The organism is Deefgea rivuli DSM 18356 (genome assembly GCF_000620145.1).
Classification (GTDB): Bacteria; Pseudomonadota; Gammaproteobacteria; order Burkholderiales; family Chitinibacteraceae; genus Deefgea; species Deefgea rivuli.
On record NZ_KK211082.1, the window covers coordinates 228,127 to 285,797 of the forward strand.

At 49.1% G+C, this 57,671-nt stretch carries 43 protein-coding genes, 1 tRNA gene and 2 pseudogenes; 13 read left to right on the plus strand and 33 right to left on the minus strand.

Annotated features, from left to right (window positions below):
• Positions 1-566 precede the first annotated feature (566 nt).
• The 8 genes from Q320_RS0113930 to Q320_RS0113965 form a co-directional block, all read right to left on the minus strand.
• Positions 567-1,712, minus strand: a complete 1,146-nt coding sequence (locus Q320_RS0113930) for a glycerate kinase (protein ID WP_027469510.1) — start codon at positions 1,710-1,712, stop codon at positions 567-569.
• 10 nt (positions 1,713-1,722) lie between these two features.
• Entirely contained in the window at positions 1,723-2,985 is a 1,263-nt protein-coding gene (locus Q320_RS0113935) for a GntP family permease (RefSeq protein ID WP_027469511.1), read from the minus strand.
• Between the two features lie 125 nt (positions 2,986-3,110).
• The gene (locus tag Q320_RS0113940; RefSeq protein ID WP_027469512.1) at positions 3,111-4,262 is read right to left on the minus strand and encodes a sugar diacid recognition domain-containing protein; all 1,152 of its coding nucleotides are present in this window, start codon (positions 4,260-4,262) and stop codon (positions 3,111-3,113) included.
• 115 nt (positions 4,263-4,377) lie between these two features.
• Positions 4,378-5,610: a zinc metallochaperone GTPase ZigA gene (zigA, locus tag Q320_RS0113945; protein ID WP_027469513.1), complete on the minus strand. Its 1,233-nt coding sequence runs from the start codon at positions 5,608-5,610 to the stop codon at positions 4,378-4,380.
• 150 nt (positions 5,611-5,760) lie between these two features.
• Positions 5,761-6,447: a DUF502 domain-containing protein gene (locus tag Q320_RS0113950; RefSeq protein WP_027469514.1), complete on the minus strand. Its 687-nt coding sequence runs from the start codon at positions 6,445-6,447 to the stop codon at positions 5,761-5,763.
• 201 nt (positions 6,448-6,648) lie between these two features.
• A complete protein-coding gene (locus Q320_RS0113955) occupies positions 6,649-7,437 on the minus strand; it encodes a hypothetical protein (protein ID WP_027469515.1) in 789 nt (262 codons plus the stop codon).
• A gap of 963 nt (positions 7,438-8,400) precedes the next feature.
• Positions 8,401-9,168: a polymorphic toxin-type HINT domain-containing protein gene (locus Q320_RS0113960; protein WP_027469516.1), complete on the minus strand. Its 768-nt coding sequence runs from the start codon at positions 9,166-9,168 to the stop codon at positions 8,401-8,403.
• Positions 9,169-9,299: 131 nt separating this feature from the next.
• A complete protein-coding gene (locus tag Q320_RS0113965) occupies positions 9,300-9,827 on the minus strand; it encodes a gamma carbonic anhydrase family protein (protein WP_027469517.1) in 528 nt (175 codons plus the stop codon).
• Positions 9,828-9,901: 74 nt separating this feature from the next.
• On the opposite strand from Q320_RS0113965, the gene Q320_RS0113970 reads away from it, so the two are divergent.
• A complete protein-coding gene (locus Q320_RS0113970) occupies positions 9,902-11,947 on the plus strand; it encodes a M3 family metallopeptidase (protein ID WP_027469518.1) in 2,046 nt (681 codons plus the stop codon).
• A 103-nt stretch (positions 11,948-12,050) separates the two neighbouring features.
• On the opposite strand, the gene Q320_RS0113975 is transcribed toward Q320_RS0113970, so the two are convergent.
• The 11 genes and pseudogenes from Q320_RS0113975 to Q320_RS0114025 all read right to left on the minus strand — a co-directional run bounded on the left by Q320_RS0113975 (position 12,051) and on the right by Q320_RS0114025 (position 23,764).
• Positions 12,051-12,785: a substrate-binding periplasmic protein gene (locus Q320_RS0113975; RefSeq protein ID WP_027469519.1), complete on the minus strand. Its 735-nt coding sequence runs from the start codon at positions 12,783-12,785 to the stop codon at positions 12,051-12,053.
• A 201-nt stretch (positions 12,786-12,986) separates the two neighbouring features.
• Positions 12,987-13,721 (minus strand): hypothetical protein, encoded by a 735-nt coding sequence (locus Q320_RS0113980; protein ID WP_051534759.1) that lies wholly within the window; start codon positions 13,719-13,721, stop codon positions 12,987-12,989.
• 116 nt (positions 13,722-13,837) lie between these two features.
• A complete protein-coding gene (locus tag Q320_RS0113985; RefSeq protein WP_027469521.1) occupies positions 13,838-15,109 on the minus strand; it encodes an O-acetylhomoserine aminocarboxypropyltransferase/cysteine synthase family protein in 1,272 nt (423 codons plus the stop codon).
• 95 nt (positions 15,110-15,204) lie between these two features.
• Positions 15,205-16,017, minus strand: coding sequence for an ABC transporter ATP-binding protein (locus Q320_RS0113990; RefSeq protein WP_027469522.1), 813 nt, complete (start codon positions 16,015-16,017; stop codon positions 15,205-15,207).
• Between the two features lie 762 nt (positions 16,018-16,779).
• Positions 16,780-17,772, minus strand: coding sequence for a FecCD family ABC transporter permease (locus tag Q320_RS0114000; protein ID WP_169734462.1), 993 nt, complete (start codon positions 17,770-17,772; stop codon positions 16,780-16,782).
• Positions 17,773-17,813: 41 nt separating this feature from the next.
• A complete protein-coding gene (locus Q320_RS0114005) occupies positions 17,814-18,836 on the minus strand; it encodes a FecCD family ABC transporter permease (protein ID WP_245591025.1) in 1,023 nt (340 codons plus the stop codon).
• A 6-nt stretch (positions 18,837-18,842) separates the two neighbouring features.
• Positions 18,843-19,799: an ABC transporter substrate-binding protein gene (locus Q320_RS0114010; RefSeq protein ID WP_084282660.1), complete on the minus strand. Its 957-nt coding sequence runs from the start codon at positions 19,797-19,799 to the stop codon at positions 18,843-18,845.
• Positions 19,800-19,941: 142 nt separating this feature from the next.
• Positions 19,942-20,058: pseudogene (locus Q320_RS22315) on the minus strand (hypothetical protein); the annotation flags it as partial.
• Between the two features lie 62 nt (positions 20,059-20,120).
• A pseudogene (locus Q320_RS19945) lies at positions 20,121-20,879 on the minus strand (alpha/beta hydrolase); the annotation flags it as partial.
• 428 nt (positions 20,880-21,307) lie between these two features.
• Entirely contained in the window at positions 21,308-21,625 is a 318-nt protein-coding gene (locus Q320_RS19950; RefSeq protein WP_051534763.1) for a DUF2218 domain-containing protein, read from the minus strand.
• 63 nt (positions 21,626-21,688) lie between these two features.
• On the minus strand, positions 21,689-23,764 hold the full coding sequence (locus Q320_RS0114025) for a TonB-dependent receptor domain-containing protein (RefSeq protein WP_051534764.1): 2,076 nt from the start codon (positions 23,762-23,764) through the stop codon (positions 21,689-21,691).
• A 181-nt stretch (positions 23,765-23,945) separates the two neighbouring features.
• Here Q320_RS0114025 and Q320_RS19955 point away from each other — a divergent pair, with 181 nt between their 5' ends.
• Positions 23,946-24,899, plus strand: a complete 954-nt coding sequence (locus Q320_RS19955) for a helix-turn-helix domain-containing protein (protein ID WP_051534765.1) — start codon at positions 23,946-23,948, stop codon at positions 24,897-24,899.
• Positions 24,900-24,955: 56 nt separating this feature from the next.
• On the opposite strand, the gene Q320_RS20990 is transcribed toward Q320_RS19955, so the two are convergent.
• The gene (locus tag Q320_RS20990; protein ID WP_051534766.1) at positions 24,956-26,569 is read right to left on the minus strand and encodes a methyl-accepting chemotaxis protein; all 1,614 of its coding nucleotides are present in this window, start codon (positions 26,567-26,569) and stop codon (positions 24,956-24,958) included.
• Positions 26,570-26,782: 213 nt separating this feature from the next.
• Here Q320_RS20990 and Q320_RS0114040 point away from each other — a divergent pair, with 213 nt between their 5' ends.
• From Q320_RS0114040 to Q320_RS0114050, 3 genes are all read left to right on the plus strand, one after another.
• Positions 26,783-27,652 carry a pirin family protein gene (locus Q320_RS0114040; protein WP_027469527.1) on the plus strand — a complete coding sequence of 290 codons (870 nt, stop codon included), beginning with the start codon at positions 26,783-26,785 and terminating at the stop codon, positions 27,650-27,652.
• A gap of 511 nt (positions 27,653-28,163) precedes the next feature.
• On the plus strand, positions 28,164-29,345 hold the full coding sequence (locus tag Q320_RS19965; RefSeq protein ID WP_051534767.1) for a winged helix-turn-helix domain-containing protein: 1,182 nt from the start codon (positions 28,164-28,166) through the stop codon (positions 29,343-29,345).
• A gap of 221 nt (positions 29,346-29,566) precedes the next feature.
• Positions 29,567-30,274 carry a hypothetical protein gene (locus Q320_RS0114050; protein WP_027469528.1) on the plus strand — a complete coding sequence of 236 codons (708 nt, stop codon included), beginning with the start codon at positions 29,567-29,569 and terminating at the stop codon, positions 30,272-30,274.
• 138 nt (positions 30,275-30,412) lie between these two features.
• On the opposite strand, the gene Q320_RS0114055 is transcribed toward Q320_RS0114050, so the two are convergent.
• On the minus strand, positions 30,413-30,961 hold the full coding sequence (locus Q320_RS0114055; RefSeq protein ID WP_027469529.1) for a hypothetical protein: 549 nt from the start codon (positions 30,959-30,961) through the stop codon (positions 30,413-30,415).
• A gap of 811 nt (positions 30,962-31,772) precedes the next feature.
• Between Q320_RS0114055 and Q320_RS19970 the strand changes: the two genes are divergently transcribed.
• Entirely contained in the window at positions 31,773-32,075 is a 303-nt protein-coding gene (locus Q320_RS19970) for a helix-turn-helix transcriptional regulator (RefSeq protein ID WP_035853782.1), read from the plus strand.
• A 253-nt stretch (positions 32,076-32,328) separates the two neighbouring features.
• A complete protein-coding gene (locus Q320_RS0114070) occupies positions 32,329-32,757 on the plus strand; it encodes a hypothetical protein (protein ID WP_156939075.1) in 429 nt (142 codons plus the stop codon).
• A 107-nt stretch (positions 32,758-32,864) separates the two neighbouring features.
• On the opposite strand, the gene Q320_RS0114075 is transcribed toward Q320_RS0114070, so the two are convergent.
• Complete coding sequence (locus Q320_RS0114075; protein ID WP_156939076.1) at positions 32,865-33,614, minus strand: hypothetical protein; 750 nt, start codon at positions 33,612-33,614, stop codon at positions 32,865-32,867.
• A 376-nt stretch (positions 33,615-33,990) separates the two neighbouring features.
• Between Q320_RS0114075 and Q320_RS0114080 the strand changes: the two genes are divergently transcribed.
• From Q320_RS0114080 to Q320_RS0114095, 4 genes are all read left to right on the plus strand, one after another.
• Positions 33,991-34,299: a helix-turn-helix domain-containing protein gene (locus tag Q320_RS0114080; protein WP_027469532.1), complete on the plus strand. Its 309-nt coding sequence runs from the start codon at positions 33,991-33,993 to the stop codon at positions 34,297-34,299.
• A gap of 306 nt (positions 34,300-34,605) precedes the next feature.
• Positions 34,606-35,436 carry a hypothetical protein gene (locus Q320_RS0114085; protein WP_027469533.1) on the plus strand — a complete coding sequence of 277 codons (831 nt, stop codon included), beginning with the start codon at positions 34,606-34,608 and terminating at the stop codon, positions 35,434-35,436.
• 160 nt (positions 35,437-35,596) lie between these two features.
• Positions 35,597-36,616, plus strand: coding sequence for a hypothetical protein (locus Q320_RS20995; protein WP_027469534.1), 1,020 nt, complete (start codon positions 35,597-35,599; stop codon positions 36,614-36,616).
• A 303-nt stretch (positions 36,617-36,919) separates the two neighbouring features.
• Positions 36,920-37,561 carry a hypothetical protein gene (locus Q320_RS0114095; protein ID WP_027469535.1) on the plus strand — a complete coding sequence of 214 codons (642 nt, stop codon included), beginning with the start codon at positions 36,920-36,922 and terminating at the stop codon, positions 37,559-37,561.
• A gap of 203 nt (positions 37,562-37,764) precedes the next feature.
• On the opposite strand, the gene Q320_RS0114100 is transcribed toward Q320_RS0114095, so the two are convergent.
• The 6 genes from Q320_RS0114100 to Q320_RS0114125 all read right to left on the minus strand — a co-directional run bounded on the left by Q320_RS0114100 (position 37,765) and on the right by Q320_RS0114125 (position 47,735).
• Positions 37,765-39,354, minus strand: a complete 1,590-nt coding sequence (locus Q320_RS0114100) for a hypothetical protein (protein WP_027469536.1) — start codon at positions 39,352-39,354, stop codon at positions 37,765-37,767.
• Positions 39,351-44,231: a P-loop NTPase family protein gene (locus Q320_RS0114105; RefSeq protein ID WP_027469537.1), complete on the minus strand. Its 4,881-nt coding sequence runs from the start codon at positions 44,229-44,231 to the stop codon at positions 39,351-39,353. The genes Q320_RS0114100 and Q320_RS0114105 overlap by 4 nt, the downstream gene beginning before the upstream one ends.
• Before the next feature lie 531 nt (positions 44,232-44,762).
• Positions 44,763-45,125, minus strand: coding sequence for a DDE-type integrase/transposase/recombinase (locus Q320_RS21750; RefSeq protein WP_169734463.1), 363 nt, complete (start codon positions 45,123-45,125; stop codon positions 44,763-44,765).
• 264 nt (positions 45,126-45,389) lie between these two features.
• A complete protein-coding gene (locus Q320_RS0114115) occupies positions 45,390-46,391 on the minus strand; it encodes a tyrosine-type recombinase/integrase (protein ID WP_027469538.1) in 1,002 nt (333 codons plus the stop codon).
• A gap of 158 nt (positions 46,392-46,549) precedes the next feature.
• Positions 46,550-46,625 (minus strand) — tRNA-Thr (locus Q320_RS0114120).
• Between the two features lie 84 nt (positions 46,626-46,709).
• Positions 46,710-47,735, minus strand: a complete 1,026-nt coding sequence (locus tag Q320_RS0114125; protein WP_027469539.1) for a CDP-6-deoxy-delta-3,4-glucoseen reductase — start codon at positions 47,733-47,735, stop codon at positions 46,710-46,712.
• Between the two features lie 187 nt (positions 47,736-47,922).
• Between Q320_RS0114125 and Q320_RS0114135 the strand changes: the two genes are divergently transcribed.
• Both Q320_RS0114135 and Q320_RS0114140 read left to right on the plus strand, forming a co-directional pair.
• The gene (locus Q320_RS0114135; protein ID WP_027469540.1) at positions 47,923-48,819 is read left to right on the plus strand and encodes an SDR family oxidoreductase; all 897 of its coding nucleotides are present in this window, start codon (positions 47,923-47,925) and stop codon (positions 48,817-48,819) included.
• Positions 48,820-49,008: 189 nt separating this feature from the next.
• Positions 49,009-49,194 (plus strand): hypothetical protein, encoded by a 186-nt coding sequence (locus Q320_RS0114140; RefSeq protein ID WP_156939078.1) that lies wholly within the window; start codon positions 49,009-49,011, stop codon positions 49,192-49,194.
• A 76-nt stretch (positions 49,195-49,270) separates the two neighbouring features.
• On the opposite strand, the gene Q320_RS0114145 is transcribed toward Q320_RS0114140, so the two are convergent.
• The 5 genes from Q320_RS0114145 to tgt form a co-directional block, all read right to left on the minus strand.
• Positions 49,271-49,720, minus strand: a complete 450-nt coding sequence (locus Q320_RS0114145; RefSeq protein WP_027469542.1) for a bacteriohemerythrin — start codon at positions 49,718-49,720, stop codon at positions 49,271-49,273.
• A gap of 110 nt (positions 49,721-49,830) precedes the next feature.
• A complete protein-coding gene (locus Q320_RS0114150) occupies positions 49,831-51,198 on the minus strand; it encodes an HD-GYP domain-containing protein (protein ID WP_027469543.1) in 1,368 nt (455 codons plus the stop codon).
• Positions 51,199-52,062: 864 nt separating this feature from the next.
• Positions 52,063-52,782, minus strand: a complete 720-nt coding sequence (locus tag Q320_RS0114155; protein ID WP_027469544.1) for an MgtC/SapB family protein — start codon at positions 52,780-52,782, stop codon at positions 52,063-52,065.
• A gap of 332 nt (positions 52,783-53,114) precedes the next feature.
• The gene (gene mgtA / locus Q320_RS0114165) at positions 53,115-55,880 is read right to left on the minus strand and encodes a magnesium-translocating P-type ATPase (protein ID WP_027469546.1); all 2,766 of its coding nucleotides are present in this window, start codon (positions 55,878-55,880) and stop codon (positions 53,115-53,117) included.
• A 640-nt stretch (positions 55,881-56,520) separates the two neighbouring features.
• Positions 56,521-57,633: a tRNA guanosine(34) transglycosylase Tgt gene (gene tgt / locus Q320_RS0114170; RefSeq protein ID WP_027469547.1), complete on the minus strand. Its 1,113-nt coding sequence runs from the start codon at positions 57,631-57,633 to the stop codon at positions 56,521-56,523.
• Positions 57,634-57,671 lie beyond the last annotated feature (38 nt).

Here is a 57,671-nt window from a genome sequence, read left to right on the forward strand (position 1 = left end):
GCGCGGCATGAGCGCGACCATGGTGAGTAGAAAATTGAAGCCTTCGTTTAAAGTGAAGTAATTTTTTATCAACACCAAATCCGAACATCGAAAAAAGCAAGGTATTACCATCTAGCCATTACTCATAAAGGCCTAGATGGTAATACCCATAATAAAATGGCTATGTTCGGATTTGGTGTTGATGCTGTGCCGCGATGGTTGGACTGCGCGAGATCCCTTGTATCAAGCCGAGCGAGGAACAAGCGGCAAGGGGCTTTCGGCGGGCTCTGTTTTGTTAAAGCCCGCCGCCTTGCCGATTGTCCGCAGCGAGGGAATCCGACGAAGTCGGACGCAGATACTAGGGCGGCCTTCTTTTGCTTACTTTTCTTGGCCGTTCAAGAAAAGTAAGTGCCGCGCGGCATGAGCGCGACCATGGTGAGTAGAAAATTGAAGCCTTCGTTTAAAGTGAAGTAATTTTTTATCAACACCAAATCCGAACATCGAAAAAAGCAAGGTATTGCCATCTAGCCATTATTCATAATGACCTAGATGGTAATACCAACCATAAAACATTCGTTCACATTAACTTATTTCAAACGCATCAAATGAATCACGCTCGCTACATTGCGTGCAGTGCGTTGTAAATTTTCGCGTGCGTCGCCCAATGCTTCTTGCAGCGACATCGCTTTGTGCACGCAAGAAAACACTGCGTCGATGCCATGCGCATACACCTCGTCCACATCTTCGCGCAAGCAGCCGCCGATGCCGATCACTGGCAGGCCAAATTGCTTGGCCAGTTGCGCTACGCCTATCGGCGTTTTGCCAAAAATCGTTTGACCATCCAAACGACCTTCGCCAGTAATTACCAAATCAGCATCGCTTAAATGCTGCGCCAATCCGGTCGCGTCGAGCACGATATCAACGCCTCGGCGCAAGCGGCAGCGGAAGAAAAACGCCAACGCCGCTGCGCCCATGCCGCCCGCCGCGCCAGCACCGGCGATGTGTTCAACGTCTTTGCCCAGTTGCTGCCGGATGATGCGCGCGTAATTGCTTAATGCCGCATCCAACTGCTTCACCATCTCCGGTGTTGCGCCTTTTTGTGGGCCAAAAATCGCCGAAGCGCCTTTCGCACCGGTCAATGGATTATCCACATCACAAGCCACTTCAAATTCGCATTCCAGCAAGCGCGAATCAAAGCCGCTCAAATCAATCTTCGCCAAATCAGCCAGCGCTGCGCCACCCGCCGCCAGCGGCGCACTTGCAGTATCCAAAAACTGCACGCCCAGCGCGCGCAGCATGCCGCTGCCGCCGTCATTGGTCGCCGAGCCGCCAATCGCCAGAATGAATTTTCTCGCGCCGGCATCGAGCGCAGCGCGGATTAATTCACCCGTGCCCTCGGTGCTGGTTAGCAAGGGATTGCGCGCATCGGCCGCGATCAAGGCGAGGCCACTGGCGGACGCCATTTCGATCACCGCCGTGCGGCCGTCGCCTAGCATTCCCCATTGCGCCGTCACTGGCGCGCCCAATGGGCCACGCACGGTGGCGGTGTGAAATTGGCCATTGGTCGCGTCGATCAAGGCTTCCAGCGTGCCTTCGCCGCCATCGGCCATCGGCACTTGTACTAGCTCGACGTGCGGCAAGATATTTTCAAATGCGCTGGCGATAATGCTGGCGACTTCTTTGGCACTTAAAGATTCTTTAAACGAATCGGGTGCAATTACGATTTTTTTCATCTTGCGCTCCTTAAGCCAAACCAATCACGCCGTACAAAACTGTCGCGGTAATCGTAATACCGAGGCCAACTGCGGTTTCGTAGGGAATCATTTTTAGGCGTTCATTCATATTCATGCCGACAGCACCCGCAGTGGCGTGGAAGAAACTACCGTGTGGCAAGTGATCGAGCACCGTGGCACCCGAATGGATCATCGCTGCCGAGCCCAGCGCCGGAACGCCCAAGGTCATCAACGTTGCGCCAAACACTTGCGAAGCGACTGCGGTACCTGCCGTCGTTGACGCGGTGGCCATCGACATCAAAATACCAGCGACGGGTGCCAATACATACGCTGGCAAACCCATGCCGCCGATGGCGTGAATCAGTAGATTTTTCAATTCAGAATTAGCGATAATCCCGGCCAGCGTACCGGTGCCGAGCAGCATAATCGCGACTGGCATCATGCGTTGCAGGCCAGCGATGCTGTATTCATTGATATTGGCAATCTTGCCCATCGCCAAACAGCCTAGTATACCGCCCAAAGGCAATGCAATTAAGGGGTCAATGGCAATACCCGCGATAGGACGCAGTGACAATAAACCAATTGCCACTAGCGGTGCGACCATTGCCGCGCCAAAGCTGGGCAGATTGTCATTACCATGATCGTGGACTTCTTCGGCCGAAATCATGCTGCCTTTGCTTGTTAGGCGGCGCGCCAGCAAGTAGGCAATGGCGAGGCCAACCAGACCGGGAACAATCCCCGCCATCATGACGGACGTTAGTGGCTGCTGAAATGCATCCGCAGCGGCAATCGCGTTGGGATTGGGCGACATCACATTACCGGCTTTACCACCGCCGATCATCGCCAATAGCACCGCAAAGCGCGAAATTCCGGCGCGTTCGGCGATCATCAATGCAATCGGTGCCACGGTAATCACGGCCACGTCGATGAAAACGCCAACGCTAGTCAAAATCAGCGTTGCTAAAGCCAAGGCCAGCAGCGCGCGAACTTCACCCATTTTCTTGACGATGGTATCGGCAATGCGCGCCGCGCCGCCCGATTCGATCAACACCCCAGCCAACACACCAGCGGCGATAATCCGCAGCACGGCCGGAATAATATTGCGCGCGCCGTCCATCATAATCGTCACGGTTTCGCTCAGGCTTGCGCCGCCGACCAAGCCGCCAATCAAAGCGCCCGCGACCATGCCGTAGGTCGGTGATACTTTTTTCAAAATCAGGCCGATGGCAACGGCCAAAGCCGCCATCGCACCGAATGTGCTAATTGGATCCATCTTGCTCTCCAGAATGTAGTCGTAAAACAGTGACTACATTCTAGGCGTGCAAGTCGCTGCAAGTCCTCGGCATAAATCCAGAATAAACCACATAATTTGCATCTATTTTTGTGCAAATGCCCAAATTAGTGCGGTAATAAAGCCGGAAGTTGTAGTGCGATATAAATTTGCACCCGATCTTCCAAGCGGCTCAGATCCATTTTGCTCAGCTCAGCAATGCGACCAAGCCGGTAATCCAGCGTATTACGATGAATATTGAGCGCTTGTGCGGTGGCTTGTAGATTCAAATCGTGCGCAAACCAACACGCTAATGTGGGCAAAAAAACGCCTTTTTTATCTTGGGCACGGATCCGCTCGACGGGTGCGCACAGCAATTGCGCTTGCCAGCCTTGCGCCAGTGGTGCGAGCAGCACGGGTAAACGCTCATCATCAAAAAGCTGCAAAATATCGTCGCCCACCGCTTGCTGCAAAGTGGCGCTCGCCGTTTGATACGACAGCGCCAGCCCGCCTTCTTGCACAAAATAATGCCCCAAAGCCGCTTGCAAACGCAGCGGCGTTTTAGTTTGTAAGACTTGCAATGCGGGCAATAACTGGCGGCGCTGCGCCGCAGGACTCCAACGGTTGAGGTCGTCCAGCGCGGGTAAGAGCAAAACGAACTCATCAAACGTCGGCCTAGCCAGCAAAGGCGCGTAGCCAAAATCGGCGAGCAAATATTGCAATTGCTGCAAAGCGCTCAATCCAGTTTCTTGGTCGAGCAAGCTACCGCTGGCGCGAATCACCAGCGCCACGCGCGGCAACGTGAGATCAACGCCCAGCCGCTCGGCCCAGCGCGCCAGCGATAAATCCGAAATACTCTGCCGCTGAATCAGCTGCTGCACCAGGTCTTCGTACAAACGTGCATCGCGCTCGATGCTGCGCAGCATGGCTTTTTGTTCCAGCATCATTTCGGCGCTCATCCGCACCAATTCGCCCATCGGTCGCACAATATCCGGCGCGCCAGTAATACCAATCACGCCAACAATTTCACCTTGGCTATACAGCGGCAAATTCACACCGGGCTGTACACCTTGCAGGTTCGCCGCCGTCGCCGCGTCGATTTCCAGTACGCGGCCTTGCTGAATCGCCAGCATTGCGCCTTCATGCCGCAGCCCTATCCGCTCGGTAATCCCACTGGCTAAAATCACACCATGCTCATCCATCACATTAATGTTGTACGGCAGCAGCGCCATAGTACGGCGGGCAATTTCCTGCGCCAGCTTGATGGATAAACGCGACATGAGTTTCTCTTTGGGGCGATGTGATACGTATGAATATACCGCAGAGCCCAAGGCCTGAAATGACAAAGCGCAGCAGATACCGCGCTTTTGCTTTTTTAAACCGCCATCGCGCCGATTAAGCTGGCATAGCACACGCGCTGATGTCGGCTTCTTCATCAGCTGCGCTTCCCCAATGTGGGAATGGATCATTCAAAGCCGACCAGTTTTGCATTCCCAACGCCAATTCGGCGTCGCTCAGCAGGCATTGATTTAGCCGCTCGCGCAGCAGCGCTTCGTCCATATCAATACCGATGAACACCAATTCTTGCTTGCGATCGCCAAAATCGTCGTCCCAACGATCCATGATGCTGTCGATTTGCTCGTCTTCCGTTGGCCAATGCGCTTTGGGTACGCTCGCCCACCAATAACCGCCTGCGCCATGCCGACAAGCACCGCCCGCTTGCGACCAACTACCGGCAAAGCTCGGGCGGCTCGCCAGCCAGAAAAAGCCTTTGGAGCGCAATACGCCCTGCCATTCGCTATGAATCAAGTTCCAAAACCGCTCTGGGTGCAGCGGCGCGCGTGCTTGCCAAACGAAGCTGCTGATACCGTATTCTTCAGTTTCAGGGAGATGCTCACCGCGTAATTCAGCCAACCAGCCCGGTGCATTGGCGGCTTCGTCAAAATCAAAACGCCCCGTGCCTAAAATGGCATCCAGCGGCACTGCGCCGTTTTCAGCAACGATTTGCAGCGCGCGCGGATTGAGCGCGGCGAGGATGCCTTGCAACTCAGCCAGCTGCGTTGGCGTCACTAAATCGGGCTTGCTAATCACCAGCACATCACAAAATTCAACTTGCTCGGTGAGCAGATCGACCACGCTGCGGTCATCATCTTCCCCTGCCGTTTCGCCGCGCTCGACCAGCAAATCGCTGCCCGCATAATCACGCAAAAAGTTAAATGCATCGACCAGCGTCACCATCGTATCGAGCTGGGCGATGTCCGCGAGCGACTGCCCTGCTTCATCACGGAAAGTAAATGTTTCGGCCACTGGCAAAGGCTCGGCGATGCCGGTGGATTCGATCAGCAGGTAATCAAAGCGATCTTCCTTAGCGAGGCGCGCCACTTCGAGCAATAAATCTTCGCGCAAAGTGCAGCAAATACAGCCATTGCTCATTTCAATGAGCTTTTCTTCGCCGCGCGCAAAACCGCCTTGATGAATCAATTCGCCATCGATATTCACATCCGACAAATCATTCACAATCACCGCAACACGCAAACCGGCGCGATTTTTCAATACGTGATTGAGCAAAGTGGTTTTACCTGCGCCCAAAAAGCCAGATAAAACGGTAACCGGTAAACGCTTTGCCATTTTGGCCGCTCCTTAAATAAAGCGCATAGCATATCCTTATGCAACACAGTTGCGCAACTGTGTTGCATATAAAGCGAATATAGCACCCTCCTCCAAGCATAAAAAAAGCCACCCTGATTGGGTGGCTGATAATAAAAACAATGCTGCGCTTTAAGGCTGCTTTGGATCGGGATAAATCACAGGCGCAGTTTGCAGCGCTTTTTTCAGCGGTGGTGGCGGCGTAATGCCCATCGACATATAAATACTGGTCAGTTTATCCACGCCAATATTAGCCGGACGTATCCATTCCTTTGGAATATACAGCAAGCCGCCGCCAATTGGCACGGGCGCAGTGGGCACCAGCACCGCCTGATATTCGCGGCCTTCGATGTCCATGATTTCAGGATTGGGCATCAGCGCCAATACCGCCACGCCATCGCCGCCAAACAAGCACCATACCGGGCTCATCGCGCCGATATCGGCGTCTTGTTTTTGATCAAGCAAGCCGACAAACCGATCGGCTACATTATACAAACTGCCAATAATCGGAATCCGGCGCACGGTTTTATCCAGCAACGCTGCCAGCGGTTTTTTCAAGCGCGATTGCACAACAATCCCCAACGGATAAATCGCGCCTATCAAAATTACCCAGCCGAGTAAATAACCCAAAATCGGATTACTCACAATCGGCTGACCAATCATCGCAAACAATTGCCCAGCGAGGCTACGTGGCCCTAAGAAGCCATCCAAAATATTCACCACCCAACCGAGCAGTGACAGTGTGAGCAGTAAAGGCAAAAGCGCCAATAAACCCGCCAACCATGTTGTCATTACACCTTTTACACTACGCTTAATCATGCAAACTCCATTCGATACTCAGCATGGGTATATCTCTATAAAATATGAAAATAAATTACTACAGAGATATACCCATTAATTTTTGTTCTAATTCAAACCCAGTCCAATCAGCACGCTCTACGCGATCTATGACTAATTATTTTCGTGCTAACACCGCGATTTTCAATGAGCTAGCCGACAATGATGCATTGCAAGTTTACGCTATACCTCGCGGTACAACTTTTTATCGGCCGATTTCATTTTTTCATACTCATTACGCAAAATACACACCAGCTCGGCCTCGCCAATACCCCGCACCGCCACCGCGCGCGTGATGATGTGATCGGTAAAAAACGACGTCGTTCGATTATCTTCCAAATCAAAGCCACGCCGATTAAACGCAAAGCCAATCCCCGGCAATTTTTGCATCCGCGACGCCATATTGATGCACGAACCCACGTAATCATTACCCTCGCCCACCGAATAAACGGTGCCACGCGCCAGCCCCACGCGCAAACGCACTGGCGGATCAGCAACCCGAGATTTGAGCGTTGGCAAAAAATCCTGCTGATATTTTTTGCAAATACTCCACGCGCTGGCAATCACATTACGCATCGCCGCCTGCGACAAACCCCTGCTCGACCAAATCACCAGCAAGCCATCGCCCATGAATTTGGTAAAAAACGGCAAAGGGCACCACAAAGCCACGCCTTTTTCCTCGTCCTTTTGCTTCATTTCATTGCGCAATTCATCCATCAGCCAGCTTAAAAACGGATGCAGAAAACTCGGCACTGACAAATGCGGATCAATTTGATTACAAAACTGACTAAACCCCTCCAAATCAAACACCGCCGCAATCGCATCAGTCGCTTTGGATTCCCGCGTCAAATTCCCCAGCCCCAGCATCGACGCATTAAAGCGATCAAACGCTGGATAACTCAATAATTTGCGGCGATGGCCGTCAATTTCGGTACGCACATAATCAGAACTGCGGGGCTTATACGTCGGCATGGTTGGGCTAAGTTGATTTGCGGTTGAGGTCGGGATTAAACAGAGCGTGCCAGCAAAATTACCGCTGCTAGCGCGAAAAAAATCAATCTTGGCATCTTACAGCATCAGCGAGTGCAAGGCTTGATGCGACGCAGAGTAAACAAGATGAAATTATTGATTTGGCATTTTTTGACTGCTAATCGGGCGCGAAGTTCTAATAGGCTGAGAGTTTGGTGTTGATGAAAAATCGCTTCACTTAAACTAAACGTGTCAATTTTCTTCTCACCATGGTCGCGCTCATGCCGCGCGGCACTAACTTTTCTTGAACGGCCAAGAAAAGTAAGCAAAAGAAGGCCGCCCTAGTATCTGCGTCCGACTTCGTCGGATCCCCTCGCTGCGGACAATCGGCAAGGCGGCGGGCTTTAACAAAACAGAGCCCGCCGAAAGCCCCTTGCCGCTTGTTCCTCGCTCGGCTTGACACAAGGGATCTGGCGCAGCTCAACGATATTTTAAATAAAGTAGATGTATTGCCTTCTAAGCTTTTAAAATAAAAGGCTACGGTTGAATACATCAACACCCTGTTCAACTCGTCATTCCGGCGAAGGCCGGAATCCAGCAACTCTATTTGCCCAGCACCAGCACGAAACCAAGCACGCAAATGATGGATTCATGGTTTTTAAATCCCGTCCAAGCGCACCGAGTGAGGAGAGAGACAAACCGCTTTATCGTTTGGCTCACGATCGATCGAGGGCATCGGGGACCGATGCGCGCCCGGGGCTCGTTTTCTTTGGTTCGTTTCTTTTGGAGAAGCAAAAGAAATGAACCTGCAGCGGGCAGCTCCCGCCCCAAAACCTACGCGGCGTAGCCGCATAAACAACAAAACCGCCAGAATAATCCAGCGGTTATGTTTGAATCATACTCGCGGTAAACGTTGGGCTGCGCAAGCTTAGCCCAACCTACAGCGCTTATTGTCGCCCTACGAAATCATTCCGTGGAATGAAGTTCACAATTTCGACAATGAACCCAGACCCCTTCTTCGCCGACATAATAGGTGTGGCAATCTTCTACTTCCAGATTGTAAACGCGAGATTTAAACGCACGATCCCCTTCATCATAAATAATGGACAGCATTGCTTTATGGTCAAAAACCGTGCAATCAAAATCTCCTGGGTAAGAATAAGGAACAGTAGCGTCATTCCTACGGCGTAACGGATACGCCCAGAGGTCGCAGCCTGCGCGGAAATCTGCAATATGAGCTTCGGTTGCATCTGGCATACCCAAGATATCCGTCCGCACCCAGCCCATGCCTGCCGCTGGCGTACGCCAGACTTGCCATACTTGCTGCACGGTGGCGATGCCCCCATCGGCCAACTGCAATTGCTGATCTGCGCTCAAATCCGCCGCGGCAGTCCATCCTTCTCCCTCGCCACAGAAAGGATGATTGGCCGTGGCATACAAATGATGAATCGGCTTATCACGTTTCAAATGGGCTTCAGCTGCCAGCGTATACTTTACAACCCAGATTTCTTTGTCGTCGTACGTGAAGGTATTTACAACTTGTTTGTAAACCCGCTCACCACCACCTTCCGACTGCGACAAGACTCGATCACCAATCTGAGTTTGCTCGATCGGTTTTAGCCCCTGATCGGTATGCACCAATGTGCCAGCAATCAAACCCTCATTTACAGCGCAGCTCATCACGGGAGTTGAATTAAATCTATCAATCATCGACATATTATACTTACCCATCATTTCGTTTTCTTGGGTTTGCCATAGGCATCACGCCGCATCACCAGACTGCAGTTTAGCTAATCACACTGAATAATTTAGCATGTATTACCTGCTAAGCATTCAATATCAATGCCTCGCAATACATACCCCAATCACCCCTGATACTTCCCCATCAACCGCACATAATGCGCTGCCGAATAAGCGAAATGCTTAATTTCATCTTCGGTCAACGCCCGCACTTCTTTCACTGGCCGCCCCATATAGAGATAACCCGAACGCAAGACTTTATTCGGTGGCACGAGCGAGCCAGCACCGATCATCACGTGGTCTTCGATGACGACGCGGTCAAGCACAATCGTACCCATGCCGATCAGGCACTCATTGCCGATGGTGCAGCCGTGCAACATCACGCCATGGCCGATGGTGACGCGCTCGCCGATTACCAGCGGCGCGCCGAGTGGATCATCGGGGCGTTTGTGCGTGGTGTGCAGCACGCTGTTGTCTTGCACATTGCTGTCTTTGCCAACGTGGATATGGTTCACATCGCCGCGCAGCACCGCGCCCGGCCAGATCGACACGTTTTCACCGAGTTTCACTTCGCCAATCACACTCGCTTGCGCGTGCACCCAAGCGCCTGCGCCGATTTCGGGTTCAATTCCATCAAATTGTTCGATCGACATTGTCTATTCCTTGAATTCGGGCGGGTTACGCCCATCTAATTAAAATATTTTCACCATTCTACCTGAGAGCTTTCATGACACTCGCCAATCCCCTTCTCGATTTTGCCGATTTACCCCAATACAGCGAAGTCAAACCTGAACACGTTGATCCTGCGCTGGATGTTTTGCTGGCCGCTGCGGCGGAGGCGATTGCGCAAGCGGAGCAGATTTCTGATGCGACTTGGGATAGTTTGAGTGTGCTGGAAGCGCCGCTAGAGAATCTAGGCCGTGCTTGGGGTGTGGTGGCGCATTTGGAATCGGTAGTGAATTCGCCAGAGTTGCGCGAAGTGTATAACGCCAATATTCCACGGATTTCGAATTTCTTTACCGAAATCGGCCAAAACGAAAAACTGTTCGCGCTATATAAAGCGGTGAAAGAGCGCGAATATGATGGCTTGAACCCTACGCGCAAAACGGTGATTGATGATGCAATCCGTGGCTTTGTGTTGTCCGGCGCGGAATTGCCGAGCGAGCAAAAAGATCGCTTTAAAGATATTGAAGAAAAGTTGTCCGAGCTAACAACCAAATTCTCGCAAAACGTACTCGATGCGACCGATGATTTTGCGCTGTATCTGACTGCGGAAGAACTCGTTGGCCTGCCTGCGGATAATCTCTCTGCCGCAGCGAGCGCTGCCAAGGCGGATGGTAAAGAAGGCTACAAAATCACGTTAAAAATGCCGTCATATATGCCAGTGATGCAATACGTGCAAAATCGCCCACTGCGCGAGCAACTCTACAAAGCCTATGCCACCCGCGCCTCGGAGTTTGGTAAGGATGAATGGGATAACGGCAAGCTGATTCCTGAAATCCTCGCGCTGCGCCATGAAGCCGCAGCGATGCTCGGTTTTGCCAATTTTGGCGAAGAATCGCTGGTCACCAAAATGGCCGATAGCCCAGAGCAAGTGATTGCGTTTTTGTCCGATTTAGCCAAGCGCGCCCAGCCCTTTATGCTCGAAGATCGCGCCGAGCTAGAAGCGTTCGCGAAATCTGAATTTGGTATTGAAAAACTGCAAGCGTGGGATGTGGCTTTGGTTTCTGAACGTCTGCGCGAAGAAAAATACTCGTTTAGCGAGCAAGAAGTGAAGCAGTATTTCACTGAGCCAACCGTGCTCACTGGCTTGTTTAAATTGATTTCCGAGCTGTATGGCCTGCAGTTCGTTGCTGCACAAGCGCCAGCGTGGCATACCGATGTACGGTATTACGAATTGAAAAACAACGACGGCAGTTTGGTCGGTGGCCTGTATATGGATTTGCATGCGCGTGAAGGCAAGCAAGGCGGCGCGTGGATGAATGATGTACGCGGCCGTAAACTGCGTGCCGATGGCACGGTGCAAACGCCAGTGGCGCTGATTGTGTGCAATTTCGCCAGCGGTGTGGATGGCAAAGATGCGCTGTTGCCGCACGATGATGTGATTACGTTGTTCCACGAAATGGGCCATGCGCTGCATCATTTGCTGACTGAAGTCGATGAATTGGAAGTGTCTGGCATCAGCGGCGTGGAATGGGATGCGGTTGAATTGCCTAGCCAGTTTATGGAAAACTTTTGCTGGGAATGGCAGGTATTGCCCGCTTTAACGCACCATATCGATAGCGGCGAGGCAATACCCCGCCCGCTGTTCGATAAAATGCTGGCGGCGAAAAACTTTCACAGTGGTTCTGTATTACAGCGCCAATTGTATTTCTCGATTTTCGATATGGCTTTGCACCAAAAATCAGAAGCGGTTTCTGCTGGCGATTTAACAACGTTCGCACAAGCGGTGCAGCAAGAATTGGCACTGCCTTTGCCGCCAGAATACAACCGCTTCCCACAAACCTTTAGCCATATTTTTGCGGGCGGCTATGCGGCCGGTTATTACAGCTATAAATGGGCGGAAGTATTGAGCGCTGATGCGTATGCGGCGTTTGAAGAAGCGGCCGATCAAACCGGCAGCAGCGTGGTGAATCCAGCGGTCGGCGCGCGTTTCCGCAAGGAAATTCTGGCTGTTGGCGGCTCGCGCCCAGCTGCGGAGTCGTTTGCCGCCTTCCGTGGCCGCGCACCAGCGATTGATGCGCTCTTACGCCACAATGGTTTGACAACTTAAAATCTAAAACAAGCTATCGCATTAACAAAAGCCTCGTTTTCCAAATTGGGAAACGAGGCTTTTTGCTGGTTTCAACTTTAATATTTGTAGGCTGGGTTTCGCGCTATAAATCATGCTTTTTTAAAATTTCCGCCAAGCTGCCATCATGTCGCATCGCTTTCAGCGTTTTATCAAATTCAGGCAATAATTTAACAAAGTTTGAGCTTTTACGAATACAGAGTCGATAACGCAAAGTATCAAAACTGTGCGGCACTTCAGCGATTTTGTCCTTTAAACCTTGCTTCAAAATATAGGGACGCGCATGTCCGGCTACCTCAGGCGAAGCATCGACAATCCCCTCAGCCACCGAGCGATACAAAGATTCAGATAGCGGGAAATACGTGATATTAAATCCACCTAAACTCGTTTTGGTCCAACCTGCGCCAATATAAGAGCCAATTCGATACGGTATCCATTGTTCAAGCCGCGTAAAAGTTTTGATTTTATTAAAATCGGGATGATTTTTTCGCACATAAAACCGAATTTCATCCGAATACAGTATCTCGCTACTGGCCTCGGTATAACGCTGCCGATCAGGATTGTGCACCGTTACAAACGCATCGGCGTCACCCTGTTTAACCATATACTGCGCCCGCTCCCACGGATAACCGCTATGAATGGTAGGCTGCTTCATCCGTTTAACAAGCGCCTCCTGCATAATATCGACAAAAGCACCCTGAACCTGGTCACCAGCGCCACTAGAAAACGGCGGGTAATCTTGAAAATACACCACTTTGATCGCACCGCTACGCTCAGCAGCCGACACAGCCAGCGTGCAGCACGCCAGTAGTATTAGCATGAATCGGGCAAGAAACGGTTTCATTACATATTCTCAACAGCCATCTTATGATGTGACCGTAGTGGGCGGCTTCTACCGAGTCAAGCGTGAATCGCTTACACGGTCAACTCGCACCAGATTGATGGCGTACCCCATAAAAAAAGCCCCTGTAACAAAGCGAATTAGCTTTAATTCAGGGGCTTTTTGACTATTTTGCAAGACTTACTTTGCAGGACGGCCGGTTTTGATTTTTTCTAGACTATTTACCACTGCCAGCAATTGCTCATCAGGCATCGCCACCAAAGCGGCTAAGCCAGCGCGGATCAATTCGCTTTTTTTCACTTCAACGCCAGCTGCAATCGCACGCTGTTTAAGCGCGGCGATCAAGGCGTAATCGCTGGCTGGGAAAGTGAAGCTATCGCGAACCAATTTCGGTTTTTTGGCTGATTTTTTTTGCGCTGATTTTTTTTGCACTAATACAGTCGCGCGATCTAGTTTCTTTTCCATTTTGGCCAAAGGTGCGGCGTTGGATTCTTCGGCCAACAATGCTTGTGCAATCGCGCCTGATTTTTCTGCGGCAGTGGCTTTGGCGCTTGGTGCTAGTTTGGCAGTAGCGGGTTTAGCGGCTGTTGCGACGGGTTTCGCTACTGCGACTGGCTTTGAGACTGGCTTTGCTGCAGGGGCGGGCTTTGCGGCTGGACTGGGTTTAGCTGCTACTGGCTTGGCCGCTGGTGCAGGTTTAGCCACTGCAACCGGTTTTGCTGCTGGCGCTTTTGCTACGGCGGGTTTTGCTGCTGGAGTTGGTTTTACAGTTGGAGTTGTAGTTGTAGTTGCTGCGGGTTGAACTGCGGCGACAGCTGCAGGCGCTTTTGTCGCAACTGGCTTTGCGCTAGCCGCTTTGGCTTCATTGGCAGCAATGACTGCTTCACTTGAGGTTTGCAGGGCAGATTTAGGCATTAAGTGCTCCATATAGAATATAAACAGTATAAATAGTTTCTACACGTATTTTGCACTCTTTTCAAACGACCGTCTGTTGCCGTTTTATGACTAAGCCGCCCTGCACTACAAAAAAACTACACCTGCGCCAGCGCTTGTTCCAAATCGGCCAGAATATCGTCGATATGCTCAATACCAATCGACAAGCGCACCATGTCTTCCGATACACCGGCTTTTTTCAATTCATCAGGAGAAAGCTGACGATGGGTTGTACTTGCCGGATGGCAAGCCAACGATTTGGCGTCGCCAATATTCACCAAGCGTGTAATCAGTTGCAGCGCATCTTGAAAACGCGCACCGCCATCGCGGCCGCCTTGCACGCCAAACGTTAGCAAACCCGAAGCTTTGCCGCCAAAATATTGGTCGACCAAGGCTTTGCTTGGATGATCTGCTTGCCCGGCGTAATTCACCCAAGCGACTTTGGCATGGCCTTTGAGGTAATCGGCGACTTTCAGCGCATTTTCAACGTGCCTATCCATGCGCAGCGCCAAAGTTTCCAAACCCTGCAAAATCAAAAATGAATTAAACGGCGAAATGCACGCGCCCATATTGCGCAGTGGCACCGTGCGTGCGCGACCAATAAACGCCGCTTCACCGAGCGCTTCGGTGTAGACCACGCCGTGATAGCTCACTTCTGGCTCGTTCAAGCGGCGGAAACGCGCTTTGTGCTCTGCCCATGGAAACTTGCCCGAATCAACAATAATCCCGCCAATACTCGTACCGTGGCCGCCCATATATTTGGTCAGACTATGCACGACAATATCCGCACCATGCTCAATCGGGCGTGTGATATACGGCGTTGGCACGGTATTGTCGACAATCAGCGGAATGCCGCCAGCGTGCGCAACGGCAGCAAAAGCGGCGAAATCAACGACATTGCCGAGTGGATTGCCGATGGATTCGCAGAAAATCGCTTTGGTGCGCTCATCAATCAGCGCGGTAGCCGCTTGTGGATCGTTAGCATCGACAAAACGCACGCTAATGCCGTATTGCGGCAAGGTATGTGCGAATAAATTGTAAGTACCGCCGTACAGCGCACTGGTCGCGATGATATTGTCGCCCGCTTCGGCAATGGTCAGAATCGCATACGTGATCGCGGCTTGGCCTGAAGCCAGCGCCAGCGCGCCAATACCGCCTTCCAGCGCCGCGACACGCTGTTCCAGCACATCGGTAGTCGGATTCATAATCCGCGTATAGATATTACCTTTGACTTTCAGATCGAATAAATCAGCGCCGTGCTGCGTGTCGTCAAACGAATAGCTGGTCGTTTGATAAATCGGCACGGCAACCGCTTTGGTCGTTGGATCAGGGCTATAGCCTGCGTGAATCGCTAGCGTATCGAATTTCATCAACATCATCCTCAAGGGTGGGCAATCCAAATACTCTAACAGCATGTTATTTCAATCATAAATGCCTATTTCTGCTCTTCTTGGCATCAATTGATCTAAGGCAAAGCCACTTGAATATTGTGGCTCAATGCCGACGGCACGACGACGGGGCTGCCATCAATCGGCGCGCTGAGAATATCGGCTTGCACGCCGTATAAAGATTGCACCAAGGCTGGCGTAACGATGTCGCGCGGTGCGCCTTGCGCGACGATTTGTCCGTCTTGCATCGCCACCAACACATCGGCGTAGCGCGCCGCCGCGATCAAATCATGCAGCACCATCACAATGCTCGCGCCTTGTCGCGTCAGCCTTTGCGCCAAAGACAGCACTTCGATTTGATGCCCGAGATCGAGCATACTAATCGGCTCATCAAGCAGCATCAGCGGTGCGGCCTGCGCCAAAATCATCGCCAACCAGCAACGCTGCCGCTGCCCACCAGACAGTCGCTCAAGCCTTTGCTCGGCCAAATCGCTGACATTACACGCCGCCATTGCGTCTTCAACCACAGTTTGATCGTGCGCCGACCATTGTTTTAACCAGCTTTGATGTGGATGACGACCATAGCGCACCAAATCAGTCACGGTGATGCCTTCGGGCGCGAGCGGGGATTGCGGCAACAGCGCAATCGAATGCGCCGCTTGGCGTGGGCTGAGCTGCCACACATCGCTGCCATCGACGCGAATCTGGCCAGCGCACGGCGGCTGCAAACGCGCAATGGCGCGCAGCAGCGTTGATTTGCCACAGCCGTTCGGCCCCACAATAACGACCAATTGCCCCGCCGCCACGTTCAAGTTCACATCCCGAACCGTCGCCGCGTTTTGGGTATTATGCGGGTAGCGAACACTTAAATTTTCCACGACTAATCGCATCGTTATTCCTGTTTTCTTCATAGATACACCATCTGTGTATTGCTATGGAGATCTCAAATATTAAAGGCTACAAGCAGATACCGCTTAAATAGCGGGGTAATCAAATTTGATATTTAGAACCAATGCTTCACTTCACTTGAAAGCATCAACTGCTCTAATTAGCATGGTCGCGCTAATGCCGCGCGGCACTGACTTTCTTTGCTTCGCCAAAGAAAGTAAGCAAAGAAAGGCGACCCTAGTATCTGCGTCCGACTTCGTCGGATGCTAACCCGAGGTCATGGGCTACGCTAAGGCAACAAGTTGCCAAGCTACGCCACACCTCGCTGCGGACAGTCGGTTGCGCTCAAAACTCGTTCGGCCTCAAGGACAAAAGCATCGGCCTCACTCAAACATTGATCGCAAAAAACCCCGCCCCAATTGTTTCCCGAAAAAAGGGATCCCGCGTCGCTAAGCGGGGAAAAATCATCCCGCTAAGCTTTGGCGTCACCTCGCTCGGCTTGATACAAGGGATTTCGCGCAGCTCAACCATCGCGGTACGGCATCAAGACTAAATCCAAATATCACCAATAAATAACATGTATATCTACGAAGACCTTAAATACCAAGGCTTGTAATAATATACCCATACATTTTTAGGCTAAGCATTTGTTTCTTATCAAAAACATAGTCCACAAAAAGCACGAGAGAATATGAATTTATTCGTGCCTTTCGGCCTTTTTTCGTGTCTTTCGTGATCCATTTGTTTTTGACTTTTAACAAAACTCACTGCTTGCGAAACAGCACCCACAGCAAAAACGGGCCGCCCAAGATGCAGCTAATGACGCCGACGGGTACTTCAACACTGCCGCCTGCGCTGCGGCCCAAAGTGTCGGCGCAAACCACGAGTAGCGCGCCGAGCAAGGCTGAGCGCAGTAAAGGAACTTGATTTGGATTGCTCCAATGCCGCGCCAAAATCGGTGCGGCCAGCGAAATAAATGCAATCGGCCCTGCGACTGAAACACCCAAGGCTGCCAGTGCAATGGTTAATAGCAGCATCAGCAATTGCGTTCGGCGCACATTCAGCCCAAGTCCACTGGCCACATCGTCTTCAAAACGCAGCAAAGCCAATTGGCGCGACAGCAGCATCGCCATCGGCAGCAGCAAAAGCAGCCCGATGGTCGCTGGCAACGCCGCCTCAAATCCTCGCCCGATCAAGCTACCTATACTCCACGCATACACGGCGCTGGCATGTTGTAAATTAATCGTCGAGAGCAAGAGTTCGGCCAAAGCGCGCAGCAATGTCGAAATCCCCAAGCCAATAATCAGCACCCGATAACCTTGCCGACCCGCATGCCCTGCCGCCAGTATCACCAAACCAGCAGCCAGCGCAGCGCCCAACACAGCCAACGGCCAGCCACCAAAAAAGCCTGCGCCGCCCAAAATCAAACCCAGCATCACGGCCAACGTAGCACCCTGCTGTATCCCCAATAAATCAGGTGAGGCCAAAGGATTACGCGCCATGGTTTGGATCAAACAGCCCGCTGCGCCCAAGGCTGCACCCGCGATCAAGCCGGCATAAATACGCGGCAGGCGGATTTCCCACAGCAAAAGTTGATGGCTGCTACTGCCTTTGCCGAGCAAAGCTTGAATCACAGCATTGGGCGACAGCATCGTGCTGCCCAACATTAAGGACAACAGCATCGCCAAAATCAGCAGCAAGCCCAGATTACAACTCAACAAGAGCGCATCCAGCGGAATGCGGCTGACTGATGTCATCGATGTCGCGCTTCGTAATGGCGGAGGTGGCGTGTGCGCTTTCATATTGCCGTCACCAAGCGGTTCGATCGCACCAAGCCAATCAATACCGGCGCGCCCATCAGCGCCAAAATAATGCCGACTGGCGAATCAAACGGTTGGCTCAACAGCCGCGCAATGATATCGGCGATAAGCAGCACCATTGCGCCGAGCAAAGCCGAAAAAATAATTTGCTGGCTTAATCTAGGCCCAGTCAGCATGCGCGCCAAATACGGCGCAATCAAACCCAAAAATGCCAACGGCCCCGCCAAAGCGACCGCTAAACCACTGAGCAAAGTGCTAATTAGCGCCACGCCAATACGAATTCGGCCAGGGCGATAGCCCAATGCTTGCGCGCTTTCATCGCCGAGCAATAAAGCCGATAAAGGCCGCGCTAAAACCAGCGCCGCCAGCAAACTCAATACGCCCACAGGAATCAGCGGCCAAATCATGTCGCGGCTACTACCTGACAAGGAGCCCAAAATCCAGAAACGATATTGCTCATACGCCGCGGCATTACTCAGCAAAATATACGAAGTAATCCCTTGAAACGTCGCCCCCAAAGCCACGCCCGCCAGCACCAAACGCAGTGGCGAACCCGATTGCGCCAGCAGCAGCACCAAAGCATTTGCGATCAGCGCGCCTGCAAAAGCCCACAAAAGATAATCCCAACTGCTATGCACTTGCGCCAGCGCTGCACCAATCACAATACTCAACGCCGCACCTGCATTCACACCCAGCAAACCACTCTCGGCCAAAGGATTGCGCGTTGCCGATTGCAGCAACACGCCCGCCACACCCAAGCTCGCGCCGACCAGCACCGCAGCAACCGTGCGCGGCAGGCGTAAATGCTGCATCACCATCGCCAATTGCGCCGAATCCGCGCTAGGCTGCCCGAATAAATAAGCCCAACTATCGCCAACGCTAATCTGCCCCGCGCCCGACAATAATGAGCCAACAAACAAGCCCAACAACGCAGCCAGCAGCGCGAGCATCTGTAGCTGTGGATTACGCCAAATGGTATGGCTTTTAAAAATGGCTAACATCAGAACCTAACGTAGATTTTTTTCAATATCGTCGAGCACGGCCATCGCAGCCAATGGCCCGCCGACAATCGTCCACAAAGAGCCATCAATCACACGCACGCGTTGTTGTTTTACGGCATTGAGCTGCTGAAATGGTGGTGAATTTTGCACGGTTTTCAGCGTAGTCGCCGCCTCGCCTTCAGGTGCCAAAGTACCAATAAAAATCCAGTCGGCATCAATTTCAGACAAGGCTTCTAGGCTCAAAGGCGGTGAATGATTGGCACCGCCTTTTTGCTGTGAAACAGGCCGCTGCAAACCCAAATCTTGCACCACCAAACTGGCGAAAGCGTCTTTAAACATAAAGCCAGGGCCTTTCGGATCCCAACGCACAATACTCACCGTTTGCGCGGGCTTAATCTGCGCGCGTAGCGCTGCAACGCGTTGCTGATATTGCGCTAAGAATGCCATCGCTTTGTCTTCTTGCGCCAACAGCGCCGCCATTTGCTTAAAGCCGGTTTGCCAATCTACACCTGCCGAGATGGTAACCAGCGTGGGCGCTACTTTTTGCAATTGCGCCAACACTTGCTCATCACGAATCGCGCTGGTGACGATCAAATCAGGCTGCGCCGCAATCACTTGGTCCATATTGGGCTGAGCAAAACCGCCAACGCTCGCCACATGAGTGACCCGCGACAAGAGGTAATTAGGCACAGTTGCTTGGCCACGGCCATTGGTCGCGCCAACTGGCTCAATGCCTAAGGCGAGCAAAGCATCTAAATCAAATTCGCCCAAAGCCAATACGCGCTGCGGATGCAGCGGCACGGCAATTGTGCGCCCTGCCGCATCGGTGACGCTGCGCGTTTGTGCCGTAGGCGCGGCCTGCGTACCCTGCGGCGCTGATGTATAAGAGGAATACAATACAAACCCTGCAACGATCAGCAGTAAAAAAGCCAGTAAGCCGCTACGCCATAATTTATTCATCATTCCACCACTTCAGCTAAAGATTCTAAAAGTTGCTATCGCCGCTGTGTTACAGCCAACGAAGCTGGGCATTAAGCCACAAATGATAATCATTATCAATTGTGGCATTTACGGAAAGAGCGACCTCAAGCCGCGTTTTGATCCATCAAACGCTGATCACGTCGGCGCAAAAGCAAACGCCAGCACGCGCCGTGCGCCGTGCATCAACACATCTTGATGATCGTGTGCAGCCAGCGTCTGAAAATGAAGTTGCACATTCACTGCATCGTGCTGATTCAAGCCATCTGCAAACTGCCTTGCGTTATCCACCATCTTGCGCGTCGTCAGCATTTGCTCTCGCTCAGGGCTTGCAAACGCGGTGGGATATTGCTCGTCTACGCCGACGGTAATCTGCACCTGCACCGGATGCTGGCTAAAATCCTGCTGCGCCAATTGCTGCGGCAAACGCAAAACGGTCTGATGTTCGCCAAACCACAGCGATGGGCTGGCCGCCCAATAACGTTGAAAATGCTGCGGCTGCGTGCTCAGCGTATGCAGCGTAAACAAGCCACCATAGGAAAAACCAAATAGCGTTTGCTGCTGCATATTCAGCGCAAAATATTGCGCAATCAGCGGGCGCAATTCCTCGGTAATAAAGCGCAAAAAAGCAGCCGCACCGCCATGCTGCGGCGAAATCAAATCCCCCGTTGTCCCTGCCGTTGCCGGTGTGTAATCCAGCGCCCGTGCATCCACATCAAAAGGCTGACCGCTGGCGTAGCCAATCGCGACAATCAAACCGTCGCTTGATGGTTTAAGCTGCCGCCACGCGGGGTTGTCATTGTCCCGCGCAGGCTGGGCGCGAAACGCTTCCATCAGCGGATACGTCGCCAAACCATCTAAGGCCCATAGCGTGGGATAACCTTCCAATGGAGCGGGTTCTGCTGGTAGGCCGAGCAAGATGCGGTAATGCTGGCCAGTATGCTGCGAGCGAATCTCAAAACACCCAGTTCGCTCACGCTCTGCGGCGTGCCAGTCGGCGGGAAATACCTTGTTTGAGGAATCGTTGAGACTATTTTGCATACTGTTGCCCTTGAGGTTACACATAGGTATATGACTATAGAAATTATTGAATAAAGCCTACAGAGCAATACCCATAGCCAACATCATCGTTCTAATAAACATGGTCGCGCTAATGCCGCGCGGCACTTACTTTTCTTGAACGGCCAAGAAAAGTAAGCAAAAGAAGGCCGCCCTAGTATCTGCGTCCGACTTCGTCGGATTCCCGCGCTGCGGACAATCGGCAAGGCGGCGGGTTTTAACAAAACAGAACCCGCCGAAACCCCCTTGCCGCTTGTTCCTCGCTCGGCGCGATACAAGGGATCTCGGGTAGCCCAACCATCGTGGCACAGCATCAACACCCAATCTGAACATCGCCTAGTAATCAATTAAGCGAACCATCGCCAAGCGGTGCAATTCGCTGCGCTCAGTGCACCCTACCTACTCAATCCCCCTGCGGCAGCATTTTCCCCGCCTTATTTCGTGCTTTTTGAATCGTGCCTTTCATGATCCAGCGCCCGCCAGCGCAGCACCAGCGTTGGGTCTTTGAGCATCAGGCCCAAGTGGTCTTGCAGTACGTGTTCTAACTTGGCGAGTTTGTCGGCATCGTCGGCGCTGCATTGCACGTGCAAATGATCCCCGTCACGGTGCAGCGTACAGCCGCCGATGGGGAACTGGATATTTGCGTTTTCAGCGTCAAATTCAACGGGGATTTTTAAAGCGAAATGCTTGCATAATTTGTACAGCACTTTGTCGGCACTCAGTGCGACCAGCTTAGTTTGGCTGCTTAACATAAGGATTCCTCACAGAAATCGCAGCGTCGCCATGGGCGACGCTGCATATCAAAACCGCATTAATTAAAAGTTCAGATCCGCTTTCATCCAGTAACGGCGGCCTTCATCGACCATCCAATTGCCGTCCAAACCTTTTTCACGCGCTCGGGTATCGACGTCGACGATTTCATCGGTCACGTTCAAGACCGCCAAGCTCACGCTTAGCTGTTTATTCACTGCATAGCGTGCGCCCAAATCAAAGGTTAATGAGCCAGGACGCGTCCGCGTGCCCATTGCGCCGTTACGGAAACCAGCAAATATTTCTTCACCCGAATACGTTGCGTGCAAGTAATTCGACCACTTCTCAGTTGGCGTCCAATCGACTTGCGCGTTAAACATATTCTCCGGCGTGCGGCTCAAAGGCTGGCCATCAAGCGATGTGCCGTTGTACGCTGGCTCTTGGCCGCCTTCACGGCTGGAATAGGTGTAGGTGTAATTACCCGATACCGCCCATTGACGGTTAATCGGCCAATTTCCAGCCAACTCGGCACCGCGAATGACGGCTTTATCCAGATTGTCGTAGACGTAAATATTGTAATTTTTATTTTTTGGATCTTTTTTGCCGGTGTCGTAGCTGACGACTTTATTTTTGAAATCATTATTAAAGACGGTCAGTGACAGTGATTCACCTTGGCCGCCGTCGTAACGAATACCGATTTCCTGCGTCGTGCTTTCTTCTGGTTGCAGATCCGGATTGCCACACAATGAACCTGGGCGCATGCCGGTATTGGCGCGGCCTGTCGTCATGCAATAACCTGCGGTACTTTGACGCAAAGTCGGCGCTTTAAAGCCGGTGGCTGCACCACCGCGCAAAGTCCAAGCATCGTTCAATTTATACACAGCGTATAAACGCGGGCTCCAATGCGAGCCGTATAAATCGGAATCATCCATACGCAAGCCGCCGGTCAAAGACAATTGATTCGTCAAAGCAAATTCATCTTCGACAAACAGCGCCCATGATTTAGCGCTGGCCTCATCTGGGCTAGCAGGATGACCTACAACGGGTGATTCCTTAGCCAAACCCGATAATTCATTGCGATTAAATTGCGTACCTAGTTTTAAAATATGGCGATCAAAAGGTAGCGTCACCAAACCATCGAAGGTGGTGTTAACAATGTCACGTGAAGGTCGTTCATCCACACCATTTTTGGTATTGCTTTCCTCGCCTTTTTCTTGATACAAGGCCATCGACGTCAAGCCCCAACCCCAGCGGCCATTGTGCGTCAGGCTTACATTGTCACGCGAATTCACCGTTTGATAATCCCCAGAGCCAATGGCACCGGTATTGCCTGCAGTGTTGTCATACGTCAGCTCGGAGCGGCCAACTTCCAAAATCAAATCTTGATTTTCAGTCGGTGTGAGCGTCAGTTTGGCACCCACCTTGGTGTTTTTAGTACCATAAGCGCCCGTCGTGCCGTTGCTTGGGTAGTAAATCGAATCTTCAGCACGATCACTGTAATTACCGAAAACTTGCAAGCCGAGCAGGTCTTCTTTCAAAGGGCCGCTCAGCCAAAAATCGCCAGCGGCAGTATTGCCGTATTTGGAATCTTCTTGCAGCGTGCCATTCACACCGACGGTCCCCTGCCATTCTTTACCGACTTTGCGCGTAATAATATTAATCACGCCGCCCATTGCATCCGCACCATAGAGGGACGACATCGGCCCACGAATCACTTCAACGCGCTCGATTGCTGCCAGTGGCGGGATTAATGAAGCTTGCACACCGCCCGATCCCCGATTGGCGGTTTCGCGCGTGCTTTGGCGTTTGCCATCCACCAAAATCAGCGTGTATTCACCGGGCATGCCGCGAATTTGAATGTCTTTATCGTTCGGCGAGAAACCCGTTACGCTAATCCCTTCCATATTGCGCACCGCATCGGCCAGATTATTAAATGGCTTGGCACGCAGCTCTTCGCCAGTAATCACCGAAATACTCGCTGGCGCTTCGCGAATTTGCTGCTCATAGCCCGATGCCGTTACCACCACTTCATTTAATACGGTCGCTTCTTCGGCCTGCGCGGCGCTCGCCACCGCCAAGACACTGAGCAACAGCGGAATAGGCCTAAGGGTAAAATGGGTTAATGCCGACGCCGAAGCCATGAGTTGTTCCTTTTAAACGGTATATGCCACTATCAAATGAGAATGAATATCAATACAATGTGTATTTTGCCAGATCTACTGCAAGCGAACCTTTGCGCGCGACAGTCATTTCTTTGCGCCAAACGATGTTTTGTCAGCAAGTCCGCCATCATCGACCTGCAGCAGTATGAAGAGAGCCACCATGCTTGATATGTCTAAGCTTGAATCGCAACGCGATACCCATCACGTCCAACTTTGGTCAGAGCAGCAGCGCCCGGTACTTGCTGGCCGCGTGTTTTATGAGCAATTTCATAACACCCTGACACTGCATTGCAGCGATATCGAACTAACGCAACAAGTACAAAGCCATGCGGAACTCGAGCCCGGTATCAAGCTGATTATTATGTTGCAGGGAAAAATTGCGATGCACTTGGGCGGCATGCGCCAAGGCATTCATGCGCAGCAGCAAGGCTGCTTTTTGCTATCCACAACCGAGCCAGAACCATATAGCCGCGCGATGCTGGCGCTTGGGGCGCAGCAGCAACTTGTGCTGAGTATACCGACAGGGTGGTTTGAAGATGGGGGCTACAGCCAGATACCTAGCTTTAAAACTACCGCCGCATTTTGCCGCCAACATTTAGCCCATCATCAATGGTCAGCCAGCCAGCAGTTACAGCAATTGAGCCGCACTTTATTGCAAAGCGCAGATTCAAATGATCATTTACACAAATTACAAAGAGAATCTCGCGTCTTAGAATTATTAATGCTGGGGATAGAGCCGATTGCAGGCAAAGCACAGGCGCGCTTGGATCGCCGCGCTGAGCAGCGCATTGATGCCCTACTCGAACTCATTCACAGCGGTGAAGCCGATCAATATTCACTCGACCAAATGGCGCAGGCGGTAGGCAGCAATACCACGACGCTGCAAAAGCAATTTCAGCAGCAAATGGGCAGCAGTATTTTTGCCTATCTGCGACAGCACAAACTAGAAATGGCGCGCCAGCAATTGCAGCAAGGCTTAAGCGTCACCGATGCGGCGCTGGTGGCGGGCTATAGCAATCCAGCTAATTTTTCAACCGCATTCAAACGCCAGTTTGGCCAACTCCCCAAAGAAATACGCCGATTTTTGCCAAGATCCACCCTAGCAAAAACGTAAAAAAGGCTGAGATTTCTCTCAGCCTTTAGCCTTTCAAACGCTAAATGCCTATCCAACTAAACCCGATAATTCGCTATCGCCGCGCCCAGATCTACGCTGAGCTGGCGTAAACGCGCGCCTTCGTCGGCGGTATTTTGCGCAACCGAGCTACTCTCTTCCGACATCTGCGCCACTTGCTCCACCTGCTGCGCCATCATCGTGCTGGCCGCGCTTTGTTCACGCATTGAGTTACTAATTTCGCTGACTTGCTCCACCACTTTATCGGCATTCAGGCGAATATTGGTAATCGCCTCGCTGGCTTCTTGCGCTCTTTGTACGCCTTGATCGACTTGGCGCACCGTTTGCTGCATCGTCATCACCGTGGTATTGGCTTCATTTTGAATTGCCGCCACAGTGGCGATAATTTCTTTGGTCGAATTGCTGGTACGTTCGGCCAGTTTACGTACTTCATCGGCCACCACCGCAAAACCACGTCCCAAATCGCCAGCGCGCGCCGCTTCAATCGCGGCATTGAGTGCCAGCAAATTAGTTTGATCGGCAATGTCTTTAATCACATTCACCACCGCATTAATATTAGCGGTACGCTCTTTAAGTGATTCGATTTGCCCAGCCGACACACGCACATCAGCGGCAATTTGATTAATGCTGCGAATGGTACTTTCAATCACTTCGCCGCCGGTTACTGCCATATGCCCCGCTTCGCGCGCGGTTTGATCGCACTCATTCGTTCGATCGGCAACATGGCTAATACTTACCGTCACTTCTTCCACACCCGCGGCCATACTCGATGCGGCACTGCTGACGTGATACGCAGCTTTGGATAATTCGCCACTGGCCGTCGACAATTCACTCGCACTACCCGTTACATCACGGCCAATGCGGTGCAATTTTTGCAAACTACCTTGTAGCGTATCAAGCAGGCCATTCAATGCCGTTAATGAATCACCAATTTCATCTTTGCTTGTGACTGGCATGCGCTGCGTGAAATCATAATTGCTACTGAGGTTTTGCAAGAATTGACGCAAAGCAATCAGCGGCGTGGTAATGCTTTGGCTGATCCAAAAACCCAAGCCACAGGCCAATACCATCAAAATCGCCCCCAACCACAATGAGCTGCTAATCGCGCTAGCCACATGTGCTTTGACATTTTTACCGGCGTCTTTGGAGTAGCTGCTGTTATAGGCCTTGGCATAATCCAGTGCGGCAAAGAATTTTTCCGCCTGCGGGCTGACCGTGCTTGAGATGAAAGCACGGGTTTCTTCTGCCGAATGCGATTGCGAAAAACTAGCGCCTTCGGCAATCAGTGGTTTTAAGGTCGCAAACTCAGCGACAGCCGCTGCTAAATTACGTCTATCGGTATCATCATCCGCAAATTTTTCATAACTTTGCAGCAAGCTCTCCACTTTGCTCAGCGAAGCTTGCATCTTATTGATTCGCTCTTGCTTCTTGGCTGCATCGCTTTCAATCACATGGCTCAGCTCTTGCCGACGCACATCCATAAACGCGATTTCAGCATCATTGAGGATTTCCAAAGAAGGCATTACATTGCCGATGACTTCATCCACCAGCTTATCAATCACACTCAGTTTGAAATAACCCACTGTCGTCAGCAGTAAAATCGTAATCGCAGTGGTGGCCACCAAAAGGGCCAGCCGATGAGTGACTTTCATTGTGAACTCCAATCATTAATAGGCAAATTATGTCACCGCGCTTTCGCAAGGCCTAGAAAAAGATTAAAAGATTGTGACATTGCCAAGAATCCGCCCACTTTTGCTTAAATCCCTCTGCTAATAGGCGCGGCCTCATTCAAATCGATGCCATTCAATTAAACTAAGATCTTGAATTTGCGACTAACGTAGAACCTATTCAACAAGGAGATGTCCATGAAAAAACTCAGTTTTATTAAGCGCAGCAATGGTCGCCATTGGGTCGGTAATGGCTTTCCGGTGCAAAGTATTTTTTCCTACAACGACATTCACGAAGCCATGTCGCCCTTTTTGCTGATGGATTACGCCGGCCCGACTCATTTTGAGCCGACTGAGGAACAACGCGGCGTAGGCCAGCATCCGCATCGCGGCTTTGAAACGGTGACGATAGTCTATGACGGCGAAGTATCGCATCGTGATTCAGCCGGTGGCGGCGGCACCATCGGTACGGGCGATGTGCAATGGATGACGGCGGCATCAGGTTTAATGCACGAAGAATTTCATAGCCCAGCGTATGCAAAGCGCGGCGGCCCGTTTGAAATGATACAGCTATGGGTGAATCTGCCCGCCAAAGACAAAATGAGCGCGCCAGCGTACCAAGGCATTACTGATGCGCAAATTCCTCGCGTCGCACTGCCTGACGATGCGGGCAGCGTGCGCGTGATTGCCGGGCAATATGCCGGAACAGCAGGCGCAGCGACGACGTTTAGCCCGATGAATGTGTGGGATCTGCAAGTCAAAGCCCTGCGCACCGTTCGCCTTGAGCTACCCGCCGGACATACGACAGCACTATTCGTGCTGCACGGTGCGATTCGCATCGGCGATAGCGAAGAAATCGTCCGTTCAGCCGAACTAGCGGTGCTGGAACGCGAAGGCTGTGACTTGGTATTTCATACCGATGAAGACAGCGTGATATTGCTGCTGAGCGGCCAGCCATTAAACGAGCCAATTGTCGGCCACGGCCCGTTTGTGATGAATACCCGTGAAGAAATCGTGCAAGCGATGACTGATTTTAAGGAAGGAAAATTTGGCAGGATGACGGTGTGAAACAATCCGCGCGGAGAAAACTTGCCGAGTAGACTAATCAACGCAACTCTATCCAAATCAATCCAGTTTCTGATTCAGACGAGCCGGATTGGCGACTCTTGAACAAGATCGGCGGCTTAGTCAATCGACTAAGCCGCCTTTTTGCATATGGCGATATTCAGATTTGGTGTTGATGCTGTGCCACGATGTTTGGACTGCGCAAAGTCCCTTGTATCAAGCCGAGCGAGGAACAAGCGGCAAGGGGCTTTCGGCGGGTTCTGTTTTGTTAAAACCCGCCGCCTTGCCGATTGTCCGCAGCGAGGGCATCCGACGAAGTCGGACGCAGATACTAGGGCGGCCTTCTTTGGCTTACCTTTCTTGGCCGTTCAAGAAAGGCAAGTGCCGCGCGGCATGAGCGCGACCATGGTGAGAAGAAAATTGGCGCGTTTATATTCCCAGCCGCGCCTCCCTGTTATATCATCAGAACGAACGTTCTACTCATTTACATTCACGTCAACTCAAGGTTGGTACGATGAATTCTCAACTACGCCGCCTTGCTTTGGCGCGGCAAGGCTTATTGCATGCGCCTCACTTTGGCAATGCTCGCCAAGGTACGCTCAATGCGATTGAGCATTTGGGCTATGTGCAGATCGATACGATTTCGATGATAGAGCGCGCGCATCATCATGTGCTGTGGTCGCGCGTGCCGGGCTATCAAACGGCGGATTTAAATCAGCTGATGGCCGAGCGGCAGATTTTTGAATATTGGTTTCATGCGGCGGCCTATTTGCCAATGCGGGATTATCGCTTTGCGCAACGCCGCATGGCGGCAGCCCGAAATCATCTATCCGCCGTCGATCACAGAGATTTGATGCGTGAAATTCTGCAACGCGTTCAAAGCGACGGCCCGCTGCGCGTACGTGATTTGGAAGGCAATAAAACGAACGGCGGCACGTGGTGGAATTGGGGACCGGGCAAACGCGCTTTGGAGAAGCTGTTTTTTCAAGGCGACTTGATGGTGAGCGAGCGCATCGGCATGGAAAAAGTCTACGATCTGCGCGAACGCATTTTGCCTGCGGGATTGGACGTACGCGAGCCAGACTTGGCAGATTATGCAGCGTATCTGCTACGCAATGATTTGCGCGCACATTGTGTAGTCACGTTGGAACAGCTCACGCATTTGCACGATAGAACGCTAAAAAACACGATGCGAGAACTGATCGCAGCGCAAATTGCCAGTGGCGAGATCAGCGCCATCGATGGCATTCCAAACGCCTACGCCGAGAGCGCTACGCTGGCACAAATTACTGACGCCAGCGCACCCAGCGTGCATTTGCTTTCGCCGTTTGATAATGCGGTGATTCACCGCAAACGGCTGCAACAACTTTTTGGTTTTGAGTATCGGCTGGAATGCTATGTGCCTGCGGCAAAGCGCCAATATGGCTATTTCTGCTTGCCAATTTTATTTGGTGAACGCTTTGTTGGACGCATTGATTGCAAAGCGCATCGTAAAGAAAAACGACTCGAAGTGATTAGCCTACACCTCGAAATCAATCTACCCGATGTGGAGCTATTTTTTGCGCTGTTAAAACTGAAATTGCAGCAATTTGCTGAGTTTAATGGCTGCGAGATGTTTGATGTGCAAAGCATTAAACCCGCAGCTTGGCGCAAATACTTGGTGTCATCAAGGCAGCTACACGCAGAATCAATTTAATCGTCATCATCGCGACCAAGAACGTAAATACAGATGTATCTTCCTGTAGACTTTATATATAAAAGCCTAGCAGGTAATACGTCTAGGCCTATTGATTAAAAATCAATGCTAGCGCGCACTAGCATTACATCTTTTCACGAACGCATCAGCCACAACAAATATCCACCCGTCATGCCAGTGCTTGACGCGCTACACTAGGCGCCATCTTTTTAGCGAACCTGATGATGAATCCTTACCAAACCTTGAACACGCCGCTACTCAATGATGTGGGCCTCAATTGCCATGCGGTATTTAATCTGGCTGATCTGCCGCCCGAAGCGCGCGCCATTTTAAGCGAGCGCTGCCCGCAATCGGCCAACTATCGCCAGCTACTGCTGATCGCTCATGGTGGGCGTAATTTTTGGCAAGCGCTGCAAACGGCAGGCGTCGAATCGGAACATCCAGTCGATGATTTTACCGTTGCCAGCATCAAGGGATTTTTTACCACCGAGCATCCCGATGCGGCGTATGACGTGATTTATCCGGGGCGCTACATTATTAGCCTGCAAGAACTCGGCAAACTCGCTGGCTGGCATCACCCATCGCCGTTTATGGTCGGCATCAATGCCACGTGGGGATCATGGTTTGCCTATCGCTCCGTGGTGCTCGCCAATACGGATTTTGCTGTCACCGCGCCTGTGACTAGCCCATCGCCGTGCGCCAGTTGTGATGACAAACCCTGTATCAGTAGTTGCCCAGCCAAGGCTTTGGACGATGGCGAATTTCATTTGCTGAAATGCATCACTTACCGCAAGCAGGCCGATTCTGCCTGTAAAAACACCTGTATCGCCCGCGTACGCTGCCCAGTCGCCCGCGAGCACCGCTACAGCAAAGCGCAAATTCAATATCACTACGGACGCTCGATGAAAATCATTGGGAATGCAGTTTAAGTGCGTATCCATCAGTCAATTGTCTTACGCACGCACATTTCCAATCACTCAGTTATAACAAGGTGATTTAGCTTTTCAGCCACGAAAATAATCAGGCTCTTAAGCTAAACCCCCTTGAAGTACAGCGGTATTGAATGATTATTGGCCTAAAGTAATTTTACCTTTAGTGCACAGTGCCGCTGTAGAGGCGCTGATGGTGATAGCGGATGCAGTGGCGTTTTTGTATTGCACGATCCAGCCACTGCGATTGCCGTCAAAAGTCGGTGAACTATACATAATCACTGGTCCCGCAGGAATGCCTGTCGCACCACCGGATACGACCGTTTCACCCGTCAAACAAGCGCTGGCCACATAGTTTTCTTCACCCGCAGCCAAAGTAAAACTGCGTGTTGCTTCGCGCAAAATCAGCTCTAATCCGCCAGTCGATGCGCTCTCGCAGCTACCGAGATTTTTCCAAACATCCCATTCGCCTGAAAGACTTGGGCTTTGATTTTGCGTTGACCATTTCGCCTCAAATAAGCTGCCTGCTTGAGTCGCTTTATTGCCGGCAGAATAGGTGCTGCTGCTATTCCACGCATTAACGCCAGTGCATACCGCCGCGCTGGCATTACCCGCGCTTAAGCCAAAAGCAGCCAGCAGAGCAAGCGCCAGAAAGTGGCGATTTAAACGTAAGTGTTGATAAGTCATTCAGGTCTACTCCATCATGGTTTTATATCGGCATATTGCATGGGCAATATGCGCCGCTACCTCGCACTCAAGCTAGGCAGACGCAATGTGGTTTTTTTTCTAGAACCATCAATGCGCACAAAAAATATACCATTCATCTGCCGCTAAACAGGCAGTGATTGAGGAGCAAATAATCGCCAACGCCCACCTTGCTATAAAAATAAATGACAAATAGATATTTTAAATTTATTTTTTTATTGATGTATTTACCTGCAGAGCATTACTAATAATGCCTAGATGCCAATACCCACTCTGAATATGGAATAAGTGATGATGCACAGGAAAACACGGATGCCACTGAGGCGCAGCCAACAAACTGTGGCGTGTTTTGTCACTGGGCTGTCGAGGATAGAGATACTGATGGATGCTTGAACTGGATTACGGAGAATGATCGCGACGACCAACGAAGCGAGAAGATCTGTGTGCAGCACGACTCTCATGCGGCTTCAGCATTAAAGTAGCTTTTTTGCGCACAACGAAAAAAGGGTTGTAGCTTTCGCTACAACCCTTAGATTTCTTTGGTGCCGACGGCAGGAATCGAACTCGCTACCCCCTGATTACAAGTCGAGATTTTTTCTCAACAAATCAACGTAATCACCAATAAAATCAAGCACTTGGCATACCTACAGTTACTTGAATCTACCACCTTTTCACCCACCAACTACAGCAAAATTACAGCAAAAAAACTGCATTAAGATGAAGTAGGTGCGGGTAAATTAGCACTATACATTGAGCAGTCATGTGATTGCTCACTCACAGTATAGACCATCTTATGAACCGTTTCCTCAACATTAAACAGCTCAGCGAAATCATCGGCCTTGCCGAGCAAACCATCTACAACCGCGTAAACACCGGCGGTGATTTACCCTCCACCCTGAAACTCGGACGCTCATTGCGCTGGCGCGAAAGTGACGTCGAAGAATGGATGAACAGTAAACAGCCGATGCCTGCCAAACTCAATCAAGCCAGCGTGGATTTGAGCTCACTCCTCACCAAACGACGCCGCGGGCGTCCCAACAAAGCTGAACAGCATGCGGCTCGGCAGCGTGGTAATTGCCAAGATGAATCGCAATAGCTTATAGTCGCCTCGCCGCTGTCAATCCAGCGGCCGGGCGTAGGAACCCGGTTTGGACAAAGGCGCATTTGCGCCGCTTTGCGTTTGCTTGGCGGTTAGATGCGTCAGCATGGCTTCGCCTATGGGTGGGTCGTGTGGGCAGCCTTGTGCTGGCCGGTCCCTTTGTCCCGGTATTCCTACCCCGCACGTTCCTGCCCACCTTCCGTAGGAAGAAGGTTTGCGGGCTGCTTAAACCGACAAAGGTAACTACAGCATGTCAAATACCGCAATTCAACTCTCACCTCGACTACCATCCGACATCATCAGTAGCATTAAACGCTTGCCATCCATTGAAATGCAGACTCAAGCCTTCTTCAATGCTGCTCAATCAAGCGGCGGAAGTGAGTACGAAATCAAACTCAGCTGGAATGGCTTTCGCGTCCACATGAACTATGCCAACGAGCTTCCTTTTGGCCAAGGAACAACAACACTGAAAGATTTTTTAATCCTTCGCGATACTTATGTCCCAACCCAATATCGCAAGCGGGGCTGGTTTACCCAATATTGCGTGTTTTGCTGCCAACTTGCAGCTCAACATTTCATCATCGCCAGCGAACTACCCACGACACTCAGTCTACATTTAGCAAGGCATGGCTTTATTGCCCATCTTCCAGATTTATATATGCTGGATGATGCTTACTGATATGCATCGGTGAAGGCACGGTTTTTAATTCCGTGCCTTTTCATTGCGGGACCTACAACTCAACAATTGCCTGATTGATTCAACAAACAATAACACCAAGCTTCGCGTTAAGTATCCATAAGCGACTTCAGCATGGTTGCGGGCTCTGCATAGATTGGCAGTCGTGTCATATACGGCAAAGTTGGCACGGCAACCTCTCCCTGTTTGAATTTCAGGCCAAGTTTTTTAGTTTCAGCAAACAGCTTGAGCACTTGCCCACGCACCCCACTAAATTGGGGCATCGCAGCCAGGGCTGCCAATTCTGTATTCAGACCATCCCTATCTCGTTGGCGGACCAGTTGCACGATAAATGCTTCATGCTCTTTGTAGCGCTGCGGAGCGAGACGCCAGGTCCATGTCGTGTCACGAACTTGCTTGATAGGTTTTTCCGTATGCAGCAGTTCATAGTGCTTGAAACGCAAATGCTGACCAGCCAGCCTTGCATCGTAAATCGTACCGATGTCTATCTGCTCTGGGTCGATTAAGCCGTCCTTACCTGTAGTACCCACAAGCAGCCAGAGCAGTTCATCATCACTTTGCTCGAACACGACGAGGTGTGTTGAAGCTAAGCCCTTGGTTTTGTCATACGCTCGCCCCGGCGCATCTCGCGCAATCCGAAATGCGTTCAATTTGGCAACCAGGCGATGCAGCTTAGTCCGCGCGACCACCCCACTTATCCAGAAGTAATGGCCAGATTGCATATACAGCTGTAGTAGCTGCATAACAGCAGTTTGATTTTTGGGGATTTTGATATTGAGAGCGGCAAGCATAGCGTCACACACGAGGTTAGATTTTTGGTATAGCGCCAAACCCATCACTCACTCGGCCCCCTTCAATGAAGGGGGCTGTTTAGGCTGCACACAGCAATCCAGCGGCATCGATTTTTAAGCATCTAGACAGAGTGGAACCCAAGCAACAATCAGCACTTTTCTGCCGATTAAAAAGATTAATCGCTATTAAAGGCACAATCATGCCGTTAAAATAGCTATCTTGAGCAGTCATTGCCTACATGATTTTGTCACTTCCGACGCTGAACAAGCGAGACCAAGATCCAAAAAATGCAAAGCTAATCAGCGAAACAAACGGCACATTTCTGCCGTTTATGTGATAATTTAAGTTCAAGAGGCACAATTTAGCCCATTAATCAAAAGGCAAGGCAAACCATTCAGAATGGGCAACGAAGGATAAGCGCAGATGTATTTGACCCCACAAGAAGTCGAAGCCGAGCTTGGCGAGAAAATCAAAAGGCTCAGAATTAGCCGCAATCTTGACCAAAAGACCGTTGCAGAACGATCTGGGATTAGTGTCCGAGCACTACGTAATTTGGAATGCGGCAACGGGTCATCACTACACACACTTGTTGTCGTTTTACGAACACTCGGACGCGAAAAATGGTTCGATACTATCGCGCCGGTAGCTACTATTGACCCTCTGATGCTCACACGAGAAGCAAAACCTAGACAGCGTGCGAGTAAGCCGAGAAAATCGAAAAGCAAAGCATAATACAAAGGCCGCAACCTAATGTATTGCGGCCTTTCAGACCTTAGACTCGACATCCGCACTTCGGCCAAAGCGGTCACTCGTGTGTCTCTGCCCCCACACTGGGTATCTTACTTTTGCGTCAGCTTCGGCGTGAGGTGACAATCACCCCTCGAACGGTGGTTGTCGGCCTGTTACTGTCTGTAGTGGCATCTTGGATACAGTCATTCTGGCGGCCGCTTCACATCGGAAAACCTCCATACAGCCACTGCGAATAACTTGGCCAGACTAGATAATCAGCACCTCAGAAGCTTTCTTATGGGATAGGCAATGGATAACGCGACTTTTACTTCTTTGGCAACCGGCCTATTGGTACTTGTTGGATTAGCCCAAGCAGCCGTACTTGTAGGGCAGCGCCGACAACAGCGGCTTGATTGGTCTGAGGTGTATCGTCGCAGATGGGCCGAGGCCAAAGAGGATTTTGCAAAGGTAGTTTTTCTGGGGCGCCAACATGGAGCGTATTATCAGGTTGCTGACCCTGAATTAATCCAAAAACTCAACTTAGCGGTTGCAGAGTCCAGCCTCCACACTCCTACGATATGGGCTCTAGCTTCCGTACGAAACGTCTGCGGAATTCTTAGCGATATTTGCCAGCGCATAATGCAGGGGCAATTGCATGTTCAAGAGGCATACCCCCTTTTTGGCACTGAGTTTCTGCGTCACAGTGCTGCGTTGCGATCGATCCTTGATGGCTCTTACTTGCCTAACTATGGGCGGCTTGGGCCAAGTGATGTGGAAAAACTCCATGAGAGTGTTCGGCAAGAAGTAAAAACCTGGCTCGTTTGTCATGATGGAATTCGTCGAAGGTGCTTAATTCTGATCGATTTGCTTTGGGCTGAGGCTGCTCGCCTTGAAGACCTCCCTCCAGCAGACTTAACGCGCGCGGCGGAGGCGAAGAAAACAACGGGCAAGCGAAATCGCACTCGCTTGCTGAACGAAGTACTTCGTCTTAACGGGCTGTTCGCAATTTTTCGAGGTCTACGATTGTCCAGATTTTTACGGCATGCAGAATATCGAAGGTCCATTAGGCGAATTGGTCTAAATCCGAAGCGACTCGAAATGCTGGAAACAGAATGGACTTCACGCTACCTAGGTAGTTAAATTCGAAGAATTTAATCACGACACTATTGAATTGCCCCGGCTTCCATAGACAGCTCAAGAGCCTCAAACTGAGGTTATTCAGGAGGCGTCATGAACAAGCAACCCCATTACACAGAAGAATTCAGGCTCGCGGCCATCAAACAGGTTTTTGAGGAGAACCATGCGAAGCAATGCACTCTATTTCCCGTACATCGCGCTTCCACAAGACTCGTGGACCACCAAAGCGTTGCTCTACTGGGACAAGCTGTCATCGATCGTGCCGATGGACCATCTAGACCGCCCCGAACAGATGAGCGAGTTCATGCGTTCATTGCTGGCGGAGGGCCTCGTCGAGCCAGTGATCCCCGCACAGTTCATTCACCAAGTGGAACGATTCGATGCTGCCTTCATTGATCTCATCGATACCCGCTTGCGACGCAATCATCGAAGCGGGAGCGCCGACGACTCATTACGTCGGACTACTCGCATCCACGTGGAGAAGCTTGGCGAGATACCCAGCTTTCTCGTGGAATCCGGCCTCGCCAAACAGATCGATTGGGCGTGGTACGACGTAGAAACGACCATCGCAAATCAGTTCATGTCCTACCTTGCTGCATGCCTTGGAGCGATCCCCGCCGTCAATGCGACACCAGTGACCGACAAGGCCATCTTCGCTTCGAGCCTGCGCCCCCGCGGCCTGCAGCCAGCACGCCAACCGTTGCACCAACACAAGTCGCGAGAAGTCATCCTCCGTCATTTGCTGCCTACCCCTGCAGGTCCAGTGGATATCGACAAGCTCCTGAGTTTCAAACGACGCCATGGCCATTTACTGCCACCATTGCGTGCGAGTGTCGAGGCACATTGCACGCTGGTGGCCACGCTCCCGGATGAAAAAGACCGCATCGAAGCCAACGAGGCGTTCCTGTTGGACAGTAGACAGAAAGTTGCCGAGATCGAGGACGCCATGCGGCCCAGCTTCGGCAAGGTGGTCTTCGGCTCGCTGGCGCCGCTCTTTGGTGCAGGGCTGGCAGTCCAGGCGACAGACCCTGGCAACAAAGTGGGATACGCCGGCGCAGCGCTGTCCCTTTCGGGCGCAATCTACCAGGCCGTTTCCAGCATTCGAGGTAGCCGGAGAGCCGCCGAGAATCGTCCCCTTGCCTATATCGCTCATGCGAAGCGCGAGTTCGGTCGGCTACGATAGTTGTCGTCCAGGCTGGCGTCGGCGCGCTTTCTGTAGTGGCACACTGAATTTGGCCATTAAACAAGGTTGCGCGAACTGTCTGCCGATGTGTTGATGCCGATAGTCCAAAAACGAAAGTCCGCAATTTATTAGGTTGCGGACTTTCGTTTATGCTGCGCCTTACCTTGGCTACTCGGCCTAAGCAGACAAAAGCCGCCTACGAAATTGGGTTCGATTTAGAATCGATACAACCGGAAATACCTGCAAGCCGCAGCAACAGGATTGAGTTAACATGAGGGTTTCTTCAGCCATAAGGTAATTAAATTGGCACTGGAACAAACTGAAGCCGTACTTTTTGCGGCATTGGGCTCTGGTCTTTTAGCTATCATGGGCACATATCTTGCTAATTGTTTTCACCAGGAGCGAGACCAAGCTCAGCGAATTTATGAACGCGAAATAAAGGATGCGGAACGGCTTACTGCACTTCGTTCCGAACTGTATTTCCCGATTCTGAACGAAATCTATGAGTTTTCGTACTCCCTAACTGGCGAACAGTGGACCGCTGATTCGTTGGAGCGTTATGCGGAGCGTTTGCAGAGCCTGTATAAGGCCTTTGCCAAGGCCGAACTTGTATGTACTAGTCAGACCCTAATGGCTATTGCTGAAGTCCGCCAAGCTGTGGGATCACTGATGACGCCGATTGGCATTGCAGTTAAAGCTCAACCGGAATTGAGGGTATCCCTATTTGGTTCGGATTCCGAGTTCATGCAAAAGTATTTCATCCCATCGCTCATCCAAATGATGAACGCACAAAACAACCTTGTATTAGCACTTCGAAAAGAGCTTGGAGTAGATACCAGTGAAGAAGCTCTTTTAAAATTCAAGGGAAACGAACAAAAAATCCAGCAATATTTTGAAACGATTTTTAAAGCGATTGAAGAGCTAAACAACAAAAAAAATAATTGAGCCAATATAAGGTGGAGCCAAAAAAACATAACTAAAGTAGCTAACCTAAAAATAGAAGAAACTACTGATAGTTAGCTGCCTTTCATTTTACATAATTAATACCCAAGGAAAGCGACAATCGAGATTGAGGGCAACCCTGAAGCCATTAAATCCTTATGCGAAAATTGATTCTCCATCTTGTGCAAAGCATAAAGTAATCCCCCCTATTGATCACTATTTTGATTAACTCCAGCAGAAAATACAGTCAGCCAATTAGCAAAATCCTTTTGCAATTTATCAAGTCTACTTAAGGCGCTCAACCCAATAGGCTGATTGTGCGCAACCGCAGACCTAATCGCTCTGTATTCATCAAGCGCAGTTGTTAGAAATGGTTTATTAAACGGCTTGTCATCCCCACAAAACGGATGTGTTTTATTCAGTAATAGTTTTTCTAAATTTTCAGTCGTAAGAAAATGCATAATGTTGCATTGTAATAATTCAACGCCATGGTGCTCCTCTTGGCGCTTTTTCCAATTCAAGACCGAGTCCAAAAGTGGTTCTACATTAGACCGCGGTCTTTTCGATAAGGTAACAGATGATTCTTCTTCAGGAGTGCCCGAATTAACTAGGCCCATTTTTCTTAGTTCCTCTTTAACACACTGCAAAGTAAACTCAATTAATTTATGTTCACTTTCTCCAACAAAAGCAGGTACTTTTGCGACATTGATTTTTTTTTGCCATTCTTCCCCAAACTCAAAAAACCACTCTGAAACTACAATGTTTCTTAGTAAGTTTTCAATTTGTGCAACTTTTCGATATGCAGCAGATGTTATTGCATCGCGCTCGAAGCAAATTGCATCTGCCGGAGCAATATTTTTTAGTCCAATATTCTCTGAATTATTCCTCAATACTGTCGAAATTAACGGACTTGCAATTTGAATAAGTTTTTTACTACTTTCAATATTTTGAACTACCACTAGGCCAGATAACCACAGACATTCAACATCAATAGAATCAAAGTTCCTCACTAACTTATAGAAACGTAATATTTTATTCAGATCAATTTTAGAGTCTTCATTGAGCGAATTAAACCTAGACTTTATTTCTATTATCACATCTGGGGCGACACTCAATTCTTGAAGAACACTCTCCAGATTATCGATCCAATTCCCACTCTTTTCCTTCAAATACTCAATCGCTTTCTCAATTAAGTAACCATCACCAGCAGTCTGTTCGATGAGAAAACTACAAGCAATCATATCTATATCAGATGGCCTAGCAAGCAACTTTTCATCAATTAAAATTTTTATCACATCTGATGAGTTCATATTCGGAGCAAGAATAACATTCTTATACTCCGCAGCGGGAGAACTCGTAAGTCCATTGCTCTTTCTATATTCGTCAACGAATAAAAAGTAGCTCCAGTTTCCACAAAAAACAAATTGAACTGGAATCTTGGTCGTTTTTTCCTGAATTTCCCTCGCTGTTTTAATTAACGATGCTTTAATGGAAAAGCTAGCAAGATGAAATTCATCTATAACAATCCGCACACATTGTCGCTGAAATTCTGCCGCAGCGACGATTGATTTTTCAACAATAGAGTGAAGGTCTAAATCAATAAGCTCGCCTCCATCCTTCATAAATTTATATTCACCGCCAATATCTTGAATACAGACTATCTCTACCTCATCATGTTGATTCGAAGCCTCCAAGACCTCACGCGAGACATGGCTAGAACCAAGTGGAATTTCAACGCCCCAAATTCCTTTACTATTATTAATTAATCGAGATAGCCACTCATATTTAAAAATCATAGCAATATTCCTTTGATCCGTTCTTTATCATTATACTCTTGAAGAGATCTCTCGATTGCGCTTCTGTTTAGCTTGTCTAAACGTCGAAGAATATCTGCATAAGTTGGATAAGTGAATTTGAAATAGTCATGTGCAGAATCTTTTTGAGTCAACATATTAGTCATAACGAGCAACTCAATAGTTTGTTCAAAGTGCGTAATTTCAGGATTTTCAATTCCTACAATTTCACACCACTCATTCAATGACCTAGAAATGACATGCTTCGAGTAGAAACTATCAGTGGATGGCCTATTGGTATTAAATTGAAGATCCATCATAACTAGTACAATTGCTCGCCCAAGATGCGACAAATTATAGCCTAGAGTTTCATTCACATAATGAATAAATGCCTGCTCACCACCATTCTGGCCAATATCATCAGCATAAACCGCTTCAACATCTTCTGGTGTAATTGCAATACTTGCTTTTGGAGAGCGTCTTTTGGCTACATACTCTAATAGACAGCGACAGAATTGTTGTACAAAGGCAGGGTGGCGAGAAGCACGCTCAGCAATAAGGCGTGGAACATCAGGATTAATTGAAATTCCAAGCATTTCCTCAAATCCCGTTTTTACTAATTGATAGACATCATCGTAAGTCAGGTCTCGAATAGGAATTTCCTGAGCAATATTAATAAATGGATGTCCAACCCTACGTTTCTTTTGATCTAACTTTGCTTCATAATAAAGTTGATGATAGCCCGAATAGACAAGAATAGTATCTTTTGCCGAATCATCCATTACAAGCTGACGAAGAACCGTTGCCAGCGGGAATAAATCACCATGGGTAGCTCGACTTTTCTTAATATACTCATCAATTTCATCAATTAAAAAAGCGACCTTTTGTCCATCATTTCTAACATCAGTAATCTGCCGCTCAAAATCAGTAATATTCTTTATTGGCTCTAATTTCAAAGTAGCAGCAATTTTCCTTGCTATTGAAAGGTCAGGGTCACCATCATCTTCAAGATCCACATAAACATAAGCGACCATATAACCTCGTTTACTTAATGTATTCTGAAGAGCATGAAGAACAGATGTCTTGCCAATTCGCCGTCCACCCCAGATCATTGCTTGAGGGGTATTCAATATTTTTTGGAGCGTTTCTTTTCGTCCAACATAAATATTATTATTTTGATGGCAATAGCCTTGAGCAACAAATGGGGATGAGTTCGCAAGATCCGTAACTGATGCATGCAAAGCTTGACGAACAGGAACATCATGCTTGTCGATCAAACAAATTCGATATAAAAAATTGATGTCAATTAATAAGAAATTCTTGAACCCTTGATCGTACTTGAAATAGCGCTGTATTTTTTCATAACCATTAGGAGCAAAAACTATGTGCAACCATCCTGCTGCATATTCTGCAGAAAGTTCTTTATCAAGGCGCTGTAAAGCTGGCGTGTCTACATCAGGCGTGCGAAATAGATAAATCCTCAATGGTCGTTTTAAATATTCACTCTGTGGTTTATAAAAACCAGTCTGAAATATTGGATAAGTATAATTAATTGAAGGAACCGTTAAGAATCGTTTCTTAGCATCGTTTTCATCATGATATAAATTGGATAATTTTGAAAATTCTTTAACAAAACCAGCCCAATTTTTCTTGTTTTCAGATTCATCAGCAGGCTTATCTATTGCAAGCAAATCCCAATATTTGAAAATTTCTGGGCATTTTCTTCTTGACTTTTCTATTTCTTCATCAGTAAGAACGCTTCCAATAAGGTCATCATTATTTGCCGTTAAATAATATTCAACACCTTCAAAAGCGTGAAGATTATTTTCTGTCACCCAAAACAAGCCGTTTGTAGCCTTCTCTATATTTTTAATATTTTCATCTATTGAATCTAGAGATTCATCAAAGCGTCGGATTTCTCGGATTTTTTTCTCAATTTTACCAACAAATATATAAACAGACTCCTGCCAAACTTCTGGCATATTAGACTCGGAAGCTAAATCTTTCGTTTTTTCGAGAATACGTTTTAGTTGCTCTATAATTAATGAGACATCAGCCATTTTGGCTATCCTTGCTTGCTCATGACGTCCTTTACAAGCATTAATTATTGCTGATGCGGCCTTCAAGCGGCCTCGCCGTACACATTCATCAAATTCACTAAGCGCAATCGAATTGTCTTTCAATATAATTGAACGCTGCTCCCCTAAAATAATTAAATCTTTATCATATTTTTGTTTCCAATCATATGAAGCATGACTGTCGTATTCTTTTTGCAGTACGCTTAACTGCCCCCATGCAGAGTTATTTGCTAGGAAATCACATGTGGCTAAAAAGTCTCGGCTCTTTTCTAAATCACTAAATGCATGGCTTATGAAATCATGATGGCTTGCTTTGTAGGATATACCGCTTAGCCAGACAGTGGCTTCAGGGCAATTTCTAATAAAAATCTCTGATTGGAGTATTTCATCTAAAATGCTTTCTTGCTCAAGACCAGTTGCCTTCACTTTGAAAACTTTAATTAATGCATTTACAATGCCAATTCTTTTATTATCATCAGCAGCCCACTCTTTAAGAGAGCAAAGCAAATCGAACTCGCTAACAGAATAAGCCTTAGCATCAATTGTATTAAGGATAAATGCTACATACTCATTAATTTTGCAAACAAATGATCTAATGAACTCTTGAATTGTATTTGAAAAATGAGGATGGTCATCTAGCGGTTTGTCGTATTGACTAACAAGTTCACCATACCATTCAAGCGCATCAAGATCTTTTACTAGTTCATATGCTTCTTTGTAATCTTTATTCTTGATCAAGCTAGAAACATTGTGCCACAATGATTCTAGAGCAGGAAATACTTGCATTGTTTCAAATCGAGCAAAATGAATTGCCCTTGAATGTACATGCCTAAACTTACCATTCTCCCGTTGTATCTTACCTTTTATAGCTCTTTCAAAATTTTCCTTGTTATTACAAACCTCTTCATTCACAAGAGTTATTGGACGGCACTTTATAATTTCTACTAGAATTTCAGAGAGAAATTCAGGAAATCTATTTCTTGCCACATCTATTGCATCAAGATTAACCAAAGCAGCAAAAAATATTTCACGCCCTGTCCAAAGGGTGCCAGCAATGAGCGTGATAATAATTTCTTCAATAAGCTCAGAGTTTCTCACATCTTCGCGACTTAAATTAAGTAGCCAATAATTTTTGCATAAAGAGTCAAAAACAAGAGGCATGGACAGATTATTACTGGATGATTCGTAGCATGCTTGAATGGTTATACGCAAGCCAAGCTCATAGTCTTCGCCTAAATGATGGAAGTCTTTGTGGTTTTGTGCTATTTGCAAAAGTATAAAAGCTATTTCTGGTTTATTCTGTGTAACAAGCAGCTCGCAGAGTTGAAGATATTCTTTAGAAGATACGCATTCATTTTCTTTAATTTTCTTTGCAAGTTCACTAATCGAAAGTGAGTTATTACTCTTAATTTTAAGCCATAATTCATCAATAAAGGAATGGAATTTATCAAGTTCATTCACATTATTTAGAGAGGCGATACGGCGACTAAACTTATCTATTTCACCTTCAAATAGCTTACGAGCTTTGGTTTCAATATTGCAACACTCAATTTTTATTTGATTGCATTTTGTAAGTAATTCATCTCGAATTTTTATTTTTCTTGCGTTTGTTTCACTTACTAAGGCCAAAACATCCGCCTTGTATTCTTGCGCTAACAATAGAAAATTGCATTTCGACTCTTGCAACGTAGGCGGGACTATTTTTCTAGTAGCCCATCGATCATTTTCACGTATCAAATTATATTTTTTAATTTCCTCAGAAATTTCTTTTTCTACAAGGACTATTTGTGCCTTGTAGGCCCTTAACTGCGAAATAGTAATGTTTGCATTTTCTATAAACTCATCGAGATCGTCTCGGTAAATGTTGACGTTCTCTAGAAAATTATTTTTAAATTCACACTCTTCATTTGTGTAAAGGCACGATTCATTTATTAAATTTTTAATTTCCAAAGCCGCTTCATAAATGGCAGGTCTTAGCACCGCCAAGTTAGTAAGCTCTTTGTTTGCACAGCCTTCATCAGAGAAGTGTATTATTTTATTTAGAGGCTGCAGCTGAGCTATTGAATACCTAAATCCTGATGCTGAGTTTTTAAGCTTATTCAATGCAACATCAAGCGCACTCGCCTTCTCTAAAAGGCAATGTTCACCTTTATTTTTCGCAATTTTCTTTACTTCAAATTCTTTATCTATTTCTTCTACGTTATTTTCCGTAAATTCTTTTTCAGAAGCGTTTTCATTTTCCTCCGCATGAACCAAGTTGATTAGATAATCTGGACATCTACTTACAACTTCTTGAACAAGCTCAAAACGCTCTTCTCTTTGCAGCATTGCAAAAGCAAGTGTTAAATATTTTAAATGTAACTCATCCTCTTTATTTTTACTGGTGCAGTCAAATAACTCACCTAGTTTATTGGGGGCAATAAAAAATTTTCCCTTAGAGTCCTGATAGCAAAATGCCTGTACTTTCTCAAACAAAGGTGTATTTTTTTTCTTCAGCCACAACCAGATGGCTTGGTGCAAAGGTAATGCATCTTTATGTAACTCAATTTTTTTTCTAGCATCGGAAGAGTTACAGGCTGCAGCCATCTGTATCTTCAACTTCTCATCTGACAATACATGAGATGGAAATGTTACTTTTCCATTCCATGTTTTATTTTTACAAAATGATTTCACGCCCTTTTTATTCTCGGCGCTTATATAAAACTCATAAATAAGATCTTTGTTATCTAATATAGGGCATAGGCGACCATCATCAGACAAGGGGTAATAACTTGAAGATCTTAGTAGCTCAAAATTTTTCATATTGACTAAATTCAATGGTTTAAATTGTTTATAAAGTAGTATTGTTTTTTAAAAGATTTTCTGTGCAATAGTAGATACTCAATAATCTATTGTTTCAATAGCCAAAATAAAATATTTTGCCGTTGTTTGTAAATGTCTATCGGGGGTTGATTCTTGTAGTTGCTTGAAACGCGTATCTGTACAAATTGAGATCCTGTTAAGAAGTATCTTCGTCAGATGATGTACTGGGATTTGTTGTTAGTTTATTTGATACCAAAATCATTACGCCCAACTGTCATAGACTGTAAAGTCTGAGACAAAGGTAAGGTAGATGATGTGGCCGCATTGACACACGATCAGTACTTTGAATTAATTGTAGCGACTCCGCTTATTATTTTGATTAAGACCGTTACTGCTAATAAGATTACGCTCGGTATCTCCCCGTTTTTAAACGAGGTTAGAAGTCGAGGGTCAAGCTGCTAGGGCTGATTTCTGTTTCCGAGTAATACCACCCAAGGCCATATTCGTCCTTTTTTGATTGTAAGTCCAGAGTCAATCGGTGGCGAGCTCCGGAATTTCGGCAACAGATTCGAATTGGACGTAATTCAGCCAATCGTATCGCATTGTCCAGTTGTATCGCTCCGCATAGGTATTCTGCTGCGGTTTATCTGCCAAGATGTATTCAAACCGGATATTCAGCTTTTTCGCCCAGTCTTTGACCTTTTGACTGATACATTCCGGACCATTATCGCAATAAATGGCTTGGGGCAGACCTCGCCATTCGAGCACTTGATTTAGTGCTCGTATGATCCGCTTTACGGGCAAGGTCAGCGCATCGCAGTTGAAGTCATCAATCACATTGAATACCAGATACTGTGCCCATCCACCTGTTGATCGTACATGAAATGCATCCATTAGCTTCATTGGCTGCCTAGAGCATCGCCAGCGGCGCTTGGGTTGATGCGTAGATTCAACCCCAACTCTCGATAAATCCGATACCCACGATGATTTAGGTGGGCAGATAGACGTGTAGTGGCAGAGTGATTTTGGCCATCGATAAATAGGCTTTGACCGGCCGCTTTGGCCGAGCTGCGTGCATTCACACATGCAGAATAGTGACCACAAAGTGCTACTTTGCGGTCACTCTTTATTGAGTTGATTGCAAAACACTAAAAAGCTCTAGATTTTCCTTCGCACCGCCACCACCAATTCGTCTTCTGTCGGATTGTAGTAGCGCATCGACATTTGCAGCGTTTTCCAGCCCATGACTTTCGCTAAGGTCGGCGCTTCCATTCTGGGTGCAAAACGTGACGCGGCTTCGTGGCGCAAATCATGAAAGCGCAAACCTTTGATTTTGGCCTTCTTACATGCAAGGCGGAACGCTTTGCTTAAGCCCCGACTATCATAAAACGCGTTAATTCGCTCGTTGAGGCTTGTTGGTTCAGGTAGCGCCCAAAGCACTTCTTCCGCTTCTTTGGTCAATGGAACGATACGCTTGCAGCCGTTTTTTGTGATACCGAGGCGGATGACTTCTTTATCAAAGTCAACTTGGTGCCACCTTAAGCCGACGATTTCACCTGCGCGCATGCCAGTTTCAATCGCCAAACGAATTGCAACCAGCAAGCCCATATTGTCACTCAGGCAGGTTTTGGCTGCAGCAATCAGCCGCTCTTCTTCATCCCCCATTAAGCGCCGCTCACGACCTTCTGCGGGTTTTGGCTTACGAATGCCTGCTAGCGGATTTTCGATGGGGATACTCCACTCTTTTTTGGCGACCGTAAACAGATTGGAAACCAGCGCCAGCTCTAGCCGCACCGTACTTGAGCTTACTTCTTCTAAGCGGCTATCACGATATTGACTGAAATCCACACTGCGTAATTGTGCCAAGGGGCGCAGAGCCAATGGATGTGCCATCCAGCGGCGTATCGTGGATAGCTCGGATTTCGCACTCTTTTTTGTGGGGGTGATTTCGTTTGCGTAACGCGTTAACGCTTGACCCAATGTGGTCCGCTCTGCCTCGCGGCGATCCACATAGGCGCCTTGATTCATCTCGGACTCTACGCGCTTAGCCCAATTTTCGGCTTCGGCCTTGGTTTCAAATGTGCGGGATAAACGAGGAAAGCCTTTGATGCAGATGCTGGCTTGATACTGGCGTGGGCCACGGTGTTGAATTGATGCCATGATTCCTATTCCTTTAGTTGAGAATAGGTATAGCCAGACGACTGACCCATAATTTGCCGAAAAGTGGAAATTCACTCCAACTACAGCAAAATTACAGCAAAAAATCGTTTTTAAATGCGAAAGGGTCCAGCAATTGCTTGCTGAACCCTTGATTTTCTTGGTGCCGACGGCAGGAATCGAACTCGCGACCCCCTGATTACAAGTCAGGTGCTCTACCAACTGAGCTACATCGGCAACAGGACTGCATCATATACAAGGCCTTGCGTTTAGGCAAGTACAACTTGCTATTTAATTGATAAACGTCTGGTTTTACAGCGTTTATTTATTTAAATCCTTACTAGTGAAAAACGCATCTGAGAAAAACTCCTCAGCAGGAAGCTGATGAGAAAGGAATCGCGTGTACGCCGCTTCGACCATAACCGGGGCGCCGCAGGCATAAACTTGATAATTAGTTAGATTATTAAAGTCCTCCAGCACCACTTCATGCAGCAAACCAGTTCGGCCTTGCCAAGCATCTTCCGGTTTTGGCTGGGATAACACGGGGATAAACGTAAAGTTCGGATATTTTTGCTGCCATTCAGACGGCAGATGCGGCATGTACAGGTCTTCTAGCGAGCGGCAGCCCCAATACAGCACCATTTCTCGCTGAGTTTGCTTGGCCAGCGCATGTTCGATAATGCCTTTGATTGGTGCAAAGCCCGTCCCCGTCGCCAAAAACAGCATCGGTTTATCGCTGTCTTCGCGCAAGAAGAAGGAGCCTAAAGGCCCTGTGAAACGGAAAATCTCCCGCACCCGCATCGTGTTCCACATGTATTCGGAAAACTCGCCACCGGCAACGCGGCGGATATGCAGCTCAATAAAACCCTCTTGCTCTGGCGCATTCGCAATCGAAAAGCTGCGTTTTTTGCCGGTTTTGGTGTGAATGTCGATGTATTGCCCAGCGAGGAAAGTCAGCTTTTCAGTCGATGGCAGCTTCAAGGTCAATACGGCGACGTCGTGCGAGACTTTATGAATCGCCTCCACCCGCGTTGGCAGCGTTTTGATTTGAATGTCTTTGGTCGCCGCCACTTCGCGGCATTCGATGCTCACCGTACTGCTCACTGGCGTGGCGCAGCAAAACAGCGCATAGCCTTTTTCCATTTCGGCTTGGCTGAGTGCAGATTCGGAATGATCGCTGTGCGCCACTTCGCCGCTGAGCACTTTGCCTTTGCACGCGCCGCACGAGCCATTTTTGCAGCCGTAGGGCATATTAAAACCCTCGCGCATCGCTGCGTCGAGCAAGGTTTCTCCTTCAAAAACGGAGAGTTGCTGGCCTGAAGGTTCGATAATCAGTTGCTGACTCATTCTATTTCGTACCCATTATATATATTTGCAAAACTGCGGTTTTAAGCGCCTTAAAAAGCATCGCGAATCATAGAATCGAGCAAGGTTTCCCCTTCAAATACCGGAAGTTGCTGACCTGAAGGTTCGATGGTAAGTTGCTGACTCATTTTCTAAATCCATACTCGGTATGCGGCGCGAGGCCCATTTGATGAAAAAACCACGTTTACTCATTGTTGGCTGTGGCGACGTGGTTCGCCGTGCCCTGCCTTGGCTCACGCAACACTTCACGGTGTATGCGACTGCGCGCTCTAAAGAATCAGCAGCGCAGCTCAATACCCTGGGTATTCGCCCTATCTTTGCTGATTTGGATCAGCCAAAATCTTTGGCACGCATTCGCGGGATTGCTCAATTTTTGATTCACAGCGCTCCGCCCGGTACAGGCACGGGCGACGCACGCACTCGCGCGCTGATTGCAGCGCTCAGCCATGCCAAAATCAAACGAAATGAAATTTTACCACAGCGCTTACGCCGCGCCGTGTACATCAGCACCAGCGGAGTTTACGGCGATTGCGGTGGCGATTGGATAGACGAAACCCGTCCGACCAACGCGCAATCAACGCGCGCGGCCAAGCGAATTGATGCCGAAACAAATCTGCGGAACTGGGCGGGACGGCATGGCGTGCGGCTGAGTATTTTGCGCGCGCCGGGCATTTATGCGCTCGATCGGCTGCCGCTAGAGCGAATTCGCCGCGCGGAACCGGTGCTACACACTGCTGAGGATAGTTATAGCAATCATATTCATGCCGATGATTTGGCACAGGCGCTGTGCTTGGCGCTGTTTCGCGGCCTGCCGCTACGTACTTATAATATTGTCGACGACGAACCGCATAAAATGGGCGACTACTTCGCACAAGTAGCCGATTACGCGCAACTGCCGCGTCCGCCAAAAATTAGCCGTGCCGCCGCCCAAAGCCAGCTATCCCCTGCACTGCTGTCGTATTTGAATGAATCGCGGCGAATTTTGAATACTCGCGCCAAGCGTGAACTGAAACTGCGATTGCGCTACCCGACAATCCAAGATTGCTTTGCATATTCAAAGAATTAAGGCACTTTTACAACAACTAAAACTCGGTCGCTCGCATCGCCATTCGGCTCAGAATGACCACATAGCAACCGCTCAGCGGGTTTTTCTGCATTTAAGCGCTTAAGTTAATAAATATTTAACAATTCATCGTTTTGCAATTGCAAAGTCTTTAACTAAGCTGACGACTTCTTTAATAAGAGGTATGTCGCCATGGCTTCAATCTGGATCACTTGGGGATTAATTCTTGGGTTTGCGGGCTATTTATTTCATTGCTGGTGGTCAACTCGCCACGAATCGGGCGCGCCGCGAGCCGATCAAAGCGCCGATGAAGTGCATTTCAACCTGCATCTTTACACGCATGCGAAGCAATTTTGCGAACCACCACATCGCCGATAAAATCAGCAGTCCAGTCAAAGATCAAGCAGTATTGCCACGCGAGCTTTATTTTAAAAAGCGGATATAGCAATACCCATTAAGACCAGAAACGCTCAAGCCAGCTTTTCTTATGCCAGCTTCTTTGTGCACCACGCGACAAGAAATGCTCAACATAGCGCTGATCGCCTTCCATGATGTGATTCGTCAGCCAGTTGCGCAAAAAATGCAGTAACTCAAACGAAATCGCCTCGCCATTATTAAGTCGCGTCTGCAAATCCTGCATCTGGCTAATCAGGTCTTCGTGATGGGCTTTATGCGTCTCGTATTCGGGATAGCCCAAAATCCGCATCAGGCTTTCTTCGACGGTAAAGTGAGTGCGAGTGTAATCGGCCAGCCGCTGCATCACAGCAATCGACGCATCACGGCCATGATGTTGGCGAATCGCATCGTGCAGTTCATTCAGCAAATTGACTAAGACTTTATGCTGCTCGTCGATTTCCTGAATTCCCACCGACAAGGTCTCATTCCATTCAATTAACAAGCTCATCTACGATACCCCTTTGCAATCCATGCAAGCCAATTCAGCCTACATACTGCCTAGAGCACCGCGAACGAAATTTGATCTTAATCAACAATGCACAAAGCGATGAGCCAAACTCACACGCTTGCAACAGTTAGGCTCTGCAATCCTTGTAATTCGCGCTCCACCACCCGCTGCAATGCATTAAAGCAATCGCGATCAATCGCGCTATCGAGCATCCTCGCCATGATTTCCAAAGTGACTTCCGGTGAATTGGCCGCGTGATAGGGGCGCTCGGCGCTGATGGCGTCGAAAATATCTGCCACGGTGATAATCCGCGTTTCTAAACGAATATCTGGTGCGCTCAAACGACGTGGATAACCATTGCCATCCAGCCGCTCGTGATGCGCGCCAGCGACTTTGGCCAAATCATCAAATTGCGCAATTTTGCCAAGGATTTCTTCGGTCAAACGCGCATGTTGCTGCACCGCGCGAAACTCATCATCGGTCAACTTGCCCGGCTTTTCCAAAATACTGCTGCTCACGCCTAATTTGCCGACGTCATGCAATAACGCGGCGCGTTTAATCCAATTGCATTGCGCTGATGGCAAGCCCAATTCTTGCGCGATCAGCTCGGCATAAAAACCGACCCGCTCGGAATGCCCTGCCGTAAACGGACTTTTCGCATCGACGACCTGACCAAACGCCGACGCAATATCGTCCATATAGTCTTCGTCCAGCGGCATCGTATATTGAATTGGCTCCAAGGCCTGCACCGCTGCAGCAACTTCTGGATTGCGGAGCATCGCCCAAAAGTGCCCGTCCTTCGCCACGACTTCAAACGCGGCCACCAAATCAGGATCGAACCAGAGTTTGCTGCGTAAGCGAACCTCAGTCAGCGCCGCCGCCGCCCCGTGCGAGAAATGAAATACATCGATGACTTGCGACAACAGCGCAATGCGCGCATTGAGTGGAATCGTGTCACCACGCAAGTTTTCTGGTCGCCCGCCGCCATCCCAATGCTCGTCCAGCGAATGAATCCCGAGGGCGACGCTTTCTGGAAAACGCAATTGCCGAGCAATCCGCGCGCCGCGATCACAACGCGTTTGGATCAGCTCTTGCGCAATCGCATCGCCATTGCGCATGATATTCAGGATAGAAGTCAGGCGTTTGGTCCAACTCTCGTTGCGGCCGGTATGCTCAAACACAAAGCCCAGCACCTGCGTCAAATTGGTGCCAACCAGTTTAAAATCGCGTTTAAAATCTTGATCATCAGTCAAATACAGCTCGCAAATCCGCGCCGCATTGCTACTGCAACCCAAATCTTTGAGTAGCAGCGTGTAATACAAAGCCCAAATCGCTTCGTCATTCAAACCAATCTGCCGCCCAATATGCACGCCGATCCAGCAACAGCGCACGCAATGCCCTTCGGGCTGCCCTTCGGTCAAATCCAAGGCATACGATAGTGAACCTAATAGTTCAGATAATTTCAAAGAATCAGCCATTCCACCCCCGCACGCTTTAGCCATTTACTGTAGCTGACAAAATAAAGCTTGCCTGATATTTTGATGGATCGATATAGGTATATGGATGTAGAGCTTGCTGAATATAATTCATAAGGACATACACCAGTAGTTATGAACTTCTATTCATATTTTATAGATAAGCAAATAGTAGAGCTAGATTTGAAACTTCAGCTTTCTAGCCAAGATGGTCGCGCTAATGCCGCGCGGCACTCACTTTCTTGAACAGCCAAGAAAGTAAGCAAAGAAGGCCGCCCTAGTATCTGCGTCCGACTTCGTCGGATTCCCTCGCTGCGGACAAACGAGGCGGTTGCGCTCAAAACTCGTTCGGCCTCAACAACAAAAGCATCGGCCTCGCTCAAACATTGATCGCAAAAACCCCGCCCCGCTTATCCTTCGCTCGGCTTGACACGAGGGATTTTTTTAAGCCCCTGCTCGAAGAGCAAGAAATTATCTCGACGTATTGTCAACTAAGCTTTGCTAGATAATGGCTGCATCAATATACATAGATATAATTAATGCCATTCTAAATAAACACGAATCTAAACCAAGCACACGAATGGTGGATTCATGGTTTTTAAATCCCGTCTAAGCACACCGAGCGAGGGAGAGAGACAAACAGCCCTATCGTTTGACTCACGACTGACCGAGGCGACGCCAAAGCTTAGCGGTTTTACCGCTTAGCGACGCGGGGTGCAGGGCTTATCGGGGACCGATGTGCGCCCGGGTCGCCACTCGATACTTCTTTCTTTGGGCACTGAATATATAAAATCCCAAAGAAAGAAGTCACCGCCGCGGATTGCGGCTCTAAAACACCGTGCCGTAGGCACATAAAACCATCGCCCCCTACTCCGTCGTACTCGGATTACTCCAGAACACTTGCTTCACTTGTGGCAAGGCGATCAGTTTTTCGATGATTGCATCCAGCGTTGCCGATTCCACTGCGCCGGATGGCAAGGTGGCGGTGATTTCGACGTCGTCATCGCCAAAGGGCGTGACATCGACATTGCTTAATGGACACAGAGCTTCTTCCAAAAGCTGCTCCAATTTGGCCATTACGTATTTTTGCTGCTCTTCATCAACAATCACGCAGAGCTGATAAATCACTTCGCTGTCTTCATCATTAATCGGTTGGCGATTGATCGCGTTGACGACGGGGCGCAATAAAGTATTCGCTGCGAGCACAAACACCGCAGCGAGCACCGCTTCAACGATTAAATGCGCGCCAGCGCAAGCACCGACGGCGGCTGAGCCCCACAATGTCGCGGCGGTATTCAGGCCGCGAACATTCAGGCCGTCTTTCATAATCGTGCCCGCGCCCAAAAAGCCGACGCCAGAAACCACATAGGCGACGACGCGCGCTGCGCCGCCTGAACCATCAAGGCTATACGCCATATCCACAAAAATCGCCGCGCCAACGGCGACCAAGGTATTGGTGCGCAAGCCTGCGGTACGCTGCCGATATTGCCGCTCGTAGCCAATCAATGAGCCGAGCACAAACGCGACGATCAGGCTGATTAAGGTATCGAATAAACTAAACCAGCTGAAATTTGCAAAGGTTTGCATCTTTGCTCCTCACAAGAAAAATGGCGCAGTCGCCCGCGCCATGATGAATGTTTTAAATGACACGCTGATTGCCACATGCGCCCATCAATTTGAACCAAGATCAAAACATAGTCCACGAAATACACGAAAGGCACGAACAAAAACCCAAATAAGTACCCGTGCAAAAGTTTTATGGCAAGGCGTCGAAGCCGCAAACAGTACATCGAATACGACAAGGCGAGACAACAATGCAAGACTGGGTGGCCTTAGGCCAAAACTGTTGCTTAACAACTTGCCCGTAATTTTAGATTTTTTTTCGTGTTTTTCGTGATCCATTTGTTGTTCATTGGCGCTTATTGCCAGCCGTAACGTCTAGCGTAAAACCCTTTCATCGCCTGCGTGAGCGAGACGTAGCCAATCAAAATCGCGATCAACCATGGGAAGTAGCTCAATGGCAGCGCTTGTAACTTAAAGTAGCTCGCCAGCGGCCCCATCGGTAGGAAAATCCCAATCGCCACAATCAGCAAAGTCATCACTATCAGCGGCCATGCAGCGCGACTTTGGAAGAATGGAATTTTGCGCGTACGGATCATGTGTACGATCAAAGTTTGCGACAACAGACCTTCAATAAACCAACCCGATTGGAACAGCGTTTGGCTTTCTGGCGTGTTGGCGCTAAATACAAACCACATCAGCGCAAACGTCGCGATATCAAAAATCGAGCTAATCGGGCCAAAGAACAGCATAAAACGGCTGAGTTCGTTAGGATTCCATTTTTGCGGCTGCTGCAATAGTTCTTCATCGACGTTATCAAACGGAATCGCCACTTGCGATACATCGTAAAGCAGATTTTGTACTAAGAGATGCAAAGGCAGCATCGGCAAGAACGGGATAAATGCACTGGCGACCAACACCGAAAATACATTGCCAAAGTTCGAGCTGGCCGTCATTTTGATGTATTTCAGCATATTGGCAAACGTCTTGCGGCCTTCAATCACGCCTGCTTCCAGCACCATCAAATTCTTTTCCAGCAGAATAATATCGGCCGCTTCTTTGGCAATATCCACTGCTGAATCCACTGAAATCCCGATATCGGCCGCGCGCAGTGCGGGCGCATCATTAATGCCATCGCCCATAAAACCGACCACATGCCCATTGCCGCGCAAAGCGATCACCAAACGCTCTTTTTGTAGCGGCGATAATTTGGCAAACACCGTCGCCGTTTCAGCTGCTGCCGCCAATTGCGCGTCGTCCATCAGATCAATTTTGCTACCGAGCAATACGCCCTTCACCGTGAGGCCAACTTCTTTGCAGACTTTCAGCGTCACCAGCTCATTGTCGCCCGTTAAGACTTTGACTTCGATGCCGCTGGCTTGCAATGCTTTAAGTGCGGGCGCGGTGGTTTCTTTCGGTGGATCTAAAAAGGCGATGTAACCGACCAAGGTCAATTCGGCTTCGTCTAGCACACTATATACATCACGTTCCGGCGCTAAACGTTTGGTCGCTACCGCCACCACACGCAGCCCTTCTTGATTCAAATCAGTCGTTACGCTACGGATTTTCTCCAGTAGCGCCGCGCTCAGTGGCTCAACCGTGTCGCCGTGCTGCACTTGCGTACACACCGCGAGCATTTCTTCTAATGCACCTTTGCAAATCAAGAGGTGCTGATCATCATGTTCGCTGAGCACCACCGACATCCGCCGCCGCGCAAAATCAAACGGAATCTCATCGACTTTGCGAAATTGGCTCGCCACATTGAGTTCATTTTGAATCTCAGCATGCTCCAGCACCGCGACATCGAGTAGATTTTTTAAACCAGTCTGGTAATAGCTATTTAAATAAGCCATATCCAGCACCGCATCGGCTTGCGCGCCAAACACATCGGTATGCCGCTCCAGCACGATTTTGTCTTGCGTTAAGGTGCCAGTTTTATCGGTACATAAAATATCCATCGCACCGAAGTTTTGAATCGCATCCAGCCGCTTCACAATGACTTTTTTCCGGCTGAGCAGCACTGCGCCTTTGGCCAGCGTTGACGTAACGATCATCGGCAACATTTCTGGCGTTAGCCCCACCGCCACCGACAATGCAAACAGCGCCGCTTCAACCCAATCGCCCTTGGTGAAACCATTCAAGAACAAGACGACGGGCGCCATCACAAACATAAAGCGAATTAGCACCCAGCTGACTTGATTCACGCCTGCCTGAAACTGCGTGACGGTGCGATCTTGGCTGGTCACTCGATGCGCCAAAGCGCCAAAGTAGGTTTGATTACCCGTGCCGATTACCACCGCCAGCGCCGTGCCGCTGATGACATTCGTCCCCATAAAGCATAAGTTATCGCGCTCTAATGGATTTTTGATGCTGTGGTCGCGCTGCTCGGCAAACTTCTCCACTGGCATTGATTCACCCGTCAGCGCGGCTTGGCTGATGAATAAATCTTTCGCCGTCAAAATCCGTAAATCGGCCGGAATCATATCGCCCGCCGACAGCACAACGATGTCGCCCGGCACTAGCAGTTTGATTGGCAACTCGATGCGATGCGCGTCTCTGGCATGCAGCGGCGTCGCGGTATGGTATTCAGCATCCGACGCGACATTGGGCGTTACATCGCGGCGCAATACCGTCGCGGTATTGCTAACCATCGCTTTGAGTTTATCGGCGGCAGAATTGCTGCGTTTTTCTTGCGCAAAGCGTAGCAGCGTTGAAATCAGCACCATGCTGCCTATCACCACCGTCGCAATATCGTCATCACTCACATAAGAAATCAGCGCCAGCACCGTGAGCAGCACATTGAATGGATTGCGGTAGCACAGCCACAAATGCTGATACCAAGACATTGGCTTTTCGTGCTCAACTTCATTAAAGCCAACGCGTTCGCGTTTTGCCGTCGCCTCAGCTTCCGACAAACCCGTTTCTTGCGAACCCAAACGATTGAGTAAGACACTAGGGATTAATTGCGATTGAACCTGAATCCGCTCGATAAAATCCAGCGGGACTTCTTTACCGGCTTCGCTGCCACGCAGCAGATCCGCAAAAGCACGACGGCGAAATTGCTTCGCGCTCAAGCCTTTTTGCAAAAAGGCCAAAATGTTTATTTTAAAAAAATCAAAACGCATACATCACTCCTGCCGAGCGCAAGCGCGCCCAGCCTACGGCGAGGTGAGGTCCTAGCTCGACTTGGCACGAGCGATCATCATCAGCCAGTGCAAAGACGACATTTCAAAGGCGAGCCTAAGCCGCACTAGCGCTCAAGGCCAGCATCAGCTCACACAGCCAGACGCAGACAAACCATAGCAACGGCAAGGCCAAACGACGTAGCAAATTGCTTCGCGATGAAATGGGACTAAAAAGTATACGGAAGAGGAAACGCCGCGTTTGAATAACGCAGCGACGCCACTACCCGCCAACAAGCTTGGCAAGGCAGCAGCAGGAAGAAACCTGCGATGGCCTTGCCTAGCAGACGATCCAAGATCGACAACTCGGACTAATGTCCACAATGGGACTCCATCTAAAAAAGATGCGCGTAAGGTAGGCCGAAGCCGCGCTTGGGTCAAGGCGAAAAGGCGGGAAAGTAAATATTGCCCAATAGGCGTAAATTGAGATTTTTCAAACAAAATCAAAAAACCAACACATAGAACCGTAGAAAAATAGCATGGGTATTGAGCTGTAGCTTATATTTTACAATATCTAGCGCCAGATACATCAACAGCCACGCAAGGTGGCTGTTGTGGTTTAGCTTAAACTACATGCAAACGATCAATCCACACCACGCGCACGATCAGCATTAAATTTGGCGACAAATTGCGGGAATTGATCAACTTCAATCGCCGCGCGCATATCGGCCATCAGCACTTGGTAGTAATGCAAATTGTGGATGGTATTGAGTTGCGAGCTAAGGATTTCTTGGCAGCGGAATAAATGATGCAAATAAGCGCGGCTGAAATTGCGGCAGGTGTAGCAATCGCAACTTTCATCCAGCGGGCGCGTGTCTTTTTTGTAATGCGCGTTTTTGATTTTGACATTGCCATAACGCGTGAACATCATGCCGTTTCTGGCATTTCTTGTCGGCATCACGCAGTCAAACATATCAATCCCTTGCGAAACGCCATACACCAAATCTTCTGGCGTACCGACGCCCATCAGGTAGCGCGGCTTGTTCACTGGCAATTGCGGCGCGGTGTGCGCCAAAATGCGCTCCATTTCTTCTTTCGGCTCGCCGACTGACAAGCCGCCAATCGCCATGCCGTGGAAATCAAGCTCGTCCAAGCCAGCAAGCGATTCATTACGCAGGTCTTCGTGCATGCCACCTTGCACAATGCCGAACAATGCATTTGGATTTTCGCCACGCGTGAATTCGTCTTTCGAGCGTTTCGCCCAGCGCAGCGACAATCGCATCGAATCGGCAGCTGTTTTGTGATCGGCAGGATACGGCGTGCATTCGTCGAAAATCATTACGACGTCAGAATTGAGCACCTTTTGGATGCGCATTGATTCTTCAGGCGTCAGGAATAATTTATCGCCGTTAATTGGATTTTGGAATTTCACGCCTTCTTCAGTGATTTTACGCATTGCACCCAAGCTAAACACTTGGAAACCACCCGAATCGGTCAACATCGGCTTATCCCAGCCCATAAATTGATGCAGGCCACCGAATTCTTTAATCACTTCCAAACCCGGGCGCAACCACAGGTGGAAAGTATTGCCGAGAATAATTTGCGCGTTAATATCGTTCAAATCACGCGGCGTCATTGCTTTGACGGTGCCGTAGGTGCCAACGGGCATAAATACCGGCGTTTCAACCACGCCGTGGTTCAAAGTCAAACTACCGCGACGCGCGCCGGATGACGTGGTTTTTAATTCAAATTTCATTGATTTTCCTTCGGCCACCAAAAAACAGTTCAGCGCCA

Coding starts and splice junctions, on each gene's coding strand:
- Q320_RS0113930 (WP_027469510.1), bottom strand. CDS start 1,712: ATGAAAAAAATCGTAATTGCACCCGATTCGTTTAAAGAATCTTTAAGT.
- Q320_RS0113935 (WP_027469511.1), bottom strand. CDS start 2,985: ATGGATCCAATTAGCACATTCGGTGCGATGGCGGCTTTGGCCGTTGCC.
- Q320_RS0113940 (WP_027469512.1), bottom strand. CDS start 4,262: ATGTCGCGTTTATCCATCAAGCTGGCGCAGGAAATTGCCCGCCGTACT.
- zigA (WP_027469513.1), bottom strand. CDS start 5,610: ATGGCAAAGCGTTTACCGGTTACCGTTTTATCTGGCTTTTTGGGCGCA.
- Q320_RS0113950 (WP_027469514.1), bottom strand. CDS start 6,447: ATGATTAAGCGTAGTGTAAAAGGTGTAATGACAACATGGTTGGCGGGT.
- Q320_RS0113955 (WP_027469515.1), bottom strand. CDS start 7,437: ATGCCGACGTATAAGCCCCGCAGTTCTGATTATGTGCGTACCGAAATT.
- Q320_RS0113960 (WP_027469516.1), bottom strand. CDS start 9,168: ATGATGGGTAAGTATAATATGTCGATGATTGATAGATTTAATTCAACT.
- Q320_RS0113965 (WP_027469517.1), bottom strand. CDS start 9,827: ATGTCGATCGAACAATTTGATGGAATTGAACCCGAAATCGGCGCAGGC.
- Q320_RS0113970 (WP_027469518.1), top strand. CDS start 9,902: ATGACACTCGCCAATCCCCTTCTCGATTTTGCCGATTTACCCCAATAC.
- Q320_RS0113975 (WP_027469519.1), bottom strand. CDS start 12,785: ATGCTAATACTACTGGCGTGCTGCACGCTGGCTGTGTCGGCTGCTGAG.
- Q320_RS0113980 (WP_051534759.1), bottom strand. CDS start 13,721: ATGCCTAAATCTGCCCTGCAAACCTCAAGTGAAGCAGTCATTGCTGCC.
- Q320_RS0113985 (WP_027469521.1), bottom strand. CDS start 15,109: ATGAAATTCGATACGCTAGCGATTCACGCAGGCTATAGCCCTGATCCA.
- Q320_RS0113990 (WP_027469522.1), bottom strand. CDS start 16,017: ATGCGATTAGTCGTGGAAAATTTAAGTGTTCGCTACCCGCATAATACC.
- Q320_RS0114000 (WP_169734462.1), bottom strand. CDS start 17,772: ATGACATCAGTCAGCCGCATTCCGCTGGATGCGCTCTTGTTGAGTTGT.
- Q320_RS0114005 (WP_245591025.1), bottom strand. CDS start 18,836: ATGTTAGCCATTTTTAAAAGCCATACCATTTGGCGTAATCCACAGCTA.
- Q320_RS0114010 (WP_084282660.1), bottom strand. CDS start 19,799: ATGATGAATAAATTATGGCGTAGCGGCTTACTGGCTTTTTTACTGCTG.
- Q320_RS19950 (WP_051534763.1), bottom strand. CDS start 21,625: ATGTTAAGCAGCCAAACTAAGCTGGTCGCACTGAGTGCCGACAAAGTG.
- Q320_RS0114025 (WP_051534764.1), bottom strand. CDS start 23,764: ATGGCTTCGGCGTCGGCATTAACCCATTTTACCCTTAGGCCTATTCCG.
- Q320_RS19955 (WP_051534765.1), top strand. CDS start 23,946: ATGCTTGATATGTCTAAGCTTGAATCGCAACGCGATACCCATCACGTC.
- Q320_RS20990 (WP_051534766.1), bottom strand. CDS start 26,569: ATGAAAGTCACTCATCGGCTGGCCCTTTTGGTGGCCACCACTGCGATT.
- Q320_RS0114040 (WP_027469527.1), top strand. CDS start 26,783: ATGAAAAAACTCAGTTTTATTAAGCGCAGCAATGGTCGCCATTGGGTC.
- Q320_RS19965 (WP_051534767.1), top strand. CDS start 28,164: ATGAATTCTCAACTACGCCGCCTTGCTTTGGCGCGGCAAGGCTTATTG.
- Q320_RS0114050 (WP_027469528.1), top strand. CDS start 29,567: ATGATGAATCCTTACCAAACCTTGAACACGCCGCTACTCAATGATGTG.
- Q320_RS0114055 (WP_027469529.1), bottom strand. CDS start 30,961: ATGACTTATCAACACTTACGTTTAAATCGCCACTTTCTGGCGCTTGCT.
- Q320_RS19970 (WP_035853782.1), top strand. CDS start 31,773: ATGAACCGTTTCCTCAACATTAAACAGCTCAGCGAAATCATCGGCCTT.
- Q320_RS0114070 (WP_156939075.1), top strand. CDS start 32,329: ATGTCAAATACCGCAATTCAACTCTCACCTCGACTACCATCCGACATC.
- Q320_RS0114080 (WP_027469532.1), top strand. CDS start 33,991: ATGTATTTGACCCCACAAGAAGTCGAAGCCGAGCTTGGCGAGAAAATC.
- Q320_RS0114085 (WP_027469533.1), top strand. CDS start 34,606: ATGGATAACGCGACTTTTACTTCTTTGGCAACCGGCCTATTGGTACTT.
- Q320_RS20995 (WP_027469534.1), top strand. CDS start 35,597: ATGCGAAGCAATGCACTCTATTTCCCGTACATCGCGCTTCCACAAGAC.
- Q320_RS0114100 (WP_027469536.1), bottom strand. CDS start 39,354: ATGATTTTTAAATATGAGTGGCTATCTCGATTAATTAATAATAGTAAA.
- Q320_RS0114105 (WP_027469537.1), bottom strand. CDS start 44,231: ATGAAAAATTTTGAGCTACTAAGATCTTCAAGTTATTACCCCTTGTCT.
- Q320_RS21750 (WP_169734463.1), bottom strand. CDS start 45,125: ATGGATGCATTTCATGTACGATCAACAGGTGGATGGGCACAGTATCTG.
- Q320_RS0114115 (WP_027469538.1), bottom strand. CDS start 46,391: ATGGCATCAATTCAACACCGTGGCCCACGCCAGTATCAAGCCAGCATC.
- Q320_RS0114125 (WP_027469539.1), bottom strand. CDS start 47,735: ATGAGTCAGCAACTGATTATCGAACCTTCAGGCCAGCAACTCTCCGTT.
- Q320_RS0114135 (WP_027469540.1), top strand. CDS start 47,923: ATGAAAAAACCACGTTTACTCATTGTTGGCTGTGGCGACGTGGTTCGC.
- Q320_RS0114140 (WP_156939078.1), top strand. CDS start 49,009: ATGGCTTCAATCTGGATCACTTGGGGATTAATTCTTGGGTTTGCGGGC.
- Q320_RS0114145 (WP_027469542.1), bottom strand. CDS start 49,720: ATGAGCTTGTTAATTGAATGGAATGAGACCTTGTCGGTGGGAATTCAG.
- Q320_RS0114150 (WP_027469543.1), bottom strand. CDS start 51,198: ATGGCTGATTCTTTGAAATTATCTGAACTATTAGGTTCACTATCGTAT.
- Q320_RS0114155 (WP_027469544.1), bottom strand. CDS start 52,782: ATGCAAACCTTTGCAAATTTCAGCTGGTTTAGTTTATTCGATACCTTA.
- mgtA (WP_027469546.1), bottom strand. CDS start 55,880: ATGCGTTTTGATTTTTTTAAAATAAACATTTTGGCCTTTTTGCAAAAA.
- tgt (WP_027469547.1), bottom strand. CDS start 57,633: ATGAAATTTGAATTAAAAACCACGTCATCCGGCGCGCGTCGCGGTAGT.